Below are 55,732 nucleotides of genomic sequence, written 5' to 3' on the forward strand. Positions count from 1 at the left end.
AGCTTTCTCCGGCGATCGCTGCGATCAACTGGTCCCGCAGCGCCCGCTGCTGGTCGATGGCCGCGCTCACGTTCGCGCCCGGGGCGGCGCTGTCCTGAATGCTTTTCACGGACAGTTCGTGCTGGGCCAGGATCTGCCGGATCATCGTCGCCTGCTGATCCGGCAATTTGGCGAGGCAGGTCGACCAGTCCTCATATTCCTCGCGGTTGACCTCGGCCTGTTCGGCATCGACCTGGCGCGGCTGGTCCCGACCTTCGCGGACAGCGCGGCGATACGCCTCCAGACGGCTGCTCTCCCGACGCGCCTCGTCCGCCTCCTCGGCCTCCATCCGGTCCAGATCGGACTGCACCGCCTCCAGCCGATCGGCCTCGGACTGCGTCATCGTCTGACCCGCCTGAAGCTCCTGCGCCGCGCCGGTCCCGGCCCAAAACAGGGCGCCGGCCAGGGCGACAGGGAGGAATGCGCGCAAGATCATGATCGGCTCCGGACGGTCGTTCGCCGACACACACCTAACGGCCCGTCCGCCCACAGGGGTTTTTCGCGACGAACCTTCGACCGGGCCGAGGCCTCAGCCCCCGGCCGCGATCTTCCGCAGCGCCTCCTCGAACACGGCCGCCGGCTGTCCGCCCGAGATCAGATACTTCCCCTCCACCACCACCGCCGGGACCGCATTGATCCCCCGCGCGCGCCACAGCTCCTCGGCCGCCCGCACCTCGGCGGCATGGAGGTCGTCGGCCAGCACCTCGACCGCCTTGTCCCGGTCCAGCCCCGCGGCGGCCGCCGCGTCGGCCAGCACCCCGGCGTCCGTCAGCCGTTTCCCGTCGGTGAAATGGGTCGCGAACAGCGCCGCCTTCAACGCCCTCTGTTCCGCCGCCCCCACCGTCCCCGCCCAGTGCAGCAGCCGGTGGGCGTCGAAGGTGTTCCAGATGCGGCTGTCCGGCCCCATCCGCATTTCAAAGCCCGGCATGGCCTCGGCGGCGCGCTCCGTGATCATCGCCCGGTTGGCCGCCGACTGTTCGGGGGTCGAGCCGTATTTGCGGCCGATGTGCTCGACGATGTTCTCGCCCTCGGGCGGCATCTGCGGGTTCAGTTCGAACGGCTGGAAATGAATGTCCGCCCCGATCCCCTCGGCCTTGAGCGCATCAAGGGCTGTTTGAAGCCCGCCCAGCCCCACCACGCACCAGGGGCAGACGACGTCGGAGACGAAGTCGATGTGGAGGGTCTTTGTCATGGGGCGTCTCATGGCTTGAGGTGCGTCGGATATGGGTCGATAGGCGCGCCGCGCTACCCCTCCGCCCCACGCGCGACTGACGTGCGCCTTGCTCGAATACCACCGATCGCCTACGCCTTCAGGACCATCCTGGGGAGGATCCAATGTTCAAACGTATTCTGGCGATCGCCACGCTCGCCCTGACGCTCGCGGCCTGTGTGCCGGCGGGCGGCATTCCCGGCGCCGAATTCCTCGGCACCTTCGGCCAGCCGACGGGCAACCACCCGTCGCAGGTCGAGGCCGTCATCACCCGGGTCGAGGCCGGGGCCGGCGCGGCCCAGGCCGGCGGCTGCAGCGCCGCCCCGACCGGCGTTTGCGGCGGCTGCACCGCCGTCTGCCCTGTCGGAGCTCCGGCCCGCTGCACGACCGGCGTGACCCGCTACGCCGCGCCGGGGTCCGGCGGCGCCTCGACCTGCAGCCGGGAAGCCGTCTGCGCCTGCGGCTAGGCCGTCCGGCCCACTCGTCTTGCCGTCCCGAGGCCTCGGCCTTTCCCGTTCGCCAACCCGCAATACGGTGCCTGATGAAACAGCTTGTTCCCGCCGCCTCCGCCCTCGCCCTGATCCTCGCGGCCTGTTCGCCCGAGGCTCCGCCCCCCGCCGACGCCCCGGCCGCCGCAGCGCCCGCGCCCGGAGCTCCGGCCCCGGCCGGGATCAGCACGGCTCTGCTTGAGGCCGACGGCGTCACCCTGGCCAATCCCGCGGGCGGCGCGGACCGCAAGCTGACCTTTGGCGAAGCGCAGACCGAGGCGGACGCCGTCGCCTTCGTCGCCGGCCTGAACGGCGGCCAGCCGCTCCGGCGCGGCTCCAATGAGGAATGCGGCGCGGGGCCGCTGACCTTCGCCTACCTCGGCGACTGGTTCGAACTGGCCTTCTCGGACGGCCAGCTGGCGGGCTGGACCGCCAGCGAGGGCGCCCCGCGCGGCTTCGCCACCGCCTCCGGCGTCCACGTCGGCTCCACCCTGGCCGAACTCCGCGCCGCCCATCCCGACGTCACGGTCACCACCGACACCCTGGGCCCCGAGTTCGCCGCCGGCGAGATCTTCGGCTTCCTGTCCGGAACCACCGACGCCGCCACGGTCACCTCGATGTGGGCCGGGGTGAACTGCGTGTTCCGCTAGGGGGAGCAGACGGTCGAACCGCTTCCTCTTTCGTCATCCTCCGGCAAGCCGCGAAGCGGCGCAGGCCGGGGGACCCAGCGGCGCGCGCGAGCGCGAATCTGTCGCGGACACCCTGCCTGAACAGATCGCCTTCGGCGCCGCTGGTCCCCCGGTCTCGCTGCGCTCGCCGGAGGATGACGAAAGGAAGGGCGGCCGAACTTTTTCCTGCACCCCCGAAAAACCGCCGCGACCCGGTGATTCCAGCCCGTCACCCGCCGCTACGCCCCTCCAACCTCGCACGCCCCGAGCCGGCCGTATGATTCCCCGTCACAAGACGGAGAACCACCATGCCCGATGGCTCACATCCCGCCCCCGCCGACGCCCTTCCGGCGCCGTTCGAATTCCCGCCCGTGCTCCAGAACTGGCGCGGGGACGGCTCAGGCCGCCGCCTCGTTCCCGACGAGGTCTGGGCCGCCGTGCGCGAGGACTATCTGGCCGGCCTGTCGGCGTCCGAGGTCTGCGAACGCCATGACGTCCGGCTCAGCACCCTGCGCCGACGCGCCGCGCAGGAGGGCTGGCGGCGCCGCGACCAGCCGTGGGTGCCACGCAACCGGCTGGACCCTGACGATGAAGGCGTCGAACTGGAGGCCCGCGTCGGCGGCGATCTGGACAAGGTCGAACTGTGCGAACTGTCATACGTCGCCGCCCGCCGGATGATGCGCGCGGTGCTGCGCGGCGACGCCGCCGGGGCGCTGCGCTGGCGGCGTGTGCGCGACGCCATGGATGCCGAGGAGGCCGAGATGGATCGGCTGTCGGAACAGCAGGACGCAATCTGGGCCAGCCGGCGCGGACATGCGTCCGACCCGGCCGATGAGACTCATGAGACTCATGAGACTGTTTTTTCTCCGCCCGCCGACCCGGCTATAGGGGCGCCATGACCTTCCCCGGCTTCGCCCCCGTCGACCTGGCCTTCCTGTCCAGCCTCGCCGCACACAACGACCGCGACTGGTTCATCGCCAACCGCGCCGTCTATGACGAGACGCTGAAACCCGCGCTGGGCGCCCTGATCGCCGACGCCTCGACCGCCTGCGCCGCGCGCGGCCTGGCGCTGGGCGGGGACCCGAACAGGAGCCAGTTCCGCATCCACCGCGACGTCCGATTCTCGAAGAACAAGGCGCCGTACAAGACCCACCTCTCGGCCGTCCTGACCCGCGACGGACTGAAGATGTCGCCCGGCATGGCCTATATCCATATCGAGCCCGAGGGCGGATCGCGCGTCACCGCCGACAGCTTCGACTATGACTCCATCGACCCGCTGGATCCCTCGACCCATCCGGGCGCGCGGCTGTCAGAGCCCGAGGCGGTCGACCCGGGGGCGGGTTCGGCCGGCATTCCTGACGTCGAGGACGCCCACGGCCGCGGCCCCTATGTCTCGGCCGGCTTCTTCCTCTACGACCGCAAGAACAGCGAGCGCGTCCGCCGCGCCATCGTCGCCGACCCCGCCGCATGGCTGGCCATCGAGAAACACCTGACGAAGAAGGGCCTGCGCCTCGCCCCCGGGCTCGCCGTCAAGCGCATGCCCAAGGGCTATGAGGACCACGCCGGCGGCCCGCTGGAAGCCGCCCTGAAACGCACCCAGTGGTACGCCCGCCGCCCCCTCACCGGCGCGGAGATTTCGAGTCCGGACCTGCCTGAAACCCTCGCCGGCTTCATCGCCGACATGACCCCCCTGCTGCATTTCGGATGGGGGGCGCTCGACAAGGTCTGAGCTGCGTGGGCGCCCGCGCTTCGTGAACGAACACCCGCCGCCGTTCGCGAACGGACAGCGCCGGATCCCGCAATCCGCATGGCGAGGCCGCCGGCCCCGCCTGACGGTCGGTCCATCGAAACGGCCCGGTCGTCGGGCCCCGTTTGAAAGGACCTCGCCGTGATCGCCCTCGCCGCCGCCCTCATGCTCCTGACCCAGACCGCCCCCGCGAACGCCAGCGTGGTCGTCACCTTCGAAACCGGCGCCACGACCGGCTCGGTCATGGTCGCCCTCTACAACTCGGAGGCCGCATACGGAGGCGGCGCCCCCGTCGCCGCCATGGCCGTCCCGGCTGACGGCCCCGTGGTGGCCCGCTTCGAAAACCTCCCCGCCGGCGACTACGCCGTGAAGGCCTTCCACGACGTCGACGGCAACGGGGAAATGAACACCAACCCCTTCGGCATCCCCATCGAGCCCTATGCCTTCTCCAACAACGCCGTCGGCAACATGGGCCCCGCCCGCTGGGCCGCCGCCCGCTTCCCCGTCTCGGGCGACACGGCCCAGACCATCACGATCCGCTAGGGGCCGCCTGATGATCGCCTCCCGCCGTTCCTTCCTGATGGGCGCCGCCGCGCTCTCCGCCGCCGTGGTCACGACCGAAACCGTCCGCGCCATGGCCGCCATGCAGGCCTCCGCCGACTGGGCCCTGGCCACCGCCGACGTCGAGGCCGACATCGCGCCCCGCGCCATGCGCCTCGTCCACGGCCGCGCCCCGGCGGGCCTGACGGGGACCCTGTTCCGCAACGGCCCGGCCAAATTCCGTCGCCCGGGCGGCTCGGCCACCCACTGGTTCGACGGCGACGGCATGATGCGCGCGTTCCGGATCAACGAGGGCCAGGTCACCCTCGACGCCCGCTTCGCCGACACGCCCAAGCGCCGCTGGGAAAGCGAGATCGGCGCCGTCGTCACCCCGGGCTTCGGCACCTCCGGCGACGCCCGCGCCCGCGTCGGCTCCAATGACGACGCCAACGCCGCCAACACCTCCGTCATGGTGGCCGGCGACGAGATCTGGGCCCTTTGGGAAGGCGGCTCGCCGCTGGCCATGTCGGCTGCGGACCTGTCGACGAAGCGGTTCGTCACCCTGCGCGACGACCTCAAGGGCATGCCCTTCCAGGCCCACCCCCGCTATGACCCTGACGGCACGATCTGGAACATCGGCCTGAACGGCGACAAGGCGGTCGTCTGGCGCCTCAACGCCGACCGCAGCCTGCACACGGCACAGGTCATCGACCTGCCCCGCGCCAGCTTCATGCACGACTTCACCGCCACGGCCCGCCACCTGATCCTGGTGCTCCAGCCCTGGGTCTTCGACCACCGCGGCATGCCCTACGCCAGTCAGTTCGCCTGGAAGCCCGAGCTGGGGACGCAGATCATGGTGGTCGACAAGGCCGACCTGTCGCGCCGCCGCCTCTTCGACCTGCCCGCCTTCAGCTATTTCCACGTCGGCGACGCCTGGGAGGATGTGTCAGGCACGATCCGCTTCGACGTCGCCGCCGGCAAGGACGTGGCCTTCGCGATCGATGGAGCGAAGGTTCTGGTCGAGCAGCGCGGGGTCGTCGCAGGAGAGCCCGCGGTCCTGAAACTGGTCACTCTCCACGCCGACGGCCGCGCCGAACTGACCTCCAGCGGCGTCATCGCGGAATTCCCCCGCAGCGACCCGCGCCGCGCCGGCCTGCGCCGCCGCCTGACCGTCCACACCGCCGGCGAGCGCGCCGACCAGCCCCTGCCTTCCGGTATCGCGACCTGGGACTGGGACAGCGGCCGATCCGACGCCTTCACCTTCGGCGCGACGCAGATCGTGGAGGAGGCCGTGTTCGTGCCTCGTGGCGCGGACGAGAGCGACGCCTGGCTGATCGCCCCCTCGATCAACCTGCGCCAGGGCGTCACCGAGTTGCATGCCTTCAACGCGGCACGGGTGGCCGACGGCCCCGTCGCCACCTGGCGCGCCGACGTGGCCCTGCCTGCGGGCTTCCATGGCGTCTGGGCGGGCTAGGAAGTGACGGCGGGTTCAGTACCAGCCGGCTTCGCGAAGGGCCTTGGCGTACCGCCGGCTTACCGGCGCCTCCAGCCCGCCGTCCAGCGTCAGGGTCGCCCGGCCGTCGCCCCGGCTCACCCCGCGCACGGCATCCTTCGCCACCCACCAGCTGCGGTGCGTCTGGGCGCCCTCCAGCCCTTCCAGCTCGGTCAGGGCGTCGGACAGTCGCATCAGGATCAGGTCCGAGCCCCGGTCGGTGTGAATGCGCAGATAGTGGTCTTCGGACTGGACGGCCCGAATGACCGCCCCCCTGAGCTTGAGGGGCAACCGGTCGAGGAAGCGCGCGGGCCGGGCGCCCGCCGCCGCCGCATGGGTCTGCACCGGCGTCCGGCCCAGAAAGACGTTCAGGGCGCTCAGGGCGCCCGTGACCACCAGCACGGGTCCAAGGAAGTCCGGCAGCCGCGCCAGAACCACCGATCGGTCGTCGTCAAAGAACCAGCCGGTGATGGCCCAGACCATGACCGCCAGCGGGCCGGAGATCACCAGGGTCAGCGTGGCGACCGTCAGCCAGGGCCGCCTGTCCATATCGACATGCCGCTCGACCAGCCGCGAGCACAGATGGCCCCAGAAGGCGCCCAACAGCATCATCGGCAACCAGTACCCCAGCCGGAACAGAAGCGATGTTCCGCCCATGCCGAAGGCCTCGGTCAGGGCCAGCAGCACCCCCGCGGCCAGCGCCACGCCGAGCCCGCGCAGCAGCCCGCGATCGATGGAGAACCGCACCACATCCTGCGGGGTCTCGCTTGCGCTCATGCCGGATCAGGCCTTCGCAGGCAGACACACCGCCCGGAACCCGGCCGCCGCGAACCGCACCATATAGTCGCAGGCGCTCTCCAGATCGCCCGAGCGGCACAGCCCGCCCGACAACCGGTCCAGCCGCCCCGTCTCGCCCAGCGTCAGGGTCAGCGCCCCCGACAGGTTGTGATAGGCCCAGTACAGGTCCACCTCCCGCGCCTCGGGCATGATCACCTTGACCAGTTCGATCAGCCGGCGGATCGCCGGGTCGAAATAGCGGGCCATGGTCTCGCCGCCGAAGGTCGGGTTGGCGTTGGTCTGGGCCACGAGGGCGGAATAGTGTTTCCAGCCCGGTCCGCCCTTCAGCGACCACTGGAACGGCGGCCGCAGGAAAGCCTCCAGCAACCCCTCCAGCGTCATCCCGCCGTCGCCGGCGTCGCGCGCATAGCGGTTGATGGCGTCGACCCGCTCGTTGTTCCAGACCTCGGCCCGCCTGAGGAACACGGCGTCGAACAGCCCCCGCTTGGCTCCGAAATAATAGTGGACCAGCGCCGTATCCACGCCGGCCTCCCGCGCCACCTCGCGAATCGTCACGCCGTAGAAGCCGTGCTTCGAGAACAGGTCCTCGGAGGCGTCCAGGATCAGGTCGCGGGTGTCGGCGGAACCGGCCGCCTTGGCCTTGGGTGGGCGGCCGCGTTTGGCCGCCGGCGCGTCAAGCTTGGTCATGCGCTGAAGCTAGGCCTCATTCGCCCGCCTGTGCAACGGCGCCACAGGTCGGCGCGCGGCTGACGCGACGGAAGCTGCGCCGTTTGACAGGCGGCTGAAAACGATTACGTTCCGCGAAAATCATTGAACGCTGAATAAAAGCGTCTCGGCTGGAAATCACAGGATTGGGGTACCCATGAACCGCTACATCAAGACGGCCTTGCTGGCTGGCGCCGCCTGGAGCGCGCTTTCGTCCTTCGCCATGGCGCAGGACGCCGCGCCTCAAGACGGAGCCACGACGGTCGATGACGTCGTCGTCACCGCCCGCCGTCGCGCCGAAGTCCTGCAGGACGTGCCGATCGCGGTGACCGCCATCGGCGCCGAGGCGCTGGAAAACCGCGGCACGGCGGACATCACAGAACTGGCGCGCACGACGCCCAGCCTGACGCTGAACTCGGCCCGCGGCTCGAACTCGACCCTGATTTCCTTCATCCGCGGCGTCGGCCAGCAGGACCCGCTGTGGGGCTTCGACCCGGGCGTGGGTCTGTACATCGACGACGTCTATGTCGCCCGTCCGCAGGCCGCCGTTCTCGACATCTTCGACGTCGAGCGCATTGAAGTGCTGCGCGGCCCGCAAGGCACCCTGTACGGCCGCAACACCATCGGCGGCGCCATCAAATACGTGACGCGCCGGATCGGCGACGAGTCCCTGATCTCCATGAAAGGCGCCTACGGCAGCTACGACCAGTTCGATGCGATCGGCACCGTCTCGGGCCCGGTCAGCGACACCGTCGGCTTCTCGGCCGGCGTCGCCCGCTACCTGCGCGACGGCTACGGCACGAACCGCAACACCGGGACTGAGCATTACAACAAGGACGTCACTGCGGCCCGCGCCAGTGTGGAATGGACTCCGGACGACAGCCTGTTCTTCCGCCTCGCCGGCGACTACGTGAAGGACAGCTCGAACGCCCGTCACGGTCACCGCGAGTTCGCGCCGATCCCGGCCAACGAATACGACACCTTCGCCGGCGCCGGCGACAAGAACGAGGTCGAGACGCGCGGCATTTCGCTGACCGGCGAGTGGCAGGCCAACGACTGGCTGACGCTCAAGTCAGTCACCGCCTATCGTGACGGCTCGACGCGCGGCAACATCGACTTCGACAACCTGCCCGGTCCGATCCTGGACATCCCGGCCCAGTACGACGACGATCAGCTCAGCCAGGAGTTCCAGGCGCTGATGGAAGGCGACCGCTGGTCGGGCGTGGCAGGCGTGTTCTTCCTCGACGCCACCGCTTCCGGCGCCTTCGACACTGTGGTGGGAGCCTTCAACCTGACGACCCTTACCTCGGGCAGCGTCGACACCAAGAGCTGGTCAGCCTTCGGCGACTTCTCCTACGACGTCACCGACCAGTTGTCGGTCTCGGTCGGCGGGCGCTTCACCCATGACGAAAAGACGGGCACCGTTTACCGTCAGCAGTACCTCGGCATCCGCAGCCCCTACTTCGGCAACTCATCCGCGATCCCCCTGCTCCCGGTCCGCACCAACTACACGGATACCAAGGAGTTCGAGGAATTCACGCCGCGCGTCAGCGTCACCTATGAGATCACGCCGGATCTGACGACCTATGCCTCCTGGGGCCGCGGCTTCAAGTCGGGCGGTTTCGATATGCGCGGCGACGCGATCGCCTATCCCGCCACGGTCGACGGCTACGATCCGGAAACGGTCGAAACCATCGAACTGGGCATGAAAGGCCGCCTGTTCAACAACTTCACCTTCGCTACCGCTGTCTTCGACTCGGCCTATGAAGATCAGCAGATCACCACGCAGTATCCGTCGGGCGCGACGATTACCTCGGTGGTCGACAATGTTGGTTCATCGTCCATCCGCGGCTGGGAGTTCGAGGGCCAGTTCCGCGTCACAGACAACCTCGTCCTGAACGGGATGCTGAGCTACATCGACGCCCAGTTCGACGAGTTCCTCGCCTACGTTCCGACCCTTTCGGGCAATACGACCTGCCCGACCCTGCCGGGCTGTTTCATCGATGTGGCCGACCAGCGCGACTTCCAGAACACGCCGGAATGGACGGGCGCCATCAGCGGGACGTACACCCACAACTTCTCGGACGGTTCCTATCTGAACTTCACGCCGTCCGCGGCCTATCGCGGCGCGTACCAGCAGTTCGAGATCGCCGCCCCGCTGCTGGATCAGGAATCCTACTGGATGTACGACGCCAGCGCGGTCTGGACCTCGGCCAGCGACCGCTGGACGGTGGCCCTGAACGGCAAGAACCTCAGCGACGAGCGCTACAAGACGGGCGGCTACAACTTCCCGGGCGTCCCGACCGGCAACTCGATCATCGCCTTCTACGGGGCGCCGCGGACCTATACCTTCTCCGTCGGCGTGAAGTTCTGATCGGCACGACTCCTGAAGCCTGATCGCATCTGATCACGGGCGGCGGTTCTCCTGAGCCGCCGCCCTTTTTCTTTGGCGCTGTACGAAAGCGCCGCTACCGTCCCAGCCAACAAGAAGACCGTCGGGGAAGATCATGACGACCACGGACACCGCCGAGCCCGCGATCCGGCCGGGCTATCGCTACTATGTGCTGGCCATCCTGATCCTGGTCTACATGCTGAACTTCCTGGATCGGCAGATCATCGGCATCCTTGCCGCACCCCTGAAGGCCCACTTCCAGCTCAGCGACCAGCAGTTCGGACTGCTGGGCGGCATCGCCTTCGCCTCGGTCTATTCGACGCTGGCCATCCCCATCGCCTGGCTGGCCGACCGTTTCAGCCGCGTCTGGATCATGACCGCGGCCCTGACCGTGTGGAGCGGCTTCACCGCCCTGTGCGGCATGGCCGGTTCGTTCGGCCAGTTGTTCCTGTGCCGCATGGGCGTGGGCGTCGGCGAGGCGGGCGGCGTGGCCCCGTCCTATTCGCTGGTCGCCGACTATTTCCCGCCGCATCAAAGGGCCCGGGCGCTGGCCGCCTACGCCTTCGGCATCCCGCTGGGCACGGCCGCGGGCACGCTCGTCGGCGGACTGCTGGCGGCTAAATTCGGCTGGCAGACGGCCTTCATCGTCGTAGGACTCGCCGGTCTGCTGCTGGCGCCGGTGCTGCGCCTGACGGTCAAGGATCCGAAGCGCGGCGGCATGGAAAGCGCCGCGGCCCACGCCGCGATCGCCGCCGCCGCCGCCGGTCCCGCCGCCTCTCGCAAGGTCGGCCTCTATGTCGCCCTCGCCCTGTTCATCGTCGCCGGCCTCTGTGCCGCCTGGGCCGTGGCCAAGGGGATCGCCCCCTTCCTCAGCGGACCCGGAACCGTCTGGATGTTCGCCGCCGGCCTGCTGGCGGTGATCGGCCTGTCGGTCTTCATCTCGCGCTCCACCGCCTCGGTGGTGATGAAGAAGAAGAGCTTCTGGCTGCTGGCGCTTGGCGCGGCCTCGTCCTCGGTGTGCGGTTACGGCGTCGCCGGCTGGCTGCCGCTGTTCTTCATGCGCAGCTTCGGCCTGACCCTGACCCAGGTCAGCTGGTACTATTCCGGCATCGCCCTTGTCGGCGGCATCGCCGGCATCTGGCTGGGCGGCATGGTCGCCGACAAGCTGGGCAAGCGGTCGAAGGGCGCCTATCCGCTGGTGCCCGCCATCGCCTTCCTGATCTCGGCGCCCTGTTTCATCCTGGCCATGAACTCGGGCTGGCTGATCGAACAGGTCATGCCCGGCGCCGGAGGCAACAGCGCCGCCGCCCTGACCATGGCCTTCCTGATCTTCCTCATCCCGACCGGGCTGAACCTTGTGTGGCTGGGGCCGATCACGGCGGCGGTCCAGCACCTCGTGCCGGCGCCCATGCGGACCACGGCCTCGGCCCTGTTCCTGCTGATCAACAACCTGCTCGGCATCGCCGTCGGCTTCTTCTATTTCGGCTGGATGAGCGATCTGCTGGCCCCGCGTTTCGGCGACGAGAGCCTGCGCTGGGCCATCTACACCGGCATGGGCTTCTATCTGCTGGCGTCCGCCCTGCTGATCGGCGCTTCGCGGACCCTGACGAAAGACTGGGTGGACTAGGGTGACGACACGGTTGCGCCTGCGAAGGCGCAGCCCCTATAAGCGCCGCAACTCTTCCCCAGCGTTGTGGCGGCTCCTCCCATGAACATTCACGAATATCAGGCCAAACAGGTCCTGAAGGGCTTTGGCGCGCCGGTCGCCGAGGGCGTGGCGATCACCTCGGCCGATCAGGCCGAAGCGGCTGCGAAGCAGCTGCCCGGTCCGCTGTATGTGGTGAAGTCGCAGATCCACGCGGGCGGCCGCGGCAAGGGCAAGTTCAAGGAACTGGGCCCTGACGCCAAGGGCGGCGTGCGCCTCGCCTTCTCGATCGAGGACGTGATCAAGAACGCGAAGGACATGCTGGGCAACACCCTGGTGACCGCCCAGACCGGCGACGCCGGGAAACAGGTCAACCGCCTCTACATCGAGGACGGCGCCGACATCGCCCGCGAACTGTACTGCTCGCTGCTGGTGGATCGCGAGCACGGCCGCATCGCCTTCGTCGCCTCGACCGAGGGCGGCATGGATATCGAGGCCGTCGCCCACGACACGCCCGAGAAGATCCAGACCATCGTCATCGACCCGGCCACCGGCGTGACCCCCGCCGACGTCGACAAGCTCAATGCTGTCTTCGAGCTGACCGGCGAAGCCGCCGAGGACGGCAAGACGCTGTTCCCCCTGCTCTACAAGGCCTTCGTCGACACCGACATGTCGATGCTGGAGATCAATCCGCTAATCGTCATGGAGAACGGCCGCCTGCGCGTGCTGGACGCCAAGGTCAGCTTCGACGGCAACGCGCTGTTCCGCCATCCCGAGATCAAGGAACTGCGCGACGAGACCGAGGAAGACGCCAAGGAGATCGAGGCCTCGGAATGGGACCTCGCCTACGTCGCCCTCGACGGCAACATCGGCTGCATGGTCAACGGCGCCGGCCTGGCCATGGCGACGATGGACATCATCAAGCTGTACGGCAAGGAACCCGCCAACTTCTGCGACGTCGGCGGCGGCGCCGGCAAGGAGAAGGTCGCCGCGGCCTTCAAGATCATCACCGCCGACCCGAACGTCCAGGGCATTCTGGTCAACATCTTCGGCGGCATCATGAAGTGCGACGTCATCGCCGAGGGCGTGGTCGCGGCCGTGAAGGAAGTGGGCCTGAAGGTGCCGCTGGTCGTCCGCCTCGAGGGCACCAATGTCGAGCTGGGCAAGAAGATCCTGAACGAGTCGGGTCTGGCCATCACCAGCGCCGACGACCTCGACGACGCCGCCCAGAAGATCGTCGCGGCGGTCGGCTGAAGCATCGCTTCGCCACCGACCGTCCCGCTGACCGAATAATCAGAGCAGACCCATGTCCATCCTCGTCGACCGCAACACCAAGATCATCGTCCAGGGCCTGACCGGCAAGACCGGCGGCTTCCATACCGAACAGGCGCTGGCCTATCACGGAACGAAAATGGTCGGCGGCGTGCACCCGACCAAGGGCGGCCAGACCTGGACCGGCTCGGGCGGCGAGACCCTGCCGATCTACGCCTCGGTGGCCGAAGCCCGCGATGCGACCGGCGCCGACGCCTCGGTCATCTATGTCCCGCCGGCGGGCGCCGCCGACGCCATCATCGAGGCCATCGAGGCCGAGATCCCCTTCATCACCTGCATCACCGAGGGCATCCCGGTGCTGGACATGGTNCCCGCCGGCGGGCGCCGCCGACGCCATCATCGAGGCCATCGAGGCCGAGATCCCCTTCATCACCTGCATCACCGAGGGCATCCCGGTGCTGGACATGGTCAAGGTGAAGCGCCGCCTCGAAGGTTCCAAGTCGCGCCTGCTGGGCCCCAACTGCCCCGGCATCATGACCCCGGACGAGTGCAAGATCGGCATCATGCCCGGCTCCATCTTCAAGAAGGGCAATGTCGGCATCGTCTCCCGCTCGGGCACCCTGACCTATGAGGCGGTGTTCCAGACGACCAACGAAGGCCTCGGCCAGACGACGGCCGTCGGCATCGGCGGCGACCCGGTCAAGGGCACCGAGTTCATCGATGTGCTCGAGCTGTTCCTCGCCGACGACGAGACCCAGTCCATCGTCATGATCGGCGAGATTGGCGGCGGCGCCGAGGAAGACGCCGCCCAGTTCCTGATCGACGAGGCGAAGAAGGGCCGCAGCAAGCCCATGGTCGGCTTCATCGCCGGTCGCACCGCTCCCAAGGGCCGCACCATGGGCCACGCCGGGGCCGTCGTCTCGGGCGGCAAGGGCGACGCGGAGTCCAAGATCGCAGCCATGGAAGCCGCCGGCATCCGCGTCTCGCCCTCGCCCGCGCGCCTCGGAACGACGCTGGTGGAAGTCCTCAAGGGCTGATTTCTTGTCCCGATAGCGGGACAAGAAACGTACGAATTTCACCCCAAATGGGCGATTTTCGACCCTTTCGCCCCCATTCGGTCATGACCGATAAGGAAACAGCGCCTATATCAGCGGCGCCGGTTGCGCGCAGGCGTGCGCGCACCGCTGCAAGGGACGTGACGATACGATGGCTGACGACGCCGGTAGGCTGAACCAGGTCTTTGCAGAGACCAGCTTCCTGTATGGCTCCAACGCCTCGTTCATCGAGGACCTGCACGAGAAGTGGGCCGCCGATCCGGCGTCCGTTTCGGCCGAGTGGCGCGCCTTCTTCGACCAGCTGCGGGACAACGCCGACAGCGTCCGCGCCTCGGGCGCCGCCGGCTCGTGGGGCCGTTCGGTCAACGCCGAGCCCACCGAGGCCTCCGCCGTCTTCGACGGTCGCTGGCCCGCCCCCAAGCCCGATCCGAAGAAACCCGGCGCCGCTCCGGCCGCCGCAGCCCCCGCCGCAGCCGCCCCGACCGTCTCGGCCGAGGCGATCCGCGCCGCCGCCCACGATTCGATCCGCGCCCTGATGCTGATCCGCAGCTACCGCGTCCGCGGTCACCTGCAGGCGACGCTCGACCCGCTGGGCATCGAGCAGGCGACCAACAACCCCGAACTGACCCCCGAGTTCTACGGCTTCACCGAGGCCGACCTGGACCGCCCCATCTATCTGGACGGGGTGCTGGGCCTGCAGACCGGCAGCATCCGCGAGGTGCTGTCCATCCTGCGCCGTACCTACTGCGGCAATATCGGCATCCAGTTCATGCACATCGCCGAGCCGGAGGAGAAGTCCTGGCTGCAGGCGCGCTTCGAAGGCCCCGACAAGTTCGAGCAGAACGCCTTCACGAAGGAAGGCAAGCTGGCCATCCTGAACAAGCTGATCGAGGCCGAGGGCTTCGAACGCTTCCTGCACAAACGCTTCCCCGGCACCAAGCGGTTCGGTCTGGACGGCGGCGAGGCCATGGTCCCGNTTTGGCGGCTACAACAAGCGCGACAAGTTCGAGCAGAACGCCTTCACGAAGGAAGGCAAGCTGGCCATCCTGAACAAGCTGATCGAGGCCGAGGGCTTCGAACGCTTCCTGCACAAACGCTTCCCCGGCACCAAGCGGTTCGGTCTGGACGGCGGCGAGGCCATGGTCCCGGCGCTGGAACAGATCATCAAGCGCGGTGGCGCCCTGGGCGTCGACGAGGTCGTCTTCGGCATGGCCCACCGCGGCCGCCTGAACACCCTGGCCGCCGTCATGGGCAAGCCCTATCGCGCCATCTTCCACGAGTTCCAGGGCGGCTCGACCGTGCCTTCGGACATCGANGTCGACGAGGTCGTCTTCGGCATGGCCCCCCGCGGCCGCCTGAACACCCTGGCCGCCGTCATGGGCAAGCCCTATCGCGCCATCTTCCACGAGTTCCAGGGCGGCTCGACCGTGCCTTCGGACATCGAAGGATCGGGCGACGTCAAATATCACATGGGCGCATCGTCGGACCGCGAGTTCGACGGCAACACCGTCCACCTGTCCCTGACCGCCAACCCGTCGCACCTCGAGATCGTCAACCCGGTCGTGCTGGGCAAGGCGCGCGCAAAACAGGCCTTCGACATCCGCGAGGCCCGGGCGGAGGACGGCGAGGCGGCGGCCGAACAGGCGCTGGACCGCGCCAAGGTCATGCCGCTGCTGATCCACGGCGACGCCGCCTTCGCCGGCCAGGGTGTGGTCGCCGAATGCTTCGCCCTGATGGGTCTGAAGGGCTACCGCACCGGCGGGACGATGCATTTCGTCGTCAATAACCAGATCGGTTTCACCACCAGCCCGCGCAACTCGCGCAGCTCGCCCTACCCGTCAGATGTTGCGCTGATGGTCCAGGCGCCGATCTTCCACGTCAACGGCGACGATCCGGAAGCCGTGGTCTTCGCCGCCAAGGTGGCCACCGAGTTCCGCCAGAAATTCCACAAGGACGTGGTGGTGGACATGTTCTGCTACCGCCGCTTCGGCCACAACGAAGGCGACGACCCGACGTTCACCCAGCCGCTGATGTATTCGAAGATCCGCGCCCTGCCTTCCACGCGCGAGATCTACTCAAAGCGTCTGGTGACCGAGGGCGTGATCACCCAGGCCGACGTCGACGCCGAGGTCGCCCGTTTCGAGGCCTTCCTCGACGCCGAGTTCGACGCCGGCAAGGCGTTCGAGGCGAAGAAGGCCGACTGGCTGGACGGCCAGTGGCAGGGCATCGGCCTGCCCGAGGGCGACGACCGTCGGGGCGCCACCTCCGTGCCCGCCGCCAAACTGGCCGATCTCGGCCACCGCCTGACGCAGATCCCGAACGACGTCGACATGCACAAGACGCTGAAACGCGTCATCGACGGCCGCCGGGAGATGATCACCACCGGCCAGAACATCGACTGGGCCACGGCCGAAAGCCTCGCCTTCGGTTCGCTGCTGGACGAGGGCTTCCCGGTCCGCCTGTCCGGTCAGGACTCGGTGCGCGGCACCTTCTCCCAGCGTCACTCGGGCATCGTCGACCAGACCACCGAGGCCCGCTACGTCCCGCTGAATCACCTGCGCGAGGGCCAGGCCGAGTTCGAGGTCATCGATTCCGCCCTGTCGGAGGAAGCCGTCCTCGGCTTCGAATACGGCTATGCCCTGACCGACCCCAATACGCTGGTCATGTGGGAAGCCCAGTTCGGCGACTTCGTGAACGGCGCCCAGGTCGTGATCGACCAGTTCATCACCTCGGGCGAGCGCAAATGGCTGCGCATGTGCGGCCTGACCATGCTGCTGCCGCACGGCTATGAGGGTCAGGGGCCTGAACACTCCTCGGCCCGTCTCGAACGCTTCCTGCAGCAGTGCGCCGAGGACAACATCCAGGTCGCCAACTGCTCGACGCCGGCCAACTATTTCCACATCCTGCGTCGCCAGATGCACCGGCCGTTCCGCAAGCCGTTGATCATCATGACGCCCAAGAGCCTGCTGCGTCACAAGAAGGCGGTCTCGACGATCGCCGACATGGCCGAGGGCAGCTCGTTCCACCGCGTGCTGCACGACGACGCCCAGACGCGCCCGGAAGTCTCCGGCATCAGGATCAAGGCGGACAAGGACATCCGCCGCGTCGTCCTGTGTTCGGGCAAGGTCTATTACGACCTGCTGGACCGCCGCGAGAAGAACGTGGCCGACGGCAAGGGCGGCGAGGACGTCTATCTGATGCGCCTCGAGCAGTTCTATCCGTGGCCGATGAAGTCGCTGATGACCGAACTGGCCCGCTTCTCCAACGCCGACCTCGTCTGGTGCCAGGAAGAGCCCAAGAACATGGGCGGCTGGACCTTCGTAGATCCGTGGCTGGAGCTGACGCTCGAGAAGCTGAACGTGAAGGCCAAGCGCGCCCGCTACGTCGGCCGCCCGGCCTCCGCCTCGACCGCCGCGGGTCTGATGAGCCGGCACCTGAAAGAACTCGACGCCTTCCTGACCGACGCCTTCGCCTGAACCGCCTTCAACTGACTAACGAGACCTGGAACCGACCATGGCCGACATCCTGACCCCCGCCCTCGGCGAATCCGTCACCGAAGCCACGATCGGCAAGTGGACGAAGAAGGCCGGCGACGCCGTGAAGAAGGACGCCGCCGCCGCGCCGTCCGCCGAAGCCCCCAAGGCCGAAGCAAAGGCAGCGCCGGCCGCAGCCGCTCCGGCCGCTGAATCCGCGCCCGCCGCCCCGGCCCCGGCCGCCGCCTCGGGCGGCGCCGTCCCGATCATGACCCCGACCATGGGCGAAAGCGTCGCCGAGGGCTCGATGGGAACCTGGTTGAAGAAGTCGGGCGACACCGTCGCCAAGGACGAGATGCTGGTCGAGATCGAGACCGACAAGGTCGCCGTCGAGGTCTCCGCCCCAGCCGCCGGCGTCCTGACCATCGTCGCCGAGGCCGGCTCGACCGTGACCCCCGGCCAGCAGATCGGCAGCATCGCCGCCTCGGGCGCCGCCTCGGCCGCCGCGCCGGCCGCCGCCCCCGCCTCGGGCGGTTCAGCCAACGCCGGCTCGGCCCAGATGAAGTCCGGCGATCCTCACCTGTCGCCCGCCGTCCAGCGCGTGGTGACCGAGAACAATCTTGATCCCAAATCGCTGGCCGCAACCGGTCCCAAGGGCAACATCACCAAGGCCGACGCCGTCGCCGCCATCGGCGCCGCCGCTCCGGCTCCGGCGGCCGCGGGCCCCGCTGCTGCGCCTGCCGCCCCGCGCGCCGACCAGCCGCGCGAGGAGCGGGTCAAGATGACCCGCCTGCGCCAGACCATCGCGCGCCGCCTGAAGGAATCCCAGAACACTGCCGCCCAGCTGACCACCTTCAACGAGGTGGACATGACCAACGTCATGGCCCTGCGCGCGCAGTACAAGGAAGTCTTCGAGAAGCGCCACGGCGTGAAGCTGGGCTTCATGTCCTTCTTCACCAAGGCCATCGTCCAGGCCCTGCACGAGATCCCGGCCGTCAACGCCGAGATCGACGGCACGGACATCATCTACAAGAACCACTACGACATCGGAGTCGCCGTCGGCACCGAGAAGGGCCTCGTCGTTCCGGTCCTTCGCGACGCCGACCAGCTGTCTCTGGCGGGGATCGAGAAGGGCATCGCAGCGCTCGGCAAGGCGGCCCGCGACGGCGCCCTGACCCTGGACCAGCTGCAGGGCGGCACCTTCACCATCACCAACGGCGGCACCTACGGTTCGCTGATGTCGACGCCGATCCTCAACGCGCCGCAATCGGGCATCCTCGGCATGCACAACATCGTCCAGCGCCCCATGGCGGTGAACGGCGAGGTGCTGATCCGTCCGATGATGTATCTGGCCCTCAGCTACGATCACCGCATCGTCGACGGCAAGGAGGCGGTGACCTTCCTCGTCCGTGTCAAGGAACTGCTGGAAGACCCGGCGCGGGCCCTGCTGGACCTTTAACAACCGGCCCGATCGAACCGAATGCGGCGGGCGTCCCGGGACGCCCGCCGTTTTCAATTGGCTGCGGCGTGCTAGCTTCACCGTATGAGCCTCGTCGAGATCGCCCGTTTCAATGACGTCTACGAGGCCGATCTCGCCGCGGCGTTTCTGGAATCGCAGGGCATCCGGGTCTTCGTGACCGAGCGCCACCAGACCACCATCGATCCGCTGATGCAGCGCGCCCTGGGCATCCGCCTGCTGGGCGCCCTGTCGAACGTCGAGGAGGCGCGATCCCTGTTGAGCCGGGCCCGCGCCGGAGAGTTCGCCACCGACGAAGGCGACCACATCGCTCCAATGGACAACGGAACCCGGGCGGCCGGCGCCGTGATGGCGATCGCCGCCTTTGCGACCGGCGGCTTCTGGGGGACCAGTCTGCCGCGACGGTTTCGGGCGCCGTCCTGGCAAGGCATGCTGATCGCCTTCGCCGTCTTCGCCTTGGGCGCGGCCGCCATTCTGACCGGCGCCGAGATGCTTCTGAACCCGCCCTAGCGGGTCACGTCCGGATTTGACGTATGCGTATGCTCTTCTGACCGACGCCCCTTGGGCCGGTCTTTGACAATCGAATACGCGAGCCGCCGACGACCTCTTCAGACGGTGTTTTTCAGGGGCGGATGAGACTCATGAGACTCATGAGACTGTTTTTTCCGTCCGGACCCGCAGGCTCTGGCCTCAGGTCTTGAGCCCGCCCAGCACCTCGTCCGTATCCTGTCCCAGCGCCGGAGGGGCCCGGTCATAGGCGACAGGCGTCACGGACATCCGGATCGGCGAGGCCACCGTGCGCACCGGCCCGGCCAGGTCGGCCCGAGCCTGCGTCACCTCCAGCCCCCGATGCTTCGCCTGCGGTTCGTCGAACACCTGATCGATCGTGTTGACCGGCCCGCAGGGCACCCCCGCCGCCTCCAGCGCCGCCATCAGGCCGTGCATGGTCAGGCCCGCCGTCAATGCCGACAGCTCGGCCGTCATCGCCGCGCGGTGCTCGATCCTCCGGGCGTTGGTCAGGAAGCGCGGATCGACCCCCATGCCCTCCACCCCCAGCGCGCCGCACAGCGCCCGGTACTGGCCGTCATTGCCCACGGCGATCACCACCATCCCGTCGGTGCAGGGGAAGGGCTGGTACGGCGCGAGGTTCGGATGCGCATTGCCCATCCGCGTCGGCGCCTTGCCCGAGACGAACCAGTTGGTCGCCTGATTGGCCAGCATGGCCGCCTGGACGTCGAACAGGGCGATGTCGACATGCTGCCCCTGCCCCGTCGCCCGCGCATGCATCAAGGCCGCCAGAATGGCGTTGGAGGCGTAAAGGCCGGTGAACAGGTCCACGACCGCCACGCCCACCTTCATCGGCTCCGCGCCCGGTGCGCCGTCGGGCTGACCCGTGATCGACATCAGCCCGCCCATGGCCTGGATCATATAGTCGTAGCCGGCGCGGTGCGCGTCGGGCCCGTCCTGCCCGAAGCCGGTGATCGAGCAATAGACCAGCTTCGGATTGACCGCCGACAGGGCCGCATGGTCGAGGCCGTACTTCTTCAGCCCGCCGGTCTTGAAGTTCTCGACCACGACGTCGCAGGTCTTCGCCAGTTCGCGGATGACCGCCGCCCCCTCGGGCGTCGCCAGATCCAGCTCGACCGACTTCTTGCCCCGGTTGGCGCACAGGAAATAGGCGGCGTCGCCCTTTGACCCGTCGGCCTTGGTGGTGAAGGGCGGGCCCCAGTGGCGGGTGTCGTCGCCGACGCCGGGCCGCTCGATCTTGATCACCTCGGCCCCGAGGTCGGCCAGCATCTGCGTCGCCCACGGCCCGGCCAGCACGCGGGACAGGTCGAGGACGCGAACGCCGGAAAGAGGGCCGTGGGTCATGCAGGCTGCGTCAGAGACCCGGGTCCCAGACGCCCGCATCGCGCATGCGGCACTCGCGCGCCTCCTTCGCCCGGCCGTCCAGCTCCTCGGCCATGCAGCAGACCGCCCGGGACACCGTCGCCTTGTGCACGCCCGGAACCAGCGCATGCATGAAGGCGCAGCCGGCCAGCTTCAGCAGGCGGAAGCCGAATCGCGACGAGGCCGCCATGTGGTGGAGATAGCTCTCCTCCACCTCTCGCGGGTGATCGACGAACAGACGGTTCAGCGTGCGGATCATGGCGTCAGTCTAGCTTGCGACGAGCCGGCCCACTACCCGTCCGGGCCATTCTGGCCTAAACCGCGCGTCAGAACAGGGGGCCGGCGGTCAATTCCGCTCACGATCGCGCAAGGCCCCGGACACGCTCAGGAAAGACGACCCATGGCCGACGGCGCCCCCGCTTCGCACAAGACCTTCCGCTGGGACGACCCGCTGGACCTGTCCGGCCGCCTGACCGACGACGAGCGGATGATCCAGGACGCGGCCCGGGCCTATGCCCGCGAGAAGCTGCTGCCCCGCGTGGTCGAGGCCTTCCGCGACGAGACCTTCGACCGGGCCATCATGACCGAGCTGGGCGAGATGGGCTTCCTCGGCGCCATGCTGCCGGAACAGTACGGCGGCTCCTCGGTCAGCCACGTCGCCTATGGCCTGATCGCGCGCGAGATCGAGGCCGTCGACAGCGGCTATCGCTCGGCCATGTCGGTCCAGTCCTCGCTGGCCATGTACCCGATCTACGCCTTCGGCTCGGAAGAGCAGAAGATGCGCTTCCTGCCCCGCATGGCGGCCGGCGAGCTGGTCGGCTGCTTCGGCCTGACCGAGGCCGACGGCGGCTCCGACCCCGCCTCGATGAAGACAAAGGCCGTCGCCGTGGACGGGGGCTACAGGCTCAACGGCGCCAAATACTGGATCACCAACAGCCCGATCAGCGACCTCGCCATCGTCTGGGCCAAGCTGGATGACGTCATCCGCGGCTTCATCGTCGAACGCGGCATGGACGGCTTCACCACCGACAAGATCGGCGACAAGCTGTCCCTGCGCGCCTCCATCACCGGCGACATCGGCCTGAACGACGTCTTTGTGCCGGAAGAGAACCTGCTGCCCGGCGTGAAGGGCCTGCGCGGTCCCTTCTCCTGCCTGAACAAGGCCCGCTATGGCATCGCCTGGGGCGCGATGGGCGCCGCCGAGGCCTGTTTCCACCTGACCCGCGACTATGTCGGCGAGCGCATGCTGTTCGGCCGACCGCTGTCCTCGCGCCAGCTGGTGCAGAAGAAGCTGGCCGACNATGGGCGCCGCCGAGGCCTGTTTCCACCTGACCCGCGACTATGTCGGCGAGCGCATGCTGTTCGGCCGACCGCTGTCCTCGCGCCAGCTGGTGCAGAAGAAGCTGGCCGACATGCAGACCGAGATCTTCCTCGGCTTCGAGGGCGCGCTGGCGCTGGGCCGGCTGCTGGATCAGGGGGCCTGGGTCCCCGAGGCCATCTCGATGATGAAGCGCAACAACTGCGGCAAGGCCCTGGCCATCGCCCGCGAGGCCCGCGACATGCACGGCGGCGCCGGCATCACCGGCGAAATGCACGTCATGCGCCACGCCATGAACCTTGGTGGAGGAAACCCGGCTGGCGCTGTCGGCGCTGCAGGNCGAGGCCATCTCGATGATGAAGCGCAACAACTGCGGCAAGGCCCTGGCCATCGCCCGCGAGGCCCGCGACATGCACGGCGGCGCCGGCATCACCGGCGAAATGCACGTCATGCGCCACGCCATGAACCTCGAGACGGTCAACACCTACGAGGGCGCCCACGACGTTCACGCCCTGATCCTGGGCCGAGCCATCACGGGCGAAAGCGCCTTCTAGGTTTCGCTTCGACAACCCGTCGTGTCCCGCGCTAGGGTCGGGCCATGACGGGAAATTCAGCGATGCGGCGTTTCAATCTTCGGGCCGGCGGACTGTCCATGCTGGCGCTCGCCGCCGCGGTTCCGCTGCTGGCGGCGACGCCCGCTGCGGCCCAGCAGTCGCCCGTGCCCTTTGACGCCCAGCGCGGGGTCTTCTCATTCGCCACCGGCCTCGAGCGCGCCCTGCCCGCCGTGGTGCAGGTGACGACGCTCGGCCAGTCCGAGGGCCCCAGCTCCGGCGAGAATGAACCCCGCCCCGTGTCCAGCGGCTCAGGCGCCATCATCGACGCCCGCGAAGGCATCGTCGTCACCAACAACCACGTGGTCGAGGGCGGGCGGAAGTTCACCGTCGACATGACCGACGGCCGCATCTTCGACGCCACCCTGATCGGCACCGACAAGGCCACCGATCTGGCCGTGCTGAAGATCGAGGCTACCGGCCTGTCGCAGATCGATGTGGTCAATTCCGATTCCCTGCGCACCGGCGACCTCGCCTTCGCGGTCGGCTATCCCTTGGGTCTGGACCAGACCCTGACCATGGGCGTGATCTCGGGCCTCGGCCGTTCAGGCATGGGCGACCGGATCGAGGACTATATCCAGACCGACGCGGCCGTGAACTCGGGCAACTCGGGCGGGCCTCTGCTGGACAGCCGGGGCCGGCTAATTGGCATCAACACCTCCATCCTGTCGGGCGGCGGCGGCGGCAACGACGGCATCGCCTTCGCCGTGCCCAGCCGCATCCTGATGTATGTCGTGGCCCAGCTGCGCGAGACCGGCGAGGTCAAGCGGGGGACCACGGGCGTCATCCTCGGCTCCCTGAACGCCGAGCGGTCGCGGGAATTCGGCCTGGGCATCGTGCGCGGGGCCGTGGTCGAGGACATCAAGCCAGGCTCGTCGGCCGAGCGGGGCGGCCTGCGTCGGGGCGACGTCATCACCCGCATCCAGAACCGGCCCGTGTCGAACGCCGGCACGGTTGGCGCGACGGTCGGCATGGCCGCGCCCGGAACCCAGGTCGAGGTCGTCTACCTGCGCGATGGCCGCGAAGGCCGCACGACCATCACCGTCGAGGCCCCGAGCGACCGCCCGGTCATCTCCGGCGCCGACGCCGTGATCGCCCGCGGCGCCGCGGTTCGTCTGGCGAGCGACGGGCTGCAGGTGTTTTCCGTGGAAGGCGGGTCCGCCGCGGCCGCGGCCGATCTGCAGGCGGGCGACGTGATTCGCTCGGTGGACGGTCAGGCCGTTGCAGACCTGGCCGCTCTCGCAGTGGCGATGGACGGAAGCGGCGAACGGACGCTGTCCGTCACGCGCGGCGAGGAAACGGTCGAAATCCGCCTGCCCTGATCAGCCGGACGCCAGACAGCAAAACGCCCGCTCTGCCGGAGGGGGGAGGGTGGCGGAGCGGGCGTCTCGCTTTGGAGGAAGCATCGGCCCGCCGGAGCCCTTGATGGAGAAATCCAGGAGGGGCTGGGGGGGCTGTTCAGGATCCGGAACTGCTCCGAACTCCAACGAGCCGATGTCCCAGACTTCACCTCGCAAGGGGGCGGGCGATGGGCGGAAGCGAGGCGATTTCGTGTTCCGGACGATTTCCGCCTGATGCTGTTCTTGCCGACACAGTGTTCGCCGAAGAGGCCTCAACGGGAGTCTGGCGTTTCGCGATCGTCGGCGTAACCTGATGCTGATGAGCGACGCGGCGGATTTGCAGTCACAGCCCGGGCCGGTCTTCTTCGACCGCAAGGAACTGGATCTGATTCTCAGGGTCTACGGCCGCATGGTCGCCGCCGCCGAATGGCGCGACTACGCCATGGTCGGGCACCGCGACGTGGCCGAATTCGCCGTCTTCCGCCGCTCGGGCGACGCGCCCCTCTACCGGATCGAGAAACGCCCCGCCCTGCGCTTGAAACAGGGCCAGTGGGCCGTGATCGGCGAGGGCGGGCATGTGCTGCGCCGGGGCCGCGAACTGGCCCATGTGCTGCGGGTCTTCGACAGCCGGAAATTCACGATCGTGGATTGAAAAAGGCCCCGGCGTTTCCGCCGGGGCCCTTCCGTGTCCGCTTGTCAGCGAGGCCTCAGCGACGTCCGCCGAAGATCGCCAGCAGGAACTGGAACATGTTGATAAAGTTGATGTACAGGCTCAGCGCACCGTAGCTCGTGGCCACGCCCATCGCGTTCTGGTTACCGCCCAAGGCGTAGTAGGTCATCTTCAGCCGCTGGGTGTCGTAGGCGGTCAGGCCCGCGAAGATCAGTACGCCGGCGACGCTGATGATCAGCTGCATCATCGAGTTCTGCAGGAAGATGTTCACGACCGAGGCGATGATCAGGCCGATCACGCCCATGATCAGGAAGCTGCCGAAGCCGGTCAGGTCCTTCTTGGTCGTGTAGCCGAACAGGCTCAGCGCGCCGAAGGCGGCGGCCGTGATCAGGAAGGTCTGGACCACCGAGGCACCGGTGTACATCAGCACCACCGTACCCATCGAGGCGCCGATCAGCGCCACGATCAACCAGTACAGCGCGCTGGCGCCGCCCGAAGTCGGGTTCTTCATCACGAAGTTGGAGCCGAGCAGGATCACCAGCGGCGAGAAGGCCACGATCATCCCCAGCATGGTCAGACCCGTCAGGCGGGTCACGCCGTCAGGGAATACCGCCGTCGCGTACATTAGATCGCGAACCGGCGGGTAGGAACCGGTGATGTACGCCAGCACGGCCGACACCAGCAGGCCCAGGGCCACCTTGTTGTAAACGCCCAGCATGAAGCTGCGCAGGCCGGCGTCCACCGACATGTCGGCTGTCGCGGGCGCCGTATAGCCGTTTCTGAAATCGCTCATGGCGAGTTCGGTCCTCCATTTGACCGGGCGATCCCGGCCGATGCACAAATATCGGGCCGCTCCGCCCCTTCCGCAAGGAAAACCGGACTTGGGTCGGCCGTTCCCACCCGCTACCAAGGGTCGCATGATCCGGCTCTTCACCGCCCTGTCCGTTCCCGACGACGTGGCCGAGACGCTGGCGCGCCGCCAGACCGGCCTGCCCGGCGCGAAGTGGCGCACGGCTGAACAGTTGCACATCACCCTGACCTTCTATGGCGAACTGGACGGGCACAGGGCCGATGACCTCGCCACAGAGCTGGAGCGGGCCGCAGCTGGCGGGCCGTTCGAGATTGCACTGCAGGGCGTCGGCGCCTTTGGCGACGGTCACCGGACCCAGACCCTGTGGGCCGGAGTCGAGTCCAATGAACGCCTGTCGGTTCTGGCCAACCGCACCCGCAGCGCCGCCGAACGCGCGGAAATCCCCGTTGAACGCCGCGACTACCGCCCGCATCTGACGCTGGCCTATCTCAAGCCTCACGCCAATCCGGACCGCATCGGCGCCTGGATCGCCGGGCATAATCTGCTGCATTCGCCACCGATCCGGATCGACCGGTTCGGCCTTTACTCCAGCGTCCTGACCCACGACGGCAGCCATTACGAACTCGAGCGGGAGTATCTGCTTTGACCGGACCGGTGCTTGAAACCGAACGCCTGACCCTGCGGCCCATCGCGCTGGAGGATTTTCCCCGCTGGGCCGAGATGATGGGCGACGCTGAAGCCGCGAAATTCCTCGGCGGCGCGCAGCCGGCCGCGACGGCCTGGCGCGGTTTCATGACTATGGCGGGCGCATGGAGTCTGACGGGCGTGTCCATGTTCTCGCTGGTCGAACGGGAGACCGGCCGGTGGGTCGGCCGCATCGGCCCCTGGCAGCCTCATGGGTGGCCGGGAACGGAGGTCGGCTGGGGCTTGCACCCGGACGCCCAGGGCAAGGGCTATGGCGTAGAGGCGGCGACGGCGGCGATCGACTACGCCTTCGACGTCCTGGGCTGGACCGAGGTCATCCACTGCATCGACCCGGAGAACATCCCCTCGCAACGGCTGGCCGAGCGCATCGGCTCGCGCAATCAGGGTCCGACCCGGTTGCCGCCGCCCTTCCATGAGCTGACCATCGACCGGTGGGGCCAGAGCCGCGAGGAATGGCGCGCGCGGAAACGAGGCTGAACCCGCCGACGCCGCTCGCGCGTTAGACGGTCAAGCTTTGACCCCGCCCCGCCATCCGCTAGGCAGGTGTCATAATTACAAGGGATGCATGATGCGCGTACTGGTTCTGGGCGGCGACGGTTTCTGCGGCTGGCCGACAGCCTTGCACCTGTCGGCGCGGGGCTGGGATGTCTGCGTCGTCGACAACCTGAGCCGGCGCAACATCGACAATGAGCTGGAGGTCCAGTCCCTGACCCCCATCCGGACGATGGGCGAGCGGATCGCCGCCTGGACGGATGTCAGCGGCAAGACCATCGAGTTCGTCAACATGACGGTCGGCAAGGAGTTCGACCGGCTGGTCGCGCTGATCAAGGAATGGAAGCCCGACAGCGTCGTCCACTTCGCCGAACAGCGCGCCGCGCCCTATTCGATGAAGTCGGCCCGGCACAAGCTCTACACCGTCGACAACAATCTGAACGCCACCAACCACCTGTTGGCGGCCATCGTCGAGAGCGGGCTGGACGTGCATCTGGCCCACCTCGGCACCATGGGGGTGTACGGCTACACCACCGCCGGCCTGCGCATCCCCGAGGGCTATCTGAAGGTCACGGTCGACACCGATTTCGGCCCGGCCGAGCAGGAGATCCTGTTCCCGCCGAACCCCGGCTCGATCTACCACATGACCAAGACGCAGGACGCCCTGCTGTTCCAGTTCTACGCCAAGAACGACGGCGTTCGGATCACCGACCTCCACCAGGGCATCGTCTGGGGCGCCCAGACCGAGGAGACGCGTCTGGACGAGCGGCTGATCAACCGGTTCGACTATGACGGGGACTACGGCACGGTCCTGAACCGGTTCCTCATGCAGGCGGCGGTGGGCTACCCCCTGACCGTGCACGGCACCGGCGGGCAGACGCGGGCCTTCATCCACATCCAGGACACAGTGCGCTGCGTCGAACTGGCGCTGGCCAATCCGCCCAAGTCCGGCGAGCGGGTCAAGATCCTGAACCAGATGACCGAGAGCCGCCGGGTGCGCGACCTGGCCGCCATGATCGCCGACATGACCGGCGCCGAGATCCACAACGTCCCCAATCCCCGCCTGGAAGCCGACGAGAACGAACTCGTCGTCGCCAACGACCAGTTCCGCGAACTGGGTCTCAAGCCGATCACCCTGGCCGAGGGTCTGATGCAGGACGTGACCGAGATCGCCCGCCGCTATGCCGACAGGGCTGACCTGACCAAGGTGCCCTGCGTGTCCAGCTGGAACAGCAAGCGCGCGAAGGCGGTGCAGAGCGAACCCACTGTCACCGTCCCGCCCAAGGCGCCCGTGCACGCGCGGTCGGCCTGACTGCTTGATGTCTGAAACCCCTTCATCCCTGCTGGTCTTCGGCGGCGGCTGGCTGGGGCAGGCCGCGGCGCGGGAGATGCTGGGTCGCGGGGGCCGGGCGGCCCTGACCAGCCGCGACGCCGAAACCCGCGAAGCCCTGACGACCGATGGATTCACCGCCGTCGATCCGGCGGATCCGGCGGCGCTGGCGGCGGCGGTCGCCGACGCCTCCGCCATTCTCGTCACCGCCCCGCCCGAGGCCAACGGCTGCCCGGGGCTGAAGGCCCTGTTGCCCGCGATCACGGCGTCCGGGTCATGGCCCGACTGGATCGGTTACGTCTCATCCACGGCGGTCTACGGCGACCGCGCCGGAGGCTGGGCGCTGGAAGACAGCGAACTGAACGCCGCCAGTCTGGAAGGCGCCCGGCGGGTCCGCGCCGAACGCGACTGGCTGGACGCGGGACAGGGCATGGGACTGACGGTGCAGGTGTTCCGTCTGCCCGCCCTCTACGGCCCCGGTCGTTCGCCGCTGGACCGGCTGCGCGACGGCACGGCCCGGCTGGTGAGAAAGCCGGGACAGGTGTTCAACCGCATCCATGTCGAGGACGCGGTCTCGGGCCTGTTCGCCTCCATGGCGCGGCCCCGGCCCGGCGCGGCCTATATCCTGTGCGACGACGAGCCCGCGCCTGCGGACGTGGTGATCGAGGGCGCCGCCCGGCGTCTGGGCCTGCCCGTCCCGCCCGAGGTCGACTGGCACGATCCGTCGGTCAGTGACTCGATGCGCCGCTTCTATCTGGACAGCAAACGGCTCTCGAACGCCCGCGCCAAGGCCGAACTGGGCTGGCGGCCGCGCTATGCGACATGGCGCGAAGGGCTGGACGCCCTGATCGAAGGCGAGCGCTGAGCGACCTCTAGAAAGGCAGCAGGTTCCGCTGGCGGCTGTAGGCCATGGTGCCGACGTTGGCGCCGAGGCGCAGGCCGACCCCGGTGCGGATCGGAGCCAGGACGATGCCGTCGGCGCGCTGATAGTTCACGCCCAGACCGCCGACCAGATAGGCCGAACCCTCCACGCCGGGGTAGCGGCGATAGATCATGTCGGGGTGGAACAGGCCGTAGACGAGGGTGAACACCCGGCTGGCGTTGCCGCCGACATCCCAGCCAATCGAGATACCCTGCCAGAACACCTCCTGCGAGGCTGACAGATCCTTCATGTGCAGGGCGCCGCGGCCGTAGCGCAGGCCGACGCCGGCCGCGCCCGCACCCTCTTCGCCTGCGATATAGGCTGTCGGGCGGTCGCCCTGTTCGGCGAAGATGCGCTCGATGGCGCCGCCGATGGCCTCGGCGGCGATACCCAGTTCCCGCGATCCCGCCGCGACCAGTTCGTCCGCCGTATAGGCCTGGGCCTGCTGATCGGAGGCGATGGGATAGTTGGGATCGGTCGCCTGGCCGTTGGTGGCGCAGGCGGACAGGCCCGCGGCCCCCGCAGTGGCGGCGAGACCGGACAGGATCAGTTGGCGGCGGTGCATGGCGAATCTCTCAACGCGGGCGGGACAACGGGACCGTCGCCGCCTTTTGCGTCAGCCTTGCGGCGGCAAGGTTAACGAGAGATTGCCGACCCCGCCGACCTATGTCCGCAGCGTTGCGCCCAACTTGCCCGCCGCCGCGACGATGCGCGCCGAAAGGGCCTCGATTTCGGCTTCTGTCAGGGTCGCTTCGACCGGCTGGATGACGACTTCCAGCGCCACCGACTTCATGCCCTCGGGCACGCCGGCGCCGCGGTAGACGTCGAACACCCGGATATCGGCTATCAGGGCCTTGTCGGCCCCGGCCACCGCGCGGGTCAGGTCGCCGACCGCTTTGGCGTCCTCGACAACGAAGGCGAAGTCGCGGGTCAGGGGCATCAGATTGGCGAGGTTGGCGGGGCCGCGCGCCTTAGACTTCGCGCCGCGCGGTTCGGGGACCGCGTCCAGCACGACCTCGAAGGCCAGCATCGGTCCGTCGGCGTTCAGCGCCTTGAGCACGCGCGGATGCAGGGCGCCGAACTCGACCATGACGGTCTTCGGACCCAGTTGCAGGCGCGCCGAGCGGCCGGGATGCCACCAGTCGCGGTTCTGACCCTGCGTCAGTTGCAGGGAGCCCACGGGCGCGCCGAGCTCTTCCAGCAGCGCCAACAGGTCGCCCTTGAGGCCGAACAGGGCGTCGTCGGCCCCGCCGCCCCAGTGACGCGCGGACCGGGGCGCGACCAACCCGGCGATGACGGTGCGCTGACCGGTCGGGCTGTCGTCCAGATAGATGGGGCCGATCTCGAACAGGGCGGCGTCGGCATGGCCGCGCGCGGCGTTGCGGGCGGCGGCCTGGATCAGGTTGGGCAGAACCGAGGGCCGCATGCAGTCCAGATCGGCCGCGATGGGGTTCTCCACCAGCAGCCGGTCATCGCCGCCGCCGAACAAGGCCGCGGTCGACTGTTTGGTGAAGGACCAGGTGACGGCCTCGGCATAGCCCATGGCGGCCAGGGCGCGGCGCGCGCGGCGGACGCGGGCCTGACGCGGGTTCAGGACCCCGCGCGAGGGCGCGCCCTGATCGGGCAGCGGGGTCGAGGGCAGGTCGTCGAAGCCCTGGATGCGCGCGACCTCTTCCACCAGATCGGCGGGGCCCTCGACATCGCGACGCCACGACGGCGGCGTCACGGTCCAGGAGGCGCCACGCGCAATCTCGAAGCCCAGTCGTGTCAGGATTTCGGCGATCCGGTCGTCCTCGAGCGACAGGCCGGTCAGCTGGCCGACACGGGCCGGATCGAAGGCGAAGGGCGCGGGATTGGCCAAGGCCTGCCCGGCTACCACGACCTCGGACGGCTCCCCGCCGCACAGGTCCATGATCAGGCGGGTGGCCAGCTCAAGGCCCGGAACCATGAAGGCCGGGTCGACGCCGCGCGCGAACCGGTACTGGGCGTCGGAGCTGATCGTCAGGACGCGGCCGGTCTGGGCCGTGACGATGGGGTCGAACCAGGCGCTTTCGAGGAAGACGTCGACGGTGTCGTCCGAACACCCGGTCGACTCGCCGCCCATAATGCCGCCGAGGCCGATGGGGCGTTCGCCGGCGGCGTCGGCGATGACGCACATCGCCGGGTCGATCGTGTAGGTTTTGCCGTCCAGGGCGATCAGGTGCTCGTGCTCGCCGCTGTCTTTCGCGACCTGTCCGCCACGCACCACGATCTCGCCGCCGACCAGTTTGGCGGCGTCATAGACGTGCAGAGGCCGGCAGCGGTCGTAGGCGATCAGGTTGGTGACATCGACCAGCCGGTTGATCGAACGCAGGCCGATGGCCGTCAGCCGCTGCTGCAGCCAGTCAGGCGAGGGACCGTTCTTCACGCCGCGGATCATCCGCCCGGAGAAGGTCGGGCACAGCTCGGGCGCCTCGATGCGCACGGTGATAGGCGAGGGATAGCTTCCGGCCACCGGAACCACCGACGGCGTCTTCAACTGGCCCAGGCTGGCCGCCGCGAGATCGCGGGCGATGCCGGCCACGCCCAGCCAGTCAGGCCGGTTCGGGGTGACCTCGAAATCGATGACAGGCTCGGCCCCGAACACCCCGGCCGCCGGGGTCCCGACCGTCAGGTCGTCCGCCAGTTCCAGAATGCCGTCGCTCTCGTCGGCCAGTTCCAGCTCGGACGCGGAACACAACATGCCGTTCGAGACCACGCCGCGCACCGGCTTCTCGACCAGGGTCACGCCCAGTCCGGGCACGAAGGCGCCGATGGGCGCATAGATGGTGGTCAGACCCGCGCGGGCGTTCGGCGCGCCGCAGACGATCTCCTTCATCCCGTCGACGGTCTCGACCTGACAGACCTGCAGGCGATCGGCGTTGGGATGGCGTTCGGCCGAGACGATCCGGGCCACCGTGAAGGGGGCGAGCGCCGCGATCGGATCGTGGACCTCCTCCACCTCCAGCCCCGCCATGGTCATGGCGTCGGCCACGGCCGCGATGTCGGCGTCCGTGTCGAGGTGTTCCTTCAGCCAGGAGAGGGTGAATTTCACGTCGCGCTCCCGGCGACCGGTATGGAGGCCAGCTCGTTCAGAATGGACTCCGGTCCCGTGAAGCTGACGTAGATGAAGGCGCAGTTGTCGAACTGGCAGTCCCGCATCGGAATCGTGCCGAGGGCGCGTTGGCCCATGGGCTTGAGAAGCAGGTTCCGCATGTCGCCGGCGCTGTCGCCGAAATTGGTGTCCCTGAAGGTCACGCCGGTGGAGATCAGCAGGGTCGCGGGCCCCTGAAGGCGGCAGTTGCGGAACGTCCGGCCCTGGATGAGCCCGGGCTGGATGCCGCCCACCACGGCGACGTAGAGGTCCAGCAGATTGATGTCCGCATCCTCGAAATGCGTCACGGTCAGATCGGGCGCGAGGCGCGCCGGACGGTCGATGGGAACATAGGCCATCAGCCGGCGAGCCCCTTCAGGCTCTTGCCCATGTCTTGCAGAAACTTCGGCGATCCGGTGTAGGCGACTTCCACGAAGCGGCAGCGCACGAAACGGCAATCCTCCAGCCCGATAGCTCCGACAAGATGCGGGCCCTGGGGCGCGAACAACATGGATCGGGGATCGCTGGCCGCGCCCATCGTGCAACCGTCGAAGGTCGTGCCCTTCAATACCGCCACCAACGCCGGCCCCTGGATGACGCAGTCGGTGAAAGTCTTGCCGCGCACCACGGGCTCACCCGCGTTCAGCAGATGCATGGCCAGCAGGGGCAGCCACACGCCCTCCTTCTCGAACGTGTCGCGGGCGGCGATTTCCCGGCCGAAGGCCTCGGACATTACGTCGGTCATGACAGGGTTCTCTATCAGCTGAGGCCGGAGGCCGGATTGGGCGCGGCGAAGGCGGAGAAGCCGTAGTGCGCCAGCCAGCGCGTATCGGCCTCGAACATGGGGCGAAGGTCGGGGATGCCGTATTTCAGCATGGCCAGGCGATCCACGCCCATGCCGAAGGCGAAGCCCTGGTATTCGTCGGGGTCGATGCCGCAGTTGCGCAGCACGTTCGGGTGAACCATCCCGCAGCCGAGGATCTCCATCCAGCTGTCGCCGGTATTCAGCTTCAGCTCGCCGCCCGAGCGGTCGCAGCGGATGTCCATCTCGGCCGACGGCTCGGTGAACGGGAAATGGTGCGGGCGGAAGCGGGCGTCGACGCCGTCCACCTCGAAGAAGCGGGGTCGCAGCGGATGTCCATCTCGGCCGACGGCTCGGTGAACGGGAAATGGTGCGGGCGGAAGCGGGCGTCGACGCCGTCCACCTCGAAGAAGCGGGCGACGAAGGTTTCCAGCGTCCACTTCAGGTGGCCCATGTGTATGTCGCGGTCGATGACCAGCCCCTCGACCTGATGGAACATCGGCGTGTGGGTGGCGTCGGAGTCCTTACGGAAGGTCCGGCCCGGCGCGATGATCCGGATCGGCGGCTTCTGCGTCATCATCGTCCGCACCTGCACCGGGCTGGTGTGGGTGCGCAGAACCTTGCGCTCGCCGGTCTCGGGATGGGGCTTGAGGAAGAAGGTGTCGTGCATTTCCCGCGCCGGATGTTTGGGCGGGAAGTTCAGGGCCGTGAAATTGTGGAAGTCGTCCTCGATGTCCGGACCTTCGGCGACGGCGAAACCCATGTCGGCGAACAGGGCGATCATCTCATCCATCACCTGCATGGTCGGATGCACCGAGCCCTTGCGGCGCGGGCGGGCCGGCAGGGTCAGATCGATGCGCTCGGCCTGCAGGCGAATCTCCAGTTCGGCGGCTTCCAGTTCGGCCTTGCGGGCGGCCAGGGCCGACGACACCCGGTCGCGCAGGCCATTGATGATGGGCCCCTGCTCACGCCGTTCATCCGGGCTGAGGGCGCCCATGCCCTTCAGCAGGCCGGAAATGGAGCCGGACTTGCCCAGCGCCGCCACGCGCAGATCCTCGACCGCCGCGGCGGTCTCCGCCGAGCCGATGGCGTTGATGAGGTCGAGTTCGAGTCTGGCGAGGTCGGTCATGTCGGCTTCGTCTAGCGGTTGGAGCGCAAAGCAAAAAGCCCCCCGGCGCGAACCGGAGGGCTTTTGCGTTTCCGTGGCCGGAAAAGCTTAGGCGGCCTTCAGCGCGTCGCGGACCTTGTCGGCGATGGCTTTAAAGGCGCCCTCGTCGGCGGCCATCGAGGCCAGGACCTTGCGGTCCAGTTCGATGCCGGCTTCGCCGAGGCCGTGGATGAACTGCGAATAGGTGAAGCCTTCCAGACGGGCGGCGGCGTTGATGCGCTGGATCCACAGGGCGCGGAACGAACGCTTCTTGTTGCGGCGGTCGCGGTAGGCGTATTGCCCGGCGCGATCGACGGCGGCCTTGGCCGTGCGGATGGTGTTCTTGCGGCGGCCGTAGAAACCCTTGGCCTGCTTGAGAACCTTCTTGTGCTTGGCGTGGGACGTTACGCCCCGTTTGACGCGAGCCATGTCGCTATCCTTTCAAATTCAGTGTGGAGATCAGTTCGAACAGCGCGCGCCGATCAGGCGTACGGCATGTAGGATTTGATCTTCTTGGCGTCGGCGTCGGCCATGACCGAGGTGCCGCGGTTCTGGCGGATGTATTTGCTGTTGTGGCTGATCAAGCGGTGACGCTTGCCCGCAACGCCGGCTTTCACCTTGCCAGTGGCCGTGAATTTGAAGCGCTTCTTGGCGCCCGACTTCGTCTTAAGTTTCGGCATTTTCACTCTCTTTTTGAGTGGGTTACTTTCCCGTCGGACCTTTTGAGCCCTCAGATCTGAAACCCTGATGAGAACTGCCCAGGCATGCCTGTTCGCCCGGCAGTTCGGTACGCGAAGGCGCGGCTTCTAGGCTGTCCGGCGCTCAAACGCAAGCGGAGTCTAGCGGACGGCCTCAGGAACGGCCGCTTCAGCAGCCTGTCCGCGCCGGAGCGCGCGGCCTGCGTTGATGGCCATGACCGCCGCCGGAACCGTCAGGGCGGCGCCGACCAGGAAAGGCCAGTCGTGACCGACGCCGGAGAACAGCGCCCCGGCGAACATCGGCCCGAAGATCCGCGCGATTGAGCCTGAGGCCATGTTCAGCCCCAGCATGGCCCCTTGCCGGTCCGGCGGGGTGGCGCGGCTGATCATGGCCGAGATGTTCGGCATGGCCATCGACATGCCGCAGGCGCCGACCGCCATAATGATCGGAATGCTCCAGCCCTGAACGATCGGCAGGGTGATGGTGCCGAGGTCGAGCGTAAGGGCCGGGAACCAGGCGACAGGCGCAAGCACCTGAGCGATCAGCGAGACGCCGAAAAGCAGCATCCCCGTCGCCAGCACGCGGGTCTCCCCAAAGCGGCGCGCCAGCCGCCCGGTCAGGATTCCCTGATTCACCGCCGAGACGATACCCACGACCATGAAGCTGAGACCCACCTCGCGCGCGCCCCAAGCGTAGCGGCTCTCGGCCCACAGGCCGAAGACGCTCTCCATCGCGGAGAAGCCGGCCATGTAGATCAGGGTCACCAACAGTACGCGGGACACGACCGGATTGGCCTGCGCGTCCTTGAGGCCCGCGAGGAATGCGGGACGCGGTGCGGCCGGATCGGCCTTCGCCCGGCTCTCTTTCAGGAATACGACCACCCCGACCGCGGCCAGAACAGCCAGCCCCGAGGCCACGAAGATCGGCAGCTGATAGCCGAGGTGGCCCAGCCGCGGCTGGGTCAGGATGCCGCCCAGTCCGGGTCCGACGATGAAGCCGAGACCGAAGGCGGCGCCGATCATGCCCATGCGGCCCGCGCGCTCCGCGGGCGGCGTGACGTCGGCGACATAGCCCTGGACCGTCGAGATGTTCCCGGCCCCGAGCCCGGTGAACAACCGCACCGCGATGGCCAGCCAGATGTTGGGCACGAAGGCCAGCGCCAGATAGCCGACGGCGTTGGCGATCAGGGTCATCAGCAGGACCGGCTTTCGCCCGATCCGGTCCGACAACCGGCCCCAGAAGGGCTCGGCGAAAAACTGGCCCAGCGAATAGGCCGAGAACATCAGGGTGATCTGCCAGGCCTCGGCGTCGAGGGTCTGGGCGAAGAAGGGCAGCAGGGGCACTACCAGCCCGAAGCCGACCAGATTGATGAAGACGGTCAGGAACAGCACCATCAGGGCCGGCGCCCGGGGCTTCACGTACGACGGCTCGCTCTGGCTCATGGTCCAGCCTTAGCCTGTCGCGGCGGATACGAAAACGCCCCGGCCGTTTCCGGTCGGGGCGTCCTGCAATCCTGAAATCTTCGGGCCTATTTCGGCGCGAGGATCATGATCATCTGGCGGCCTTCCATACGCGGCGCGTATTCGACCTTGGCGATCTCGTCGAAGTCGGCCTGGACCTTGTTCAACAGCTTCATGCCCAGTTCGGGGTGGGCCATCTCGCGGCCGCGGAAGCGCAGCGTCACCTTGACCTTGTCACCCTCGTCGAAGAAGCGGTGCATGGCCTTGGCCTTCACCTCATAGTCGTGGGTGTCGATGTTCGGACGGAGCTTGATCTCTTTCAGCTCGACGACCTTCTGGCGTTTGCGCGCCTCGGCCTTCTTCTTCTGCTCCTGGAAGCGGAATTTGCCGTAGTCCAGAATCTTGCAGACCGGGGGCTCGGACGTCGAGACGATCTGAACCAGATCCATGCCGGCCTCTTCGGCGGCTTCCAGCGCGGCGGACGTCGGCATGACGCCCTGTTTCTCGCCGTTCTGATGCGCGGCGCGCGGATATCCTGGTTCATGGGGGGCCCGTCCTTGACGGGCGGCTGGTTCATCGGACGGCGAATGAGCGTCGGTTCCTTGCGTGGAAGAAAAAGCGGAGTTCTGACAGGACAGAGTACGCGACGGTTCGCCGCGTTCCCCTCCAGCGGCCCTATATGACCGCGAAAGCCCTTCTCTTCAAGGTTTGGCGGGCTTAGAGGCGCCGATGAAGGCTGTATGGAGGTCGATCACGGCGTCGAAGACACGTTCGGTAGTCAGCGCCTCGATCGGCGCGAACTCGCCGCGGGTCTCATTGGAGGCGGCGGTTCGGGTCTTGGGACCCCACGGTCCGTACAGCCACCACTCGGTCGGACCGAACAGGCCCAGCGTGGGTCGGCCAGCTGCGGCCGCCACATGCATCAGGCCGGAATCGTTGCCGACGAACAGCGCAGCACGGTCGATGGCGGCGGCCGAAGCCAGAATGTCGCCCTTGCCGACGAAGTCGATGCCGCGCTCTCCCGCCGCTGCGAGGGCGGGCGCCGCCGGCGGGTGATCGCCCGGCCCGCCGACCAGCATGAAGCGCCAGCCGTCGAACCGGGCGTCGGCCTTGAGCATCTCGACCAGCCCGGCCCAGCGATCCGCGGGCCAGCTCTTGCCCGGCTGATGCGCAATCGGAGCCATAGCGATGATGGGGCCCGGCGCCGGCGCGAGTTGGGGATCGATCACGGCGGCGGCCTCGGCCCGCGCCTGATCGTCGAGGAAGATTTCCGGGTCCAGCGAGGCAGCGGCGCCCATCAGCCGCGACACCATCTCGACCTTGCGCACCCCGGTCTCCCACGACCGGTTGTAGACCACGCGGCGCTTTGCCGGGATCAGATAGCTGAGCGCCGAGCCGCGGATGTCGATGACCAGATCCCAGCGGGTCGTGACCGCCTGCTTCCACAGGTCGACCCAGTGTCCGGCGAACTTCCGCTTGTCGAGGATGATGACTTCTTCGACCCCGGGCGCGGCGCGGAACAGGGGCGCGGGGGGACGGCCGCTGGCGACGGTGATCCGGGCGCCCGGGAGCTGGCGGCCGATCTCGCGGATCACGCCTGACGAGATGACGCAGTCCCCGATCCGGTTGGAGGTGACGAACAGAACCTTGGGGGCGGTCTTCGGATCGGGCACGCGCTTTGGCCTTCGCTAGGTATCCCGGGTTCGCTATCAGTCCGCGACGGTTTTCGCGAGAGGCGGGTCATGAGCGACGGCATTCAGCGGCTGCAACGCCCGGACGGCGAGAGCCTCGCCTTCCGGCGGATCGAGGGGGACGGCCCGACGGTGGTCTGGGTTGGCGGCTTCCGCTCGGACATGGAAGGAACCAAGGCCCTGGCGCTGGACGCGGCGGCGCGGGGGCGGGGCTGGAACTACGTCCGCTACGATCATTTCGCCCACGGCCGGTCGAGCGGAGACTGGCGGCAGGCGACCATCGGCCGCTGGCGCGAGGACGCCATCGCCCTGATCGACAGCCTCGAAGGTCCAGTGATTCCGGTGGGATCATCGATGGGTGGGTGGGTCGCGCTGCTGCTCACCTTGACGCGGCCCGAGCGGATGGCGGGGCTGGTGCTGGTCAACCCGGCGCAGGATTTCACCGAGCGGCTGATGTGGCCCGGCCTGGCTGACCACGAGCGTCAGGCGATCCTCCGCGAGGGCGAGACGCTCATCGTCGAGGAGGGGCTGGGCGAATACGTCCTGACGCGCCGGATGTTCGAGGAGGCGCGTGACTGGCTGGTGCTGGACGCCGCGATTCCGGTCGGTGCGCCGGTCCATATCCTTCAGGGGCGTGCGGACGACGTGGTGCCGTGGACGCACGCGATCCGTCTGGTTGAGCGTCTCACGGGCGGCGACGTCCGGCTGGACCTGGTCGAGGGCGGCGATCACCGGCTGTCCAGCCCGACCGACCTCTCCCGCCTGATCGAAGCGATTGAACGGATGCGTGGTTGAGCGCTTAATCAGGATGCATCGCAAGGAGGTTTCCCATGCGCATCCTGATCCTCACGCCCGCCCTGCTTCTGTTCGCCGTCTCTGGCTGCGCGCCCACGACGGGTCCTAGCAACTACGACACTGAAATGAGGCGTCTGTCGGAAACTTGCGCCGCACAGGGCGGCGTCCTGTCGCCGACCCGATACCAGACCGGTCGGCCCCAGACGGAGAACGTCTGCAAGATCACCGGCGGAGCGTCGCGTTTGCCGAGAGGCGACCAGCCTCGCTAGAGAAGCGCGGCGATTGCTGCGCGGGCGGCCTCGCCGAGGTCCGGCCGTTTCAGCGCCAGGGCGACATTGGCGCGCAGCAGGCCGATCTTGTCGCCGCAGTCGTGGGTGACGCCGTCGTATTCGACGGCGGTGAACGCCTGGTCCTTCATCAGCCGCGCCATGCCGTCGGTCAGCTGGATCTCGCCGCCGGCGCCGCGGGGCTGGTTTTCCAGGATGCCGAAGATTTCCGGCTGCAGGATATAGCGGCCCGAGATCGAAAGGTTGGAGGGCGCCTCGCCGCGGGGAGGCTTTTCGACCATCCCCTTCATGCGGATGTGGCGGCCGTCCCGGTTTTCGGGGTCGACGATCCCGTATTTGTGCGTCTCGGTCTCGGGCACCGCCTCGACGCCAATGACGTTGCCCCCAACCTCGGCATAGACGTCAGCCAGCTGTTTTAGGGCGCCGGGCTGGGAATCCACGATCACATCGGGCAGCAGCACGGCGAACGGCTCGTCCCCGATGATGTCCCGCGCGCACCAGACCGCATGACCCAGACCCAGCGGCTGCATCTGACGCGTGAAGCTCATCTCGCCGGCGCTGGCCAGTTCGGCGTTCATCATGTCCAGGATGTCGGTCTTGCCCTTGGCCAGAAGCTGGGCCTCGAGTTCGATCTGGTGATCGAAATAGTCCTCGATCGCGCCCTTGGACCGCCCGGTGACGAAGACGATGTGCTCGATCCCGGCCTCGCGCGCCTCTTCCACGATGTAACTCAGGATTGGCCGGTCGACGACGTTCAGCAGTTCCTTGGGCGTGGTCTTGGTTCCGGGCAGGACCCGGGTTCCCAGACCGGCGACGGGGAGAACGGCCTTGCGCAGGCGGCGGCTGTGGGCAGTCATGCGGAATCCTGAAAGGCGAGGTCGGGCAGCCTAACGCATTCGCGGCCGGAAGCGATCACTCGACGGTGACGGACTTGGCCAGATTACGCGGCTGGTCCACGTCCGTGCCCTTCTGGACGGCCGTGTAATAGGCCAGCAACTGCACCGGAATGGCGTAGATCAGGGGCGCGATCAGGGAGTGGCACTCCGGTGCGTCGACACGGCGAATGCCGGCGCCGTGCGGATCGGGCGCGGACTTCGGCGCGATCATGATCACCGGTCCGCCCCGCGCGGCGACTTCCTGGAGGTTGGAGGCGGTCTTCTCGAACACCTCGTCCAGCGGGGCGAGGGCCACGATCGGGGTCAGTTCGTCGACCAGGGCGATCGGCCCGTGCTTCAGCTCGCCGGCGGCATAGCCCTCGGCGTGGATGTAGCTGATCTCCTTCAGCTTCAGCGCGCCTTCCATGGCCAGCGGGAACATGGCGCCCCGCCCCAGGAACAGGACGTCGGTGGCCTTGGCGATGTCGTGGGCGACGGCCTTCAGGTCGTCTTCCATGCCCATGGCCTCGGCGATCAGGCGCGGCGCCTCGAACAGGGCCTTGACCAGTTCGGCCTCGCGCACGGCGTCGATGTGGCCGCGTTGGACGCCGGCCGCGACAGCGAGGGCCAGCAGGGCCGCGACCTGGGCGGTGAAGGCCTTGGTCGAGGCGACGCCGATCTCGGGGCCTGCGTGGGTCGGCCACAGATGCCCAGCCTCGCGCGCCATGGAGGAGGAATGCACATTGACCAGAGCGGCAGTCTTCAGCCCCTTGGCTTTGCACCACGACAGGCTGGCGAGGGTGTCGGCGGTCTCGCCCGACTGGCTGACCGCGACGGCCAGCGTCCCGGGCGTGAGGGCCGGATTGCGGTAGCGGAACTCGGAGGCAATCTCGACGTCGCAGGGCAGGTTTGCCAGCTTCTCGAAGGCGTAGCGGCCAATCTGGCCGGCGTAGAAGGCGGTCCCGCAGGCGACGATCTGAATCCGGTCGATGGCGGCGAAATCGGCGGAGTCCGTCTTGGTCTTGCCGTTCACGAAGTCGAGGTAGTGCGACAGGGTGTGCTGGACACTGTCGGGCTGCTCATGGATTTCCTTCTCCATGAAGTGCCGGTACTCGCCCTTCTCGACGAGCGCCGACGAGGCGGAAACCTGCACGATCGGCCGTTCCACGGCATTGCCGCCCACGTCGAACATGCGCGCGCCGTTCCGGTCGACGCCGACATAGTCGCCCTCTTCCAGATAGCTGATCTTCTGGGTGAAGGGTCCGACCGCCAGGGCGTCCGAGCCCAGGTACATCTCGCCCTCGCCCCAGCCGACCACCAGTGGACTGCCGCGCCGGGCGCCGAGGATCAGCCCGTCCTCACCCTCGATCAGCACCGCCAGCGCATAGGCGCCGGTCAGCCGGTCCAGCACGGTCTTGAAGGCGACCAGCGGATCATTGGCGCGGTCGAGTTCACGGTCCAGCAGATGGGCGACGACCTCGGTGTCGGTCTGGCTTTCGAACACGTGACCGTCCGCGGCCAGTTCGGCCTTCAGCTCGGCGAAATTCTCGATGATGCCGTTGTGGACCAGCACGACGCGGCCCGCCTTGTGCGGGTGGGCGTTGGCGGTCGTGGGCGCGCCATGCGTAGCCCAGCGTGTGTGACCGATGCCGATCGTGGCCTTCAGCGGCTCGGCGGCGAGCACCGCCTCCAGCTCGCGAATCTTTCCTTTGGCGCGCCGCCGTTCGATGCGTCCGTCAACGAGAGCGGCTACGCCCGCGGAGTCATAGCCCCGGTATTCCAGCCGCTTCAGGCTGTCGATCAAACGGGGAACCGCCGGGCCGACGCCCGTCACACCGATGATGCCGCACATGGATTAAGTCCCTCGGAAGTCTGCCTTTCCACGCTTTGCGCGCGGACGGGTAACGGTCTAAGCCGGGCCCGGCTGTTTGGCGCCGATGTAGGCGACAGGCGCCCCGATTTGCACCTAAAAAGCGGTTTCGCAAGGTTTCTGCGACCGCGACGAGAGGAAGACGACCCTTGGGCGAGAGACGCTATTTCGGCACAGACGGCATCCGCGGACGCGCCAACACCCATCCCATGACGCCCGAAGTGGCCCTCCGGGTCGGGCTGGCGGCGGGGCGGATGTTCATGTCGTCCGATGACCGACGGCACCTTGTGGTGATCGGCAAGGACACCCGGCTGTCGGGTTATATGATCGAGCCGGCGCTGGTCGCGGGCTTCGCCTCCGCCGGCATGGACGTGCTGACCTTCGGGCCGCTGCCGACGCCGGGCGTGGCCATGATGACCCGGTCGATGCGGGCCGACATCGGGGTGATGATCTCGGCCTCGCACAACGCCTATCTCGACAACGGCATCAAACTGTTCGGCCCCGACGGCTACAAGCTGTCGGACGAGGTCGAGCTGAAGATCGAATCCATGATGGACGAAGCGCTGGACGCCGGCCTCGCCCCGCCGGACCAGCTGGGCCGGGTCAAGCGGATCGACGACAGCCAGGCCCGCTATATCGAGATCGCCAAGGCCAGCTTCCCCAAGGGTCTGAGCCTGCAAGGCCTGCGCATCGCGATCGATTGCGCCAACGGCGCCGGCTACAAGGTGGCGCCGACAACGCTGTACGAACTGGGCGCCGAGGTCTTTTCCGTCGGCGTCGAGCCCAACGGCCTGAATATCAACGCCGACTGCGGATCGACCCATCCGCAAGCCCTGGCGGAGGCGGTCAGGCGTCACAAGGCGCACATCGGCATCGCGCTGGATGGCGACGCGGATCGGGTCATCATCTGCGACGAGAACGGCCAGATCGTCGACGGCGACCAGATCATGACCATGGTGGCCCTCGACTGGGCCAGACGCGGCCTGCTGGTCGGCGGCGGCGTGGTCGCCACCGTCATGTCCAACCTGGGGATGGAGCGCGCCCTGAACGCCGCCGGCCTGACGCTGGAGCGGACGCAGGTTGGCGATCGCTATGTCATGGAACGGATGCGCCAGGGCGGGTTCAACATGGGCGGCGAACAGTCCGGCCACATCATCCTGCACGACTACGCCACCACGGGCGACGGCCTGATGTCGGCGCTGCAGGTGCTCGCGGTTCTGGTCGAGAGCGGCCGCGCCATGAGCGATCTGGCCCGGCAGTTCGAGCCCGTACCGCAAATGCTCGAGAACGTCCGGTTCACGGCCGGCAAGCCGTTGCAGGACGCGGGGGTCAAGGTCGCCATGGCCGCCGCGGAGGCCCGTCTGGACGGGGTCGGGCGGCTGCTGGTTCGGCCTTCGGGCACAGAAAAACTGATCCGCGTCATGGCCGAGGGCGACGACGCCGCGCTGGTGAAGTCCGTGGTGGCCGATGTGGTCGCGGCGGTGAAGGCGGCGGGCTAGGCGCCAAGCGCTTTCGTCAGATCCTCGATACGCTTGCGGATGTCCGGCACGGCGGTTGTCTCCCAGAAGGACGCGAACGCCGGCGGCCCCAGAACGAACAGGCGATCATCCGGCGTGCCGTCAGCCCGGATCGCTCGCCCGTCGGCGGTCAGGTCCAGCCCGAGCCCCAGGGGTTCGAGCCGCACCCGCCCCTCGGCGAGCAAGGCGGCGGTGAGGGGTGTTTGCGCCGCCGCATGCCCCGGCCCCGTACAATCGATCAACCAATCCGCGCTCATGGGCGGCTGCTGCGAGCCGTCTCGCGGTCGCCAGTGGACGGAGACGCGGTCCGTGTCCGCATCGATCCCGCTCACCCGGCCGGCTGAGACGTCGAGGCGGCCCGCGGCCTCAAGGTTGGCCATCGCTTCGTCGATCTCCGGTGGGATCCGGTGACGATGCACGTCCCACCAGGGCCGCAGATGGCGCAGCCAGCGCGCGCGGGTCTTCGGCGCCGCCTCCGTCCAGAGCTGTGTGGTCCGCGGCCGAAGCCCCTCCATCACTCCGCGCCAGCTACCGGTCTCCCCCGCGAGCCGTCGGGCCTCGCGCAGTTGCGCCGACGGCGCCCCTTCGAGCAGTGTGCCGGTCGGCGGCGTCGGCGCGTCGTGGTGTTCGCCGTGCGGGCGCGGCTTCAACCCGCGCCGCGACAACACCCTGATCCGCCCGGTGCGGCCGTTGGCGTCCAGCCAGAGGACCATGTCCACCATGGTCAAGCCGGAGCCGAGGATGATGACCTCGTCGTGCAGGCCGATCTTTTCGAGCGCGCCCGCCGCCCACGGGTCCGGGATGATGCGCCGCGAACCGTTGCGTGCGATCTTCGGCGCCGGATTCCCCGTCGCCAGCACCACGGCGCGCGCCGCGATCCGCCGGCCGTCCGCCAACCTGACCCCATCCGGTTCCACAGCCGCCACCTCCCCGGTGGCCAGTTCGATCCGGCCGGGATGCGCCAGCCGGGCGGCGTTCAGCCGGTGCTGCAGGTATTCGCCGAAATAGCGTCGGGGCGCGAAGCCGTCCGGGTCGGCGCGCCAGCCCGCGCTGGCCCTGAGCCATTCGACAAAATCATCGGGCCGTCCCTCAACCGCGCTCATCCGATTGGCCCGCACATTCAGCAAATGGCCTTCGAAGGGCGTGGAATAGGCCAGCCCCGGCCCGAAGGCGCCCGTCCGGTCGATCAGCACCGAGGGTACGCCGCACTCGGCGAGATGGGCGGCCAGCATCGCGCCCGAAAAGCCGCCGCCGATGATGGCGATGCGACCTTCGGTTTCGGTGCTGTCCGCGCCGGTCATTCGTCTCAGTCCCGCTGGACGCACATGGCGACGCCCATGCCGCCGCCGATGCACAGGGTCGCCAGACCCTTGCTGACCCCGCGCCGCTTCATCTCGTAGAGCAGGGTCGTGAGGATGCGGGCGCCGGACGCGCCGATCGGGTGGCCGATGGCGATGGCTCCGCCGTTGACGTTGACCTTGTCCGGGTCGAGCCCGAGTTCGCGAAGCACGCACAGGCTCTGTGCGGCGAAGGCTTCATTGGATTCGACGAGATCGAGATCGGCGACCCTCCAGCCGGCCTTTTCCAGCGCCTTCTTCGAGGCCGGGATCGGACCGGTGCCCATGACGGCAGGGTCGACGCCTGCGGTGGCCGAAGAGACGATACGAGCGAGCACTTCCAATCCGCGGGCCTTTGCCTCGTCGGCGCTCATCAGCACCAGCGCCGCCGCGCCGTCGTTGAGGCCCGAGGCGTTGGCGGCGGTGACCGAGCCTTCCTTTGTGAAGGCCGGGCGCAGCTTCTCCATGGCCTCAAGGGTCGCGCCGTGGCGGATGAACTCGTCGGTGTCGACGACAACGTCGCCCTTCTTCGAAGCGATGGTCACCGGGGCGATCTCGTCGTCGAAGCGGCCGGCCTTCTGCGCCGCCTCGGCCTTGTGCTGGCTGGCGACGGCGAAGGCGTCCTGATCGGCGCGGCTGATGTCGAATTGCTCGGCGATGTTCTCGGCCGTCTGACCCATGTGGTAGCCGTTGAAGGCGTCCCACAGGCCGTCCTTGATCATGGTGTCGATCAGCGACAGGTCGCCCATCTTCTGGCCCGTGCGCAGGTGCTGGGCGTGCGGGGCCTGGCTCATGCTCTCCTGACCGCCGGCGACGACGATCTTCGCATCGCCGAGGGCGATCTGCTGGGCGCCGATGGCGACGGCGCGCAGGCCGGAGCCGCAGATCTGGTTCAGACTCCAGGCCGCCGTCTCCTTCGGAATGCCGGCACCCATGGCCGCCTGACGGGCCGGGCCCTGCCCGGCCGCGGCCTGAAGCACGTGGCCGAGGATGACCTCGTCGACATCGGCCGCATCCACACCCGCCCGCTCCAGCGCCGCGCGGATGGCGACCTCGCCCAGCTTCGACGCCGGCAGGCTGGACAGACCGCCGAGGAAGGCGCCGACCGGCGTGCGCGCGGCGGAGACGATGACGACGTCGATGGACATTTACGAACCTCTGGAGCGGGTCCGCGCGGGGGAGCGCCGGACCATGAACGAAACCTCTACGACCCATGTGGGCGTCAGGTCTCCCGAAACAAATCGTGGCGTTTCTGCCGCATCCCGACGCCTTCGTCACGTCTGACGGCGCCGTTCACCGCATGGTCACGGGCCAGACCCCATTCTGACGGAACAAACCGGGCCAGAAAGGCTTGATGGGGCCATGCTCTCGAGACTGAAAAACGTGTTCGTCAAGGTCTGCGTGCCCGACGAACTGGATATGGCGGAGCACTACCGCACGTCCGCCGAGAAGACAGCGGACCTGATCGTGCATGTCGTGGGCCTGACCCTGGCTGCGGTCGGGGGGATCGTGCTGGCGGTGCTGGCGGCCCTCTATGTCGGCATCGGGGCCGTGGCGGCGACCGCGACATACGCCCTGTGCCTGATCGCCATGCTGACCGTTTCGACGATCTACAACCAGACCCGCCCGTGCGCCGCACGGCCCATCCTGCGCCGCATGGACGAAGCCGCGATCTTCCTCATGATCGCCGGCAGCTACACCCCCTTCACCACCCAGCGCTTTGAAGGCGCATGGTCGATCGGCTTCACCCTGCTGGTCTGGACCATCGCCATCGCCGGGGTCGGGGCCAAGCTGGTGGCGCCGCGTATTTCCGACGCCTTCTGGAGCGGGGTCTACGCCCTGTTCGGCTGGCTGGCCGTCATCGCGCTGAAGCCGATGATGGAAACCGTTCACCCGATCGCCTTGGGCCTGCTGGTGCTGGGCGGACTGATCTACACCGCCGGCGTGTTCGTCTTCATCAGCCCGAAGGTGAAGTTCCGCCGCGCCATCTGGCACGGGTTCGTCGTCACCGGGGCAACCGTGCACTGGGCGGCGGTGCTGGTGGGCGTCGTCCTGGCTCCGGCCGCCGCGGGCGCGTTGCAACAGGAACGAGGATCGCGCGTGGCTGACAGGAAGTCCGGAGCCGGCGAAACCGTCGTCATCAAGAAATACGCCAACCGCCGCCTCTACAACACGGCGACCTCGGCATACGTGACGCTGGAAGACCTCGCGAAAATGGTGCGCGAGGGGACCGAGTTCGTGGTCTTCGACGCCAAGACCAACGACGACCTGACCCGCCAGATCCTTACCCAGATCATCTTCGAGGAAGAGAGCCGGGGCGAGGCCCTGCTGCCGGTCCAGTTCCTCCGCCAGCTGATCGGCTTCTACGGCGGCCAGATGCAGGGCGTGCTGCCCAGCTATCTGGAGATGTCGCTGGACAATTTCAGTCGCCAGCAGGAGCAGATCCGCGGCCAGTTCTCCAAGGCTTTCGGGGCCGCGCCCGGCGCCGGCCTGATGGAGGTCAAGCGCAACATGGCCATGTTCAGCGACGCCATGAAGATGTGGCCCGGCTTCGGCGCCCTGACGCCCGGCGCGATGGCGGCGGCCTCGGCCGCGAGCAAGTCAGAGCCGGCCCCGGCCGCCGATCCGCTGGAGGACATGCGCCGCCAGATGGATGAAATGCGCAGCCAGCTCGACAAACTGTCCCGGCCTCCCGGCAAGGGCGGCTGACATGGGCGACGAGATCCGCGCCGTGGGTCCCGTCGAACGTCGCGACGACCGACGCTCGGCCGAACGGCGCGCCGCCGAGCGCCGGGCCGCTGCCCAGTCGCGCGCGTTGACGGTCACGGAATTCGAAGCCGGGCCTGCCGAGCCCCCGGCAAGACCTGCCCCCGCGCCGCATTCCGACGCGTCTGCGGCCGCCTTCGCCGCCCAGATGATCGGTCAGGAAGGCCAGAGACGCGGCCTCAAGGGAGGCCCTCCCGTCCTGGATGCGGCCCGCTCGGCCTATCTGGGAACCGAGCATTCCGGCGCCAATGAGCGGCGGCCGAAGCCGGGCCGTGCGGAAGACACCGACATCTGATCCCGCGGCACGGTCCTTGCTGAACGAGAGGTCCTTAAGCCTCGTTCGGGACCGCCGCCATGCTGACCTTCATCACCCGCACCGTCGACGTGACCGTCGTCGCACTGATCTTCGTGGCGTTTTCCTAGACCCTGCGGTCGTCGTCAGGCCCCGCCGCCGCCGAAGTCGAGGTCCTTGCGGGCCGAGATGATGGTGACGATGAAGCCGGCCAGGACGTCCAGCATGACCATGGTCAGGATCAGGAAGAAGGTCGAGGTGGCGAAACCCTTCATCAGCAGGAAGGCCACCAGGCAGATCACGAAGAGGACCATTGACAGGGCGTGATTGACGATCGCGACCTTCTGGCTGGAGGTCGACTTCAGCAGCTCGAAGAACAGCAGGATCAGCGACAGGAACAGGATCAGGTCGCCGACGCCGATGTTCCAGCCCGCGCCCGACACCATCGGGATCGAGAACAACGGATCCCGCAGGGCCTGCTCGGCCGCGGCGACCCCGCCGGCCCCCAGAGCGCCGGACAGGATGACGATGGCATAGATCAACACCGGGATGAAAAGCAGCGGGATGGCGATCAGCATGGCAGGCTCCATGGTCGGACGGCGCGTAACGGCCGCGCTTGTTAACCCTGCATAACCCGGTTCGGCCCGTTCAGCTACGCTTGCCCGGATGCGCGCTCAAAACTCGCTGACGGCGCCGGGGCGGCGTGAGCGGGTTTTCAGCCACATTACGCCCAGCAGGTCGGACAGCGACGCCATCAGCCGCCCCCAGTTGGTGTATTTCGACTGACCAGTCTCGCGGTGGCGGTGATCGACGTCGAGATAGCGGTTTTCGTAGCCCTCGCGGATCATCAGGGCCGGCAGATAGCGGTGGATGTGATCGAAGTAGGGCAGACGCAGGAAGACGTCGCGGCGGAAGGCCTTCAGCCCGCAACCAGTGTCGTCGGCGTCGTCGCCGAGCAGTCTGCGACGGATCCGGTTGGCCCACAGCGAGGCCTGACGCTTGGCCCCTGAATCCTGACGCTTGGCCCGGACGCCGCCCACCAAAGCCACCGACGGCGGCGAGGACGCCAGCAGGTCGGCCAGCTTGGGGGCGTCGGCCGGCGGATTCTGGCCGTCGCCGTCCAGGGTCACGACGATGGGCGCGCGGGCCGCTAAAACGCCAGTGCGCACGGCTCGGCTCTGGCCCGCGTTAGAGCCGTGACCGAGCACGCGCAGGGCCGGCAGTTCGGCCATGAGGCCGCGCAACTCGGCCAGGGTGTTGTCCCGCGAGGCGTCGTCGACGAAGACCATCTCGTACGACCGGCCGGCGAAGGCGGCGGCGATCTCGCGCGCCAGCGGGCCGGCGGCCCCCTCTTCGTTATGGACCGGGACGACGACGGAGATGTCGGGGATGGCTGGGCTCATCATCGTTCTCTAGCCCGTTTCGGCGGGAGGCGGGAGAGGACGCAATCACGCCTGACGCGAGCGGAAACACCGTGTTAGGAAGATGAACATGACAGGCGCCGACTTCGACCGATACATCGCCGGATGGCGGGGCCCCGTGCTGGCCGCGCTGATCGCCCTGTTCGCGGGCCTGCCCGTGCTGATGCTGCTGCCGCCGCTGGACCGCGACGAGAGCCGCTACGCACAAGCCACGTCGCAGATGCTCGAGAGCGGCGATTACGTCGACATCCGCTATCAGGACGAGCCGCGCTGGAAGAAGCCGGTCGGCATCTACTGGATGCAGGCCGTCGCGGTGTCCCTGACGTCCAAGGTAGAGAACCGGGACATCGGGCCGTACCGCATCCCGTCACTCCTGGGGGCCATGCTGGCCGCAGCCGCCTGCGCCTGGGCCGGAGCGGCGATGTTCGGCCAGAGGGCGGGTTTCCTCGCGGGCGCGATCATGGGGGCCAGCTTCCTGCTCTCGACCGAGGCGGGGATCGCCAAGACCGACGCCATGCTGTGCGGGGCGGTGACCCTGGCCATGGCCGGGCTGGCGCGGATCTACCTGGCGGCAAGGGCCGGCGAGGCGCCGCTGAGACCATGGAAACTGGCCTTCTGGCTGGGGCTGGGCCTGTCCATCCTGATCAAGGGGCCGATCGGCCTGCTGGTCATCGCCCCCGCCATACTGGCGTTGTCGCTCTGGGACCGGGACGTGTCGTGGCTGAAGCGGCTCGGCTGGGGCTGGGGCCTGCCGCTGGTGGCCCTGATCGTCGGGCCGTGGGCCATCGCCATCACCATCGCCACCGACGGCGGCTTCTGGCGCGAAGCCATCGGCGGCGATCTGGCGCCCAAGGTGGCGGGCGGCGACGAGGGCCATGGCGTGGCGCCGGGGGCCTATCTGCTGATGGCGCCGATCCTGTTCTTCCCGGCGACGCTGCTGCTCGCCGCTGCCGTTTCGACGGGCTGGCGCCGTCGGGCCGAGCCGGCGATCCGGTTTCTGGTCTGCTGGGTGGTTCCGGCCTGGATCATCTTCGAACTGACGCCGACCAAGCTGGCCCACTACACCCTGCCGACATTCGGGGGTCTGGCCCTGCTGGCCGCAGCCGCCACGACCAGGCCGATCGGGAAGATATCGCGCTATGTCGGGGTGGGATTGACGCTGTTTGTCGGCGGCCTGCTGTCCGTGGCCATGGTCTATTTGCTGACCGAATACGGCAAGTCGACCGCCCAGACCTGGGCGACCCTGACCATCGTCTTCTCCATTCTGGCCAGCCTGATCGGGGCGTTCCTGATGATGCACCGGGCGGCCGTGACGGCGCTGATGGTGTCGCTGACGCTGGGCGTGCTGGCCCACGCCGCCCTCGCCGGCACCCTGCGCCAGCTGCGGCCGCTGGCCGTCGCACCGCAGCTGGAGAAGGTGCTCGAACGGGCTGACCTGCATCCGCGTCAGGGCCGCGCCGGACCGGTGGCCATCACCGGTTTCCATGAGCCCAGCTTCGTCTTCCTGACCGGCAAGGATACGGAGCTGACCGACGCGGCGGGCGCCGCGCGCGCCTTGGCCGAGGGCAGGCCTGCCATCGTCGAGGAGCATGACGCCGACGCCTTCCGCGAGGCCGCAGCCGCGCTGGGCGTCACCGGCCGCGCCGTGGGTGAGGTCAACGGGCACAACTATTCCAAGGGGGATGACGTCAGCCTGACCGTCTACGCCCCGCCGGGCGTGACGCCCGCCGCGGCGCCTGCCCGATGAGCCGCAGCATCACCATCGTCGAGGTCGGTCCGCGCGACGGGCTGCAGAACGAGAAGGCGGTGCTCGAGCCATCCGTTCGCGCCGAGCTGGTGCGGCGTCTTGAGGCTGCGGGCGCGCGGCGGATCGAGGCGGTCAGCTTCGTCCATCCGAAATACGTGCCGCAGATGGCAGGCGCCGAGGAGGTCATGGCCGCCCTGCCGAAGGAGGCGGGCCGCAGCCGGATCGGCCTCGTCCTGAACGGCAAGGGCTACGACCGGGCGCTGGGAACGGCAGTCGACGAGGTCAATGTCGCCATGTCGGCGACCGACGGCTTCGGGCTGAAGAATCAGGGGCTGACCGTCGATCAGCAGGTGCAGATGCTGGCCGACATCGTCGCCGGGCGGGCGAACGCCGAGGGGACGCCGGGCGCGGCGCCGTCGCTGTCCGCCACCCTGTCCTGCGTCTGGGGCTGTCCGTTCGACGGCGAGGTGTCGACGGATCAGGTCGCCGATCTGGTCGGGCGTATCGCGGCGCTGGGCGTGGCGGAAATCGCCTTGGCCGACACGATCGGCGTCGGCGATCCGTGGAGTGTGACCCGGAAGGTCAAGGCCGCCCGGAAGGCCGCGCCCGACGCGACCCTGCGTCTGCATTTCCATGACACCCGCAATACCGGTCTCGCCAACGCCTTCGCCGGAGTCGAGGCCGGAGTCGACGTGCTGGACGCCTCGGTCGGCGGCATCGGCGGCTGCCCCTTCGCGCCCGGAGCCACAGGCAATATCGCCACCGAGGACCTCGTCTACATGCTGGAGCGCGCCGGCTTCGCGACGGGCTACGATCTCGACGCCCTGATCAGCACCGCCCGCTGGATCGGCGAGCGGATCGGCGGGCCCGCACCGAGCGCTCTGAGCCGCGCGGGCGGATGGCCGAAAGGCTGACGACGCACGGGCTTTAGGGTCCGAACGCCCCGTTCTGCGACGAAGTCCCTGCTTTCCCGCGACAAGGCCGGGCCGCGCCGAGCGGCGTCAGTCCGTAGACTGAGCTCATCACTTTTGATGAGGCGCTTTCGTGCTTGTGAACATTCCGGCCGCCGTCGGCGAGCTGTTCGACAAGATCACCATCCTGAGGATCAAGGCCGAACGCCTCACCGATCCCGGGAAACGGGCGAACGTCGCCGAGGAGCTGGGGCTGCTTGAGGTGGTGGCCGAACGCGTGGCCCAATCTCAGGAACTGAACCGCCTGATCGCCGATCTGCAGGCCGTCAACGCCGGGCTGTGGGAGGTCGAGGACGCCAAGCGGGCGCATGAGCGGCTGCGCCGGTTCGACGAGGCCTTCATCCAGCTGGCGCGGCGCGTCTACCTGGAGAACGACCGGCGCGCGGCCATCAAACGCGAAATCAATCTCCTGACCGGATCGGCCGTCGTCGAGGAGAAGTCGTATGGCTGACGTGCTCATCATCGCGAACAGCATGATCGGCGACGTCATCCTGACCACCGGCGTCATCGGGGAGATCACCCGGCGTCACCCGGAGGCGCGGTTCACAGTGGTCTGCTCGCCCGCCACGCGCCTGTTGTTCGCCGCCCTGCCGGGGCTGGCCGAGGTCATCCCGCTGATCAAGCAGCGGAGGGGCGGTCACTGGTTCGACCTGTTCCGGCGTCTGGGAGGCCGGCGGTGGGAGGCGGTGTACGATTTCCGCAGCACGGTCTTTTCACGCTTCCTGAAAGGCCCCCTGTCGCAGCCGCGGCGAGCGACGGCGGCCATGCCGGAACACAAGGTCGTCGAGGCCGCGTCCATTCTCGGGCCCGGCTATCCGCCCTTGCCGCCGGTCATCTGGATGACAGCGGCGGCGGCGGCTGACGTCCCGCCGCGCGTTGGAGCGGCCGGCGGCTCGCTCCTCGTGCTCGGTCCTGGAGCCAGCCGGATCGGCAAGACCTGGCCGGCCGCCCGGTTCGCGGAGGCTGCCCGGTATCTGGTCACGCCAGGCGGCAGGATGGACGGCGCCCTGATCGTGGTGACCGGCGGACCGATGGACAAGGCGGCGGCCGAGGAGATCGGCGCGCGTCTTCCCGAAGCGGACGTGCTGGATATGACGGGCGCCGATCTGGTCACGACCTCCGCCGTGATGGGTCGCGCCCGGCTGTTCATCGGCAACGATTCCGGGATGATGCATCTGGCCGCGGCGTCTGGCGCGCCTACGCTCGGTCTGTTCGGCCCGACCGACGAACGGCTGTACGGTCCATGGGGCGCGCGGACGGCGGCGGTACGCCCTGCAGGCGTGACCTTCGCCTTCGGGAAGACCTCGAAGACGGTCAGCAAGGACCGCTGCCAGATGGAGGAACTGTCGGTGCCGGAGGTCGTCGTGGCGGCGCAGCGTTTGCTCCGCGCCTGACCGGAACGCAGCCTCCCGACCGCTTTTCAGCAACTGCTCATAATTCGCTCATGCCGCCCAGTCGGCGGCTGTCGCATCGTCCGACCGTCGAAACCGAGGAGAGGCGACATGAACGTGACGAACGAGGATCTGGACCAGCTCTGGAAGGCCCTGCGCATGCTCGGCTGGGGGGCGGTGGCCTTGGTCATGACGGCGCCCCTGCTCGCCATGCAGTTCACCAGCGAAGTGAACTGGACCATCACCGACTTCGTCTTCGCCGGCGTGCTCCTGATCGGCGGCGGGGCCGTGATCGAGCTGGTCGCCTGGCGTGTGCGCAATCCGGTCATCCGGATCGGCTTCTCGCTGTTCGTCATCGCCATCGTCGCCTTGATCTGGATCGAGGCGGCCGTGGGCATCTTCCACTAAGCTCAACCTCCGGCGCCATCGTCCGGCCCGATTCAACGCATGATCTGCGTTGATCGGGGAGGGTTCGGATATGTGGACGCGTCGTAGTTTCGGACTGGCGGCCGGCTCGCTGGGGCTGGCGACGGCGACGACGTCGCCGATACGGGCCCAGTCGCCGGTCAGTCTGGTCCAGCGACTGCGGCTGGAAGGCCGCTATCTGCCCCAGTACCTCGACCTGCAGGCGAAGACGGCGGCGGGCGAGGACGCGGCGCGGTGGCAGCTCAGCCAGTATGCATCCCTCCTTGGCGACGAGGCGACGGCGCTGGGCGTCGTGGCCCAGCCCCGCAGACCGGACGCCCGATCACCCGACCTGGCGGGTGCGACCGTGGTCAATGCCCTGGACGCGATCGCCGAGGCCGCGATCGATCGGCAGATCGTCATCCTGAATGAGGCGCACAATCATTCACGGCATCGCGCTTTCGCGACCCAAGTGTTGCGACGATTGCGGCCTCTCGGGTTCGAATGGTTCGCGGCCGAGGCCTTCATGTCGCGCCAGCCCGAGCCGGCGCCCATGATCGCCGACTACGGGGTCGGCGAGCCGTTCCTGCACGCCTACGGATACTACACCCAGGACCCGGTTTTCGCAGAGACGGCGCGGGAGGGCGCGCGCCTCGGCTACAGGCTGGTCGACTACGAATTCCGCCCGGACCAGCGCGCGCCCGCGGGCTCCGATATGGACCGTCAGATGGCCGACCGCGAAGAGGCGCAGGCGGAAAACCTGATCGCCAACGTCCTGGCGCGGAATCCCGGCGCCCGGATCCTCGTCTACTGTGGCTACAGCCACGCGATGGAGTCGCCGACCGATCACGGGGAGTGGTTCGCGTCGCGACTCAAGCGCAAGACGGGCATCGACCCGTTGACCATCGAACAGGCCTCCAACACCCCCGACCTGCGGCCGGAGGACGACGAGGCCCACGTCGCGGCCGTGCTGGCGGCGTTCGCGCCGACCGAGCCGGTGATCGTGCGACGCGCCGACGGATCGGTCGTCGGCATGCCGATGTACGAAGGGCAGATGGACCTGTCGGTCTTCCACCCTCGCCTGGACCTCGTGCGTGGCCGGCCTGGGTGGCTGGCGGCCGACGCCGACCGCCGGTTGATCGATGTGGACATCCCGGAAACGGAGGGCCCCGCCCTGTTGCAGGCGCTGTGGTCCAACGAAGGGCCCGCGGGCGTCCCAGCCGATCAGCACCTGCTGGCCGAGGGTCAGCGGCAGGCGACCCTGTCGCTACGCCCCGGGCGCTACACCCTGCGTCTCGAAAGGCCGGACGGCTTCGACCCGGCCTATGGCCTGATCGAGGTTCCCGCCTAGAGGTTCAGCAGCGCCGGGTCGCCGCCCTGGGCGGAGATGTTGTTGCTGATGGCCTTTTCGGACGCGTAGCGGATCAGGCTGTAGGGACCGCCGGCCTTGGGGCCGGTGCCCGACAGGCCCTCGCCGCCGAAGGGCTGGACCCCGACCACCGCGCCGATGATCGACCGGTTGATGTAGACGTTGCCGGCCGGGACCAGCCGGGTGACCTCCTCGGCGAACGCCTCGATGCGGCTGTGGACTCCGAGGGTCAGGCCGTAGCCGCGCTGGGCCAGTTTCGTCGCCGTCTCCTTCAGCTTCGACGGCTCGTAGCGGCAGACGTGCAGGATGGGGCCGAAGACCTCGCGCTCCAGATAGTCCGGGGTCGGGATCTCGGCGATGGTCGGGGCGAACAGATGGCCCTTGTCCGAGCCGGCCGGCAGTTCGGCGCGGGCGACGATCTTCGCGTCTCCGCCGAGCCGCTTCAGGTGGGCGTCGAGCATGCCCTTCGCATCCGCGTCGATGACGGGGCCGATGTCGGTGGCGGGGTCAGAGGGGTCGCCCACAACCTGGGCGGCGAGCGCGCCCTTGAGGCCCTCGATCAGGGCGTCGGCCGCGTCATGCGGAACGTAGATCAGGCGCAGGGCCGAGCAGCGCTGGCCCGAAGAGCCGAAGGCCGACAGGATGACGTCGTCAATGACCTGTTCCTTCAGCGCCGTGGTGTCGACGA

General features: G+C 68.1%; 52 protein-coding genes and 9 pseudogenes (2 of these 61 only partly in view). 37 read left to right on the top strand and 24 right to left on the bottom strand.

Annotated elements, in window-relative coordinates:
* Window positions 1-475, bottom strand: the 5' portion of a protein-coding gene (locus ASD25_RS15720; RefSeq protein WP_156389339.1) for a hypothetical protein. The gene continues 8 nt to the left of window position 1, outside the view; 475 of the gene's 483 nt are visible here — the first part of the coding sequence; the start codon lies at window positions 473-475; its stop codon lies beyond the left edge, outside the window.
* Between the two features lie 93 nt (window positions 476-568).
* A complete protein-coding gene (locus ASD25_RS15725; protein ID WP_056618641.1) occupies window positions 569-1,231 on the bottom strand; it encodes a DsbA family oxidoreductase in 663 nt (220 codons plus the stop codon).
* A 143-nt stretch (window positions 1,232-1,374) separates the two neighbouring features.
* Between ASD25_RS15725 and ASD25_RS15730 the strand changes: the two genes are divergently transcribed.
* The 6 genes from ASD25_RS15730 to ASD25_RS15755 all read left to right on the top strand — a co-directional run bounded on the left by ASD25_RS15730 (window position 1,375) and on the right by ASD25_RS15755 (window position 6,166).
* Window positions 1,375-1,716: a hypothetical protein gene (locus ASD25_RS15730; protein WP_056618644.1), complete on the top strand. Its 342-nt coding sequence runs from the start codon at window positions 1,375-1,377 to the stop codon at window positions 1,714-1,716.
* 74 nt (window positions 1,717-1,790) lie between these two features.
* Window positions 1,791-2,387 carry a hypothetical protein gene (locus ASD25_RS15735; protein WP_056618647.1) on the top strand — a complete coding sequence of 199 codons (597 nt, stop codon included), beginning with the start codon at window positions 1,791-1,793 and terminating at the stop codon, window positions 2,385-2,387.
* 326 nt (window positions 2,388-2,713) lie between these two features.
* Window positions 2,714-3,304 carry a hypothetical protein gene (locus ASD25_RS15740; protein ID WP_056618649.1) on the top strand — a complete coding sequence of 197 codons (591 nt, stop codon included), beginning with the start codon at window positions 2,714-2,716 and terminating at the stop codon, window positions 3,302-3,304.
* On the top strand, window positions 3,301-4,134 hold the full coding sequence (locus ASD25_RS15745) for a DUF2461 domain-containing protein (protein WP_056618651.1): 834 nt from the start codon (window positions 3,301-3,303) through the stop codon (window positions 4,132-4,134). Before ASD25_RS15740 ends, ASD25_RS15745 begins: the two co-directional genes overlap by 4 nt.
* A gap of 159 nt (window positions 4,135-4,293) precedes the next feature.
* A complete protein-coding gene (locus ASD25_RS15750; RefSeq protein ID WP_235562750.1) occupies window positions 4,294-4,695 on the top strand; it encodes a DUF2141 domain-containing protein in 402 nt (133 codons plus the stop codon).
* A 10-nt stretch (window positions 4,696-4,705) separates the two neighbouring features.
* On the top strand, window positions 4,706-6,166 hold the full coding sequence (locus ASD25_RS15755; RefSeq protein ID WP_056618653.1) for a carotenoid oxygenase family protein: 1,461 nt from the start codon (window positions 4,706-4,708) through the stop codon (window positions 6,164-6,166).
* Between the two features lie 15 nt (window positions 6,167-6,181).
* On the opposite strand, the gene ASD25_RS15760 is transcribed toward ASD25_RS15755, so the two are convergent.
* A complete protein-coding gene (locus ASD25_RS15760) occupies window positions 6,182-6,961 on the bottom strand; it encodes a LytTR family DNA-binding domain-containing protein (RefSeq protein WP_056618657.1) in 780 nt (259 codons plus the stop codon).
* 6 nt (window positions 6,962-6,967) lie between these two features.
* A complete protein-coding gene (locus ASD25_RS15765; protein ID WP_056618660.1) occupies window positions 6,968-7,669 on the bottom strand; it encodes a TetR/AcrR family transcriptional regulator in 702 nt (233 codons plus the stop codon).
* Between the two features lie 175 nt (window positions 7,670-7,844).
* On the opposite strand from ASD25_RS15765, the gene ASD25_RS15770 reads away from it, so the two are divergent.
* The 10 genes and pseudogenes from ASD25_RS15770 (at window position 7,845) to ASD25_RS15805 (ending at window position 19,511) form a co-directional block, all read left to right on the top strand.
* On the top strand, window positions 7,845-10,061 hold the full coding sequence (locus ASD25_RS15770; protein ID WP_056618662.1) for a TonB-dependent receptor: 2,217 nt from the start codon (window positions 7,845-7,847) through the stop codon (window positions 10,059-10,061).
* 133 nt (window positions 10,062-10,194) lie between these two features.
* Window positions 10,195-11,706, top strand: coding sequence for an MFS transporter (locus tag ASD25_RS15775; protein ID WP_056618665.1), 1,512 nt, complete (start codon window positions 10,195-10,197; stop codon window positions 11,704-11,706).
* 81 nt (window positions 11,707-11,787) lie between these two features.
* Window positions 11,788-12,978, top strand: coding sequence for an ADP-forming succinate--CoA ligase subunit beta (gene sucC, locus ASD25_RS15780; protein WP_056618668.1), 1,191 nt, complete (start codon window positions 11,788-11,790; stop codon window positions 12,976-12,978).
* A gap of 52 nt (window positions 12,979-13,030) precedes the next feature.
* Window positions 13,031-13,365 (top strand): annotated as a pseudogene (locus tag ASD25_RS32040) (succinate--CoA ligase subunit alpha); the annotation flags it as partial.
* A 1-nt stretch (window position 13,366) separates the two neighbouring features.
* Window positions 13,367-14,033: pseudogene (gene sucD, locus ASD25_RS15785) on the top strand (succinate--CoA ligase subunit alpha); the annotation flags it as partial.
* A gap of 169 nt (window positions 14,034-14,202) precedes the next feature.
* Window positions 14,203-15,027 (top strand): annotated as a pseudogene (gene sucA, locus ASD25_RS30525) (2-oxoglutarate dehydrogenase E1 component); the annotation flags it as partial.
* A gap of 1 nt (window position 15,028) precedes the next feature.
* A pseudogene (sucA, locus tag ASD25_RS33225) lies at window positions 15,029-15,366 on the top strand (2-oxoglutarate dehydrogenase E1 component); the annotation flags it as partial.
* Window position 15,367: 1 nt separating this feature from the next.
* Window positions 15,368-17,527 (top strand): annotated as a pseudogene (locus ASD25_RS15795) (2-oxoglutarate dehydrogenase E1 component); the annotation flags it as partial.
* A 37-nt stretch (window positions 17,528-17,564) separates the two neighbouring features.
* On the top strand, window positions 17,565-18,983 hold the full coding sequence (gene odhB / locus ASD25_RS15800) for a 2-oxoglutarate dehydrogenase complex dihydrolipoyllysine-residue succinyltransferase (protein WP_056618673.1): 1,419 nt from the start codon (window positions 17,565-17,567) through the stop codon (window positions 18,981-18,983).
* 84 nt (window positions 18,984-19,067) lie between these two features.
* Window positions 19,068-19,511 (top strand): DUF2007 domain-containing protein, encoded by a 444-nt coding sequence (locus ASD25_RS15805; RefSeq protein ID WP_056618675.1) that lies wholly within the window; start codon window positions 19,068-19,070, stop codon window positions 19,509-19,511.
* A gap of 180 nt (window positions 19,512-19,691) precedes the next feature.
* Here the strand turns inward: ASD25_RS15805 and ASD25_RS15810 are convergent, their stop codons facing one another.
* Together ASD25_RS15810 and ASD25_RS15815 are read right to left on the bottom strand one after the other, a co-directional pair.
* Entirely contained in the window at window positions 19,692-20,873 is a 1,182-nt protein-coding gene (locus tag ASD25_RS15810; RefSeq protein ID WP_056618677.1) for a CaiB/BaiF CoA-transferase family protein, read from the bottom strand.
* Between the two features lie 10 nt (window positions 20,874-20,883).
* Complete coding sequence (locus ASD25_RS15815; protein ID WP_056618680.1) at window positions 20,884-21,150, bottom strand: DUF6356 family protein; 267 nt, start codon at window positions 21,148-21,150, stop codon at window positions 20,884-20,886.
* Window positions 21,151-21,291: 141 nt separating this feature from the next.
* Between ASD25_RS15815 and ASD25_RS15820 the strand changes: the two genes are divergently transcribed.
* The 5 genes and pseudogenes from ASD25_RS15820 to ASD25_RS15835 all read left to right on the top strand — a co-directional run.
* On the top strand, window positions 21,292-22,191 hold a 900-nt coding region (locus tag ASD25_RS15820), incomplete at its 3' end, for an acyl-CoA dehydrogenase family protein (protein ID WP_056619216.1).
* A gap of 1 nt (window position 22,192) precedes the next feature.
* Window positions 22,193-22,548 (top strand): annotated as a pseudogene (locus ASD25_RS33230) (acyl-CoA dehydrogenase family protein); the annotation flags it as partial.
* A gap of 8 nt (window positions 22,549-22,556) precedes the next feature.
* Complete coding sequence (locus ASD25_RS15825; protein WP_255356167.1) at window positions 22,557-22,763, top strand: acyl-CoA dehydrogenase family protein; 207 nt, start codon at window positions 22,557-22,559, stop codon at window positions 22,761-22,763.
* Window positions 22,764-22,825: 62 nt separating this feature from the next.
* Window positions 22,826-24,142: a trypsin-like peptidase domain-containing protein gene (locus ASD25_RS15830; RefSeq protein WP_056618686.1), complete on the top strand. Its 1,317-nt coding sequence runs from the start codon at window positions 22,826-22,828 to the stop codon at window positions 24,140-24,142.
* Window positions 24,143-24,473: 331 nt separating this feature from the next.
* Window positions 24,474-24,812 (top strand): DUF2794 domain-containing protein, encoded by a 339-nt coding sequence (locus ASD25_RS15835; RefSeq protein WP_082572457.1) that lies wholly within the window; start codon window positions 24,474-24,476, stop codon window positions 24,810-24,812.
* A 55-nt stretch (window positions 24,813-24,867) separates the two neighbouring features.
* Here ASD25_RS15835 and ASD25_RS15840 read toward each other — a convergent pair whose 3' ends face one another.
* Window positions 24,868-25,623: a Bax inhibitor-1/YccA family protein gene (locus ASD25_RS15840; RefSeq protein WP_056618690.1), complete on the bottom strand. Its 756-nt coding sequence runs from the start codon at window positions 25,621-25,623 to the stop codon at window positions 24,868-24,870.
* Between the two features lie 124 nt (window positions 25,624-25,747).
* Between ASD25_RS15840 and thpR the strand changes: the two genes are divergently transcribed.
* The 4 genes from thpR to ASD25_RS15860 all read left to right on the top strand — a co-directional run bounded on the left by thpR (window position 25,748) and on the right by ASD25_RS15860 (window position 29,033).
* A complete protein-coding gene (gene thpR / locus ASD25_RS15845) occupies window positions 25,748-26,287 on the top strand; it encodes an RNA 2',3'-cyclic phosphodiesterase (RefSeq protein ID WP_056618693.1) in 540 nt (179 codons plus the stop codon).
* An 8-nt stretch (window positions 26,288-26,295) separates the two neighbouring features.
* Complete coding sequence (locus ASD25_RS15850; protein WP_235562751.1) at window positions 26,296-26,823, top strand: GNAT family N-acetyltransferase; 528 nt, start codon at window positions 26,296-26,298, stop codon at window positions 26,821-26,823.
* A 91-nt stretch (window positions 26,824-26,914) separates the two neighbouring features.
* Window positions 26,915-28,150, top strand: a complete 1,236-nt coding sequence (locus ASD25_RS15855) for an NAD-dependent epimerase/dehydratase family protein (protein ID WP_056619218.1) — start codon at window positions 26,915-26,917, stop codon at window positions 28,148-28,150.
* A 7-nt stretch (window positions 28,151-28,157) separates the two neighbouring features.
* Window positions 28,158-29,033 (top strand): NAD-dependent epimerase/dehydratase family protein, encoded by an 876-nt coding sequence (locus ASD25_RS15860; RefSeq protein WP_056618700.1) that lies wholly within the window; start codon window positions 28,158-28,160, stop codon window positions 29,031-29,033.
* A gap of 7 nt (window positions 29,034-29,040) precedes the next feature.
* Here the strand turns inward: ASD25_RS15860 and ASD25_RS15865 are convergent, their stop codons facing one another.
* The 10 genes and pseudogenes from ASD25_RS15865 to ASD25_RS15910 form a co-directional block, all read right to left on the bottom strand.
* Window positions 29,041-29,655: an EipA family protein gene (locus ASD25_RS15865; RefSeq protein WP_056618703.1), complete on the bottom strand. Its 615-nt coding sequence runs from the start codon at window positions 29,653-29,655 to the stop codon at window positions 29,041-29,043.
* Between the two features lie 99 nt (window positions 29,656-29,754).
* Window positions 29,755-32,163 (bottom strand): phenylalanine--tRNA ligase subunit beta, encoded by a 2,409-nt coding sequence (gene pheT / locus ASD25_RS15870; protein ID WP_056618706.1) that lies wholly within the window; start codon window positions 32,161-32,163, stop codon window positions 29,755-29,757.
* On the bottom strand, window positions 32,160-32,561 hold the full coding sequence (locus tag ASD25_RS15875; RefSeq protein WP_056618710.1) for a hypothetical protein: 402 nt from the start codon (window positions 32,559-32,561) through the stop codon (window positions 32,160-32,162). Before ASD25_RS15875 ends, pheT begins: the two co-directional genes overlap by 4 nt.
* On the bottom strand, window positions 32,561-32,935 hold the full coding sequence (locus ASD25_RS15880; protein WP_156389340.1) for a hypothetical protein: 375 nt from the start codon (window positions 32,933-32,935) through the stop codon (window positions 32,561-32,563). Before ASD25_RS15880 ends, ASD25_RS15875 begins: the two co-directional genes overlap by 1 nt.
* Before the next feature lie 26 nt (window positions 32,936-32,961).
* Window positions 32,962-34,133 (bottom strand): annotated as a pseudogene (locus ASD25_RS15885) (phenylalanine--tRNA ligase subunit alpha).
* An 87-nt stretch (window positions 34,134-34,220) separates the two neighbouring features.
* The gene (rplT, locus tag ASD25_RS15890; RefSeq protein ID WP_056618716.1) at window positions 34,221-34,580 is read right to left on the bottom strand and encodes a 50S ribosomal protein L20; all 360 of its coding nucleotides are present in this window, start codon (window positions 34,578-34,580) and stop codon (window positions 34,221-34,223) included.
* 53 nt (window positions 34,581-34,633) lie between these two features.
* Entirely contained in the window at window positions 34,634-34,831 is a 198-nt protein-coding gene (gene rpmI, locus ASD25_RS15895; RefSeq protein WP_003166435.1) for a 50S ribosomal protein L35, read from the bottom strand.
* Between the two features lie 159 nt (window positions 34,832-34,990).
* Window positions 34,991-36,292, bottom strand: a complete 1,302-nt coding sequence (locus ASD25_RS15900; RefSeq protein ID WP_056618718.1) for an MFS transporter — start codon at window positions 36,290-36,292, stop codon at window positions 34,991-34,993.
* A gap of 86 nt (window positions 36,293-36,378) precedes the next feature.
* Window positions 36,379-36,887: pseudogene (infC, locus tag ASD25_RS15905) on the bottom strand (translation initiation factor IF-3).
* A 124-nt stretch (window positions 36,888-37,011) separates the two neighbouring features.
* Window positions 37,012-37,983, bottom strand: coding sequence for a glycosyltransferase family 9 protein (locus ASD25_RS15910; protein WP_056618724.1), 972 nt, complete (start codon window positions 37,981-37,983; stop codon window positions 37,012-37,014).
* A gap of 69 nt (window positions 37,984-38,052) precedes the next feature.
* Between ASD25_RS15910 and ASD25_RS15915 the strand changes: the two genes are divergently transcribed.
* Both ASD25_RS15915 and ASD25_RS15920 read left to right on the top strand, forming a co-directional pair.
* Complete coding sequence (locus ASD25_RS15915) at window positions 38,053-38,796, top strand: alpha/beta fold hydrolase (protein WP_056618727.1); 744 nt, start codon at window positions 38,053-38,055, stop codon at window positions 38,794-38,796.
* 35 nt (window positions 38,797-38,831) lie between these two features.
* On the top strand, window positions 38,832-39,065 hold the full coding sequence (locus ASD25_RS15920) for a hypothetical protein (protein WP_056618731.1): 234 nt from the start codon (window positions 38,832-38,834) through the stop codon (window positions 39,063-39,065).
* On the opposite strand, the gene galU is transcribed toward ASD25_RS15920, so the two are convergent.
* Together galU and glmS are read right to left on the bottom strand one after the other, a co-directional pair.
* The gene (gene galU / locus ASD25_RS15925) at window positions 39,062-39,940 is read right to left on the bottom strand and encodes a UTP--glucose-1-phosphate uridylyltransferase GalU (RefSeq protein WP_056618734.1); all 879 of its coding nucleotides are present in this window, start codon (window positions 39,938-39,940) and stop codon (window positions 39,062-39,064) included. The two genes, ASD25_RS15920 and galU, sit on opposite strands and share 4 nt — an antisense overlap.
* Before the next feature lie 55 nt (window positions 39,941-39,995).
* A complete protein-coding gene (glmS, locus tag ASD25_RS15930; protein WP_056618737.1) occupies window positions 39,996-41,810 on the bottom strand; it encodes a glutamine--fructose-6-phosphate transaminase (isomerizing) in 1,815 nt (604 codons plus the stop codon).
* A 167-nt stretch (window positions 41,811-41,977) separates the two neighbouring features.
* Between glmS and glmM the strand changes: the two genes are divergently transcribed.
* On the top strand, window positions 41,978-43,327 hold the full coding sequence (glmM, locus tag ASD25_RS15935) for a phosphoglucosamine mutase (protein ID WP_056618740.1): 1,350 nt from the start codon (window positions 41,978-41,980) through the stop codon (window positions 43,325-43,327).
* Here the strand turns inward: glmM and ASD25_RS15940 are convergent.
* Entirely contained in the window at window positions 43,324-44,646 is a 1,323-nt protein-coding gene (locus ASD25_RS15940; protein WP_056618743.1) for an FAD/NAD(P)-binding protein, read from the bottom strand. The two genes, glmM and ASD25_RS15940, sit on opposite strands and share 4 nt — an antisense overlap.
* A gap of 5 nt (window positions 44,647-44,651) precedes the next feature.
* Window positions 44,652-45,830: an acetyl-CoA C-acetyltransferase gene (locus ASD25_RS15945; protein ID WP_056618746.1), complete on the bottom strand. Its 1,179-nt coding sequence runs from the start codon at window positions 45,828-45,830 to the stop codon at window positions 44,652-44,654.
* A gap of 214 nt (window positions 45,831-46,044) precedes the next feature.
* On the opposite strand from ASD25_RS15945, the pseudogene ASD25_RS15950 reads away from it, so the two are divergent.
* The 3 genes and pseudogenes from ASD25_RS15950 to ASD25_RS15960 all read left to right on the top strand — a co-directional run.
* Window positions 46,045-46,746 (top strand): annotated as a pseudogene (locus ASD25_RS15950) (hemolysin III family protein); the annotation flags it as partial.
* A 36-nt stretch (window positions 46,747-46,782) separates the two neighbouring features.
* Window positions 46,783-47,391, top strand: a complete 609-nt coding sequence (gene phaR / locus ASD25_RS15955) for a polyhydroxyalkanoate synthesis repressor PhaR (protein WP_082572500.1) — start codon at window positions 46,783-46,785, stop codon at window positions 47,389-47,391.
* 1 nt (window position 47,392) lies between these two features.
* A complete protein-coding gene (locus ASD25_RS15960; RefSeq protein ID WP_056618749.1) occupies window positions 47,393-47,743 on the top strand; it encodes a hypothetical protein in 351 nt (116 codons plus the stop codon).
* Between the two features lie 143 nt (window positions 47,744-47,886).
* Here ASD25_RS15960 and ASD25_RS15965 read toward each other — a convergent pair whose 3' ends face one another.
* A complete protein-coding gene (locus ASD25_RS15965) occupies window positions 47,887-48,318 on the bottom strand; it encodes a hypothetical protein (RefSeq protein ID WP_082572459.1) in 432 nt (143 codons plus the stop codon).
* Between the two features lie 96 nt (window positions 48,319-48,414).
* On the bottom strand, window positions 48,415-49,146 hold the full coding sequence (locus ASD25_RS15970; protein ID WP_056618755.1) for a glycosyltransferase family 2 protein: 732 nt from the start codon (window positions 49,144-49,146) through the stop codon (window positions 48,415-48,417).
* Between the two features lie 85 nt (window positions 49,147-49,231).
* Here ASD25_RS15970 and ASD25_RS15975 point away from each other — a divergent pair, with 85 nt between their 5' ends.
* From ASD25_RS15975 to ASD25_RS16000, 6 genes are all read left to right on the top strand, one after another.
* The gene (locus tag ASD25_RS15975) at window positions 49,232-50,908 is read left to right on the top strand and encodes a glycosyltransferase family 39 protein (RefSeq protein WP_056619224.1); all 1,677 of its coding nucleotides are present in this window, start codon (window positions 49,232-49,234) and stop codon (window positions 50,906-50,908) included.
* Entirely contained in the window at window positions 50,905-51,822 is a 918-nt protein-coding gene (locus ASD25_RS15980) for a hydroxymethylglutaryl-CoA lyase (RefSeq protein ID WP_056618758.1), read from the top strand. The genes ASD25_RS15975 and ASD25_RS15980 overlap by 4 nt, the downstream gene beginning before the upstream one ends.
* A 130-nt stretch (window positions 51,823-51,952) precedes the next feature.
* Window positions 51,953-52,330, top strand: coding sequence for a DUF6165 family protein (locus tag ASD25_RS15985; RefSeq protein WP_056618761.1), 378 nt, complete (start codon window positions 51,953-51,955; stop codon window positions 52,328-52,330).
* The gene (locus ASD25_RS15990; protein WP_056618764.1) at window positions 52,323-53,273 is read left to right on the top strand and encodes a glycosyltransferase family 9 protein; all 951 of its coding nucleotides are present in this window, start codon (window positions 52,323-52,325) and stop codon (window positions 53,271-53,273) included. The genes ASD25_RS15985 and ASD25_RS15990 overlap by 8 nt, the downstream gene beginning before the upstream one ends.
* A 108-nt stretch (window positions 53,274-53,381) precedes the next feature.
* The gene (locus tag ASD25_RS15995) at window positions 53,382-53,678 is read left to right on the top strand and encodes a hypothetical protein (protein WP_200943639.1); all 297 of its coding nucleotides are present in this window, start codon (window positions 53,382-53,384) and stop codon (window positions 53,676-53,678) included.
* A 70-nt stretch (window positions 53,679-53,748) separates the two neighbouring features.
* A complete protein-coding gene (locus ASD25_RS16000) occupies window positions 53,749-55,026 on the top strand; it encodes a hypothetical protein (protein WP_056618767.1) in 1,278 nt (425 codons plus the stop codon).
* Here the strand turns inward: ASD25_RS16000 and ASD25_RS29515 are convergent.
* Window positions 55,023-55,732 carry part of the coding region annotated (locus ASD25_RS29515; protein WP_156389361.1) for an aldehyde dehydrogenase family protein on the bottom strand (this coding region is incomplete at its 5' end). 376 nt of the annotated region lie beyond the right edge of the window, so 710 of the 1,086 annotated nt are shown. The two genes, ASD25_RS16000 and ASD25_RS29515, sit on opposite strands and share 4 nt — an antisense overlap.

Source organism: Brevundimonas sp. Root1423, from assembly GCF_001426805.1.

Bases quoted from the DNA above. Each gene is read 5' to 3' on its own strand.
- ASD25_RS15725 (WP_056618641.1), bottom strand. From the start codon at position 1,231: ATGACAAAGACCCTCCACATCGACTTCGTCTCCGACGTCGTCTGCCCC.
- ASD25_RS15730 (WP_056618644.1), top strand. From the start codon at position 1,375: ATGTTCAAACGTATTCTGGCGATCGCCACGCTCGCCCTGACGCTCGCG.
- ASD25_RS15735 (WP_056618647.1), top strand. From the start codon at position 1,791: ATGAAACAGCTTGTTCCCGCCGCCTCCGCCCTCGCCCTGATCCTCGCG.
- ASD25_RS15740 (WP_056618649.1), top strand. From the start codon at position 2,714: ATGCCCGATGGCTCACATCCCGCCCCCGCCGACGCCCTTCCGGCGCCG.
- ASD25_RS15745 (WP_056618651.1), top strand. From the start codon at position 3,301: ATGACCTTCCCCGGCTTCGCCCCCGTCGACCTGGCCTTCCTGTCCAGC.
- ASD25_RS15755 (WP_056618653.1), top strand. From the start codon at position 4,706: ATGATCGCCTCCCGCCGTTCCTTCCTGATGGGCGCCGCCGCGCTCTCC.
- ASD25_RS15760 (WP_056618657.1), bottom strand. From the start codon at position 6,961: ATGAGCGCAAGCGAGACCCCGCAGGATGTGGTGCGGTTCTCCATCGAT.
- ASD25_RS15765 (WP_056618660.1), bottom strand. From the start codon at position 7,669: ATGACCAAGCTTGACGCGCCGGCGGCCAAACGCGGCCGCCCACCCAAG.
- ASD25_RS15770 (WP_056618662.1), top strand. From the start codon at position 7,845: ATGAACCGCTACATCAAGACGGCCTTGCTGGCTGGCGCCGCCTGGAGC.
- ASD25_RS15775 (WP_056618665.1), top strand. From the start codon at position 10,195: ATGACGACCACGGACACCGCCGAGCCCGCGATCCGGCCGGGCTATCGC.
- sucC (WP_056618668.1), top strand. From the start codon at position 11,788: ATGAACATTCACGAATATCAGGCCAAACAGGTCCTGAAGGGCTTTGGC.
- odhB (WP_056618673.1), top strand. From the start codon at position 17,565: ATGGCCGACATCCTGACCCCCGCCCTCGGCGAATCCGTCACCGAAGCC.
- ASD25_RS15805 (WP_056618675.1), top strand. From the start codon at position 19,068: ATGAGCCTCGTCGAGATCGCCCGTTTCAATGACGTCTACGAGGCCGAT.
- ASD25_RS15810 (WP_056618677.1), bottom strand. From the start codon at position 20,873: ATGACCCACGGCCCTCTTTCCGGCGTTCGCGTCCTCGACCTGTCCCGC.
- ASD25_RS15815 (WP_056618680.1), bottom strand. From the start codon at position 21,150: ATGATCCGCACGCTGAACCGTCTGTTCGTCGATCACCCGCGAGAGGTG.
- ASD25_RS15830 (WP_056618686.1), top strand. From the start codon at position 22,826: ATGCGGCGTTTCAATCTTCGGGCCGGCGGACTGTCCATGCTGGCGCTC.
- ASD25_RS15835 (WP_082572457.1), top strand. From the start codon at position 24,474: ATGCTGATGAGCGACGCGGCGGATTTGCAGTCACAGCCCGGGCCGGTC.
- ASD25_RS15840 (WP_056618690.1), bottom strand. From the start codon at position 25,623: ATGAGCGATTTCAGAAACGGCTATACGGCGCCCGCGACAGCCGACATG.
- thpR (WP_056618693.1), top strand. From the start codon at position 25,748: ATGATCCGGCTCTTCACCGCCCTGTCCGTTCCCGACGACGTGGCCGAG.
- ASD25_RS15855 (WP_056619218.1), top strand. From the start codon at position 26,915: ATGCGCGTACTGGTTCTGGGCGGCGACGGTTTCTGCGGCTGGCCGACA.
- ASD25_RS15860 (WP_056618700.1), top strand. From the start codon at position 28,158: ATGTCTGAAACCCCTTCATCCCTGCTGGTCTTCGGCGGCGGCTGGCTG.
- ASD25_RS15865 (WP_056618703.1), bottom strand. From the start codon at position 29,655: ATGCACCGCCGCCAACTGATCCTGTCCGGTCTCGCCGCCACTGCGGGG.
- ASD25_RS15875 (WP_056618710.1), bottom strand. From the start codon at position 32,561: ATGGCCTATGTTCCCATCGACCGTCCGGCGCGCCTCGCGCCCGATCTG.
- ASD25_RS15880 (WP_156389340.1), bottom strand. From the start codon at position 32,935: ATGTCCGAGGCCTTCGGCCGGGAAATCGCCGCCCGCGACACGTTCGAG.
- rplT (WP_056618716.1), bottom strand. From the start codon at position 34,580: ATGGCTCGCGTCAAACGGGGCGTAACGTCCCACGCCAAGCACAAGAAG.
- rpmI (WP_003166435.1), bottom strand. From the start codon at position 34,831: ATGCCGAAACTTAAGACGAAGTCGGGCGCCAAGAAGCGCTTCAAATTC.
- ASD25_RS15900 (WP_056618718.1), bottom strand. From the start codon at position 36,292: ATGAGCCAGAGCGAGCCGTCGTACGTGAAGCCCCGGGCGCCGGCCCTG.
- ASD25_RS15915 (WP_056618727.1), top strand. From the start codon at position 38,053: ATGAGCGACGGCATTCAGCGGCTGCAACGCCCGGACGGCGAGAGCCTC.
- ASD25_RS15920 (WP_056618731.1), top strand. From the start codon at position 38,832: ATGCGCATCCTGATCCTCACGCCCGCCCTGCTTCTGTTCGCCGTCTCT.
- galU (WP_056618734.1), bottom strand. From the start codon at position 39,940: ATGACTGCCCACAGCCGCCGCCTGCGCAAGGCCGTTCTCCCCGTCGCC.
- glmS (WP_056618737.1), bottom strand. From the start codon at position 41,810: ATGTGCGGCATCATCGGTGTGACGGGCGTCGGCCCGGCGGTTCCCCGT.
- ASD25_RS15940 (WP_056618743.1), bottom strand. From the start codon at position 44,646: ATGACCGGCGCGGACAGCACCGAAACCGAAGGTCGCATCGCCATCATC.
- ASD25_RS15945 (WP_056618746.1), bottom strand. From the start codon at position 45,830: ATGTCCATCGACGTCGTCATCGTCTCCGCCGCGCGCACGCCGGTCGGC.
- ASD25_RS15960 (WP_056618749.1), top strand. From the start codon at position 47,393: ATGGGCGACGAGATCCGCGCCGTGGGTCCCGTCGAACGTCGCGACGAC.
- ASD25_RS15965 (WP_082572459.1), bottom strand. From the start codon at position 48,318: ATGCTGATCGCCATCCCGCTGCTTTTCATCCCGGTGTTGATCTATGCC.
- ASD25_RS15970 (WP_056618755.1), bottom strand. From the start codon at position 49,146: ATGATGAGCCCAGCCATCCCCGACATCTCCGTCGTCGTCCCGGTCCAT.
- ASD25_RS15975 (WP_056619224.1), top strand. From the start codon at position 49,232: ATGACAGGCGCCGACTTCGACCGATACATCGCCGGATGGCGGGGCCCC.
- ASD25_RS15980 (WP_056618758.1), top strand. From the start codon at position 50,905: ATGAGCCGCAGCATCACCATCGTCGAGGTCGGTCCGCGCGACGGGCTG.
- ASD25_RS15990 (WP_056618764.1), top strand. From the start codon at position 52,323: ATGGCTGACGTGCTCATCATCGCGAACAGCATGATCGGCGACGTCATC.
- ASD25_RS15995 (WP_200943639.1), top strand. From the start codon at position 53,382: ATGAACGTGACGAACGAGGATCTGGACCAGCTCTGGAAGGCCCTGCGC.
- ASD25_RS16000 (WP_056618767.1), top strand. From the start codon at position 53,749: ATGTGGACGCGTCGTAGTTTCGGACTGGCGGCCGGCTCGCTGGGGCTG.